We start from the raw sequence: 55,360 nt of genomic DNA, 5'->3' as shown, positions 1-55,360 counted from the left end.
CCGGCGTGCGTGTAGAGCACCGCGTCCGACTCGCGCGGGATCGTGGAGCCGTGGGTGTTGACGATCGAGATCACCTTGGCGCCCTGCTCGCGCGCGTGCCGCACGGCCATCAGGGTGTCCATGGTCTCGCCGGACTGCGTCACGGCGACCACCAGCGTGCGCTCGTCGACGATCGGGTCGCGGTAGCGAAACTCGTGCGCGAGCTCGACCTCGACGGGGATGCGGCACCAGTGCTCGATCGCGTACTTCGCCACGTGACCGGAGTAGGCGGCGGTGCCGCACGCGATCACGATGATCTTGTTCACGGCGCGCAGGATCGACTCGTCGATGCGCAGGTCGTCCAGCACGAGCGCGCCCGCGGCGTCGGTGCGGCCGAGCAGCGTGTCGGCCACGGCCTGCGGCTGGTCGTGGATCTCCTTGTCCATGAAGGAGTCGAAGCCGCCCTTCTCGGCGGCCGCGGCGTCCCAGTCCACGGTGTAGCGCTTGGCCTCGGCGGGCTTGCCGTCGAAGTCGGTCACGTCCACCGACGTCGGCGTGATGGTCACCACCTGGTCCTGGCCCAGCTCCAGGGCCTCCTTGGTGTGCGCGATGAACGCGGCGACGTCGGAGCCCAGGAAGTTCTCGCCCTCGCCCAGCCCCACCACGAGCGGGGAGTCGTGCCGGGCGCCGACCACGGTCTCGGGCGCGTCGGCGTGCACGGCCAGCAGCGTGAACGTGCCCTCCAGCCGGCGCGCGACGGCGGTCATGGCGGCCGTCAGGTCGCCGGTCTCGCGGTACGCCTTGGCCACGAGGTGGGCGGCCACCTCGGTGTCGGTCTCGGACCGAAACACCACGCCGTCGGCCAGCAGCTCGGCCTTGAGCTGGGCAAAGTTCTCGACGATGCCGTTGTGGATGACGGCGAGGCGGTCGCCGTCGGCCAGGTGCGGGTGGGCGTTCGCGTCGGTGGGGCCGCCGTGCGTGGCCCAGCGGGTGTGCCCGATCGCCGCGGTGGCCTCCGGGAGCGGGTCGTGGTCCAGCACCTCGATCAGGTTGGCGAGCTTGCCCGACTTCTTGGCCCACGCCACGCCGTCCAGCCCGGGCGCGACGAGCGCCACCCCGGCCGAGTCGTAGCCGCGGTACTCGAGGCGCCGCAGCCCCTCGATGGCCACGTCAAGGGGCGTGCCCGAGGGCAGGGCCGCGCCCGAGGCGCCGCCGTCCGCGATAGTCGCGGCAGTTCCGGTGTAACCGACGATCCCACACATGCGGGCGAGTCTAACGAGCGTTCGGAGCGGCACCCATGACCGGGCTCACAGGGCTCCTTTCTCACCCGCAGGATCACCTGCTGCCTCGGACGATGTCGATCCTTGCCCCGGGTGGGGCACAATGCTGCAGGTGGTTTCACAGTTCCCGACGACGGACCTCGGGGAGCACCTGCTCGCCCTTGCCCCGTCCTCGCCCTACGTGGATCTCGACCGGGCGGCCTGGAGCCGCCTCTCGGCATCCACCCCGCTGCCGCTGACCGACGACGACGTCGAGCGCCTGCGCGGACTCGGTGACCCGATCGACCTCGCCGAGGTCGACGCGATCTACCGCCCTCTGTCGCGACTGCTCAACCTCTACGTGCAGGCCACCGGCGGCCTGCACGACGCGACCTCGACCTTTCTGCACGAGGATCCGCCCCGCACCCCGTACGTCATCGGCGTGGCCGGCTCGGTCGCCGTCGGCAAGTCGACGACGGCGCGCGTGCTGCGCGAGATGCTCGCGCGCTGGCCCGAGACCCCGCGCGTCGAGCTCATCACGACCGACGGGTTCCTCTACCCGAACGCGGAGCTCGAACGGCGGGGCCTGATGGAGCGCAAGGGCTTCCCGGAGTCGTACGACCGGCGCGCCCTGATCAGGTTCCTGTCCCGGATCAAGGCCGGCCAGTCCGAGGTGCGTGCCCCCGTGTACTCGCACGTCATCTACGACATCGTGCCCGAGCTGGAGGTGGTGGTCCGCAAGCCCGACGTGCTCATCGTCGAGGGGCTGAACGTGCTGCAGCCGGCCCGGCCGTCCGCCGTGGACGAGTCGACCGTCGCGGTGAGCGACTTCTTCGACTTCTCGATCTACGTGGACGCCCGCACCCGGAACATCCGGCAGTGGTACGTGGAACGCTTCCTGGAGCTGCGCCGGACCGCGTTCACCAAGCCGGACTCCTACTTCAAGCGGTACGCGTCGCTCTCCGACCAGGAGGCCACGGACAAGGCCCTGTCGATCTGGGAGTCGATCAACGCGCCGAACCTCGAGAAGAACATCCTGCCCACGCGCGGGCGCGCCACGCTGGTGCTCACCAAGGGCTCGGACCACGCGGTGCAGCGGGTCCGGCTGCGCAAGCTCTAGTCAGCGGTCCTTCGCGGACCGGCCGCCGTCGTCGGCCCGGTGGACGTACTCCTTGATCATCTCGGTGGCGCCCGCCGGGACGGCGACCTTCTCGCCGTCCGCGCCCTTCCCGCCGTCCTCGTCCTCGTCGAGGTGCCGGCGCGAGAACCAGCCCACCACCTTGTCCACGAGGAAACCCATCGCGACGCCCAGCACGACGCCGATGGCGATCGCCAGCAGCGGCTCGTGCCCGAGCCACTGGGCCGCGACGAGGCCGATCCCCGCGGAGTACAGCGCCCACATGACCGCCGCGATGGCGGCGATGAGCATGAACCGGCGCCGCGGGTAGCCGACGGCGCCCGCCGTCATGTTCACGGCCACGCGTCCGATCGGCACGTAGCGCGCCGCGAGGATGAAGGAGGCGCCGCGGCGGGTCAGCGCCCGCTCGGCCCAGTCCACGGCCCGGCGCCCGCGGGCCGAGCGCAGGAACGGCACCCGGTCGGTGCCGATCATCTTCCCGATCTGGTACGCGATCTGGTCCCCGAGCCACGCGCCGGCCGCCGCCGTGATCAGCACCAGCCACATCCAGGGCGTACCGGTGCTGTGGGCCGACACGGTCAGGGTGATGACGACCGACTCGCTGGGCAGCGGCGGGAAGAAGCCGTCGATGGTCGCGAAGGCGAACATGGCCGGGTAGATCCACGGCGAGGCGGCCATCGCGAGGATCCATGCCTCGGTGGCGCTCAGGACGGTGGAGATGAGTTCGAGCACGGGACCTCGGGAGTCTCGGCCGGGCACTACCCGGGTGCGGAGAAGGGCACCTCATAGTGCCTACGTCCAGACTACGCAAGGGGGGCCCCTGAATCGCATCAGGGGACCCCCTGGTAGAACCCCGCTTCCCAAGGTTTCACGGGCCGTTCACGCCCGCGCCCCGCGGAGGGTGAATCACGCGGGGGGCGCCTGGCGGCCCCGTCAGAGCGCGAGCCGCGCCCGCTAGAGGGCCAGCCGCTCCCGCACCACGGCGGCGAGATCCTCCGCGACCTTGTCCGCCTCGTCCTGGGCGGGAGCCTCGACCATGACGCGCACCAGCGGCTCCGTGCCGGACTGGCGCAGCAGCACGCGGCCGGTGTCGCCGAGCCGCGAGGTCGCGTCGGCCACGGCACTCTGCACGCCCTCGTCCGTGCCGGCCCGCGACTTGTCCACGCCGCGGACGTTCACGAGGGTCTGCGGCAGGCGCTCGATCTCCCCGGCGAGGTCGGCCAGCCGCTTGCCCGAAGCCTTGACCCTCGCCGCGAGGTGCAGCGCGGAGAGCACGCCGTCGCCGGTGGTGGCGTGGTCGGCCAGGATGATGTGGCCCGACTGCTCGCCGCCCAGGCCGTAACCCTGCGCGCGCATCTCCTCCAGCACGTACCGGTCGCCCACCGCGGTCTGCACCGTGGTGATGCCGCGCTCCCGCATCGCCAGGATGAGGCCGAGGTTGCTCATGACGGTCACCACGAGGGTGTCGCCCGGCAGGCGGCCCTCCTCCTTGAGGGCGGTCGCGAGGATGCCGAGGATCTGGTCGCCGTCCACGATCGCGCCGGTGTGGTCGACGGCGAGGCAGCGGTCCGCGTCGCCGTCGAACGCGACGCCGAAGTCCGCCTCGGACGCCACCACGACGGCCTGGAGCTGCTCCGGGTGGGTGGAGCCGCACTTCTCGTTGATGTTCCGGCCGTCGGGGCTGGCGTTCATCACCACGACGTCGGCGCCCGCGGCGCGCAGCGCCTCCGGGCCGACCTCGCTCGCCGCGCCGTTCGCGCAGTCCAGCGCGATGCGCAGCCCTTCGAGGGGGCGGTGGTCGGGCGTGGTGCCGACGCTGTCGGTCAGGTGCCGCACGTAGCGCTCGGCGGCCGCCTGGCCGTCCGTGCGGATGCGCCCGACGGCGGCGCCCGTCGGGCGCTCCCAGTCGTCGCCCAGGGTCGCCTGGATGGCGTCCTCGACGGCGTCGTCGAGCTTGAGCCCGCCGCGCGCGAAGAACTTGATGCCGTTGTCCGGCATCGGGTTGTGCGAGGCGGAGACCATGACGCCGAGGTCGGCCTCCAGCTCGGTCACCAGGTAGGCCAGCGCGGGGGTGGGCAGCACGTTGAGCATCACCACGTCCACGCCGGCGGACGCGAGGCCCGCGGCCACGGCACCGGCGAGGAACTCGCCCGACGCCCGGGTGTCACGTCCGACGACGGCCCGCGGACGCGGGCCCAGCAGCTCACCCTGCGCGGTCAGGACCCTGGCCGCCGCGGCGCCCAGCTCCAGCGCCAGCTCCGCGGTGATGTCCTTGTTGGCGAGGCCCCGAACTCCGTCGGTGCCGAACAGCCTGCCCATGCACATTCTCCTCAGCTCGTTCCGATCCCACCGTAGTGGGGCCCGGCCTGCGCCGGAAATGCAGGTGGCCCCGCTGAACAGTGTCGACACTGTTCGGCGGGGCCACCCGGCCAAGCGCTCTGATCAGCGCTTCGAGTACTGCGGAGCCTTGCGGGCCTTCTTGAGACCGGCCTTCTTGCGCTCGACCTTGCGGTCGTCACGCGTGAGGAAGCCGGCCTTCTTGAGCTCGGCGCGGTTCGACTCCTCGTCGATGGCGTTCAGCGCACGGGCGATGCCCAGGCGCAGCGCGCCGGCCTGACCCGACGTGCCGCCACCCGTGATACGGGCGATGACGTCGAAACGGCCCTCGACCTCGACCAGGTTCAGCGGCGAGTTGACCAGCTGCTGGTGCACCTTGTTCGGGAAATAGTCCTCGAGGGTGCGGCCGTTGATCTTCCAGGTGCCGGTGCCGGGGACGAGGCGCACGCGCGCCACGGCCTCCTTGCGGCGCCCGAGGGCCTGGCCCGGGGCGGTGATGGACGAACCGCGCGTTGCCGGCGCGGCAGTCTCGGTGGTGTAGTTGCTGGGCGCCTCGGCGCCCTGCTCGAATTCGACGGTGGTCTCGGCCACGGTGATGTCCTCGCGTCCTTCGCGTTACGATCGGCAGCGGCCTCAGGCCTGCTGCGAAACCTGGGTGATCTCGAACGGCTTGGCCTGCTGCGCCGTGTGCGGGTGCTCAGAGCCTGCGTAGACCTTCAGGTGGGTCATCTGCGTCCGACCGAGCGAGGTCTTGGGGATCATGCCGCGCACGGCCTTCTCGATGGCGCGCTCCGGCTTGGTGTCCAGGAGCTCGCCGTACGGGGTGGCCGTGAGACCGCCCGGGTAACCCGAGTGGCGGTAAGCCAGCTTGGTCTCGCGCTTGTTGCCGCTCAGCGCGACCTTGTCGGCGTTGATGATGATGACGAAGTCACCACCGTCGACGTGCGGAGCGAAGGTCGGCTTGTGCTTCCCGCGCAGCAGTCTGGCGACCTGGCTTGCCAGGCGGCCCAGGACGACGTCGGTCGCGTCGATGACGTACCAGTCGCGCTGGACGTCGCCGGGCTTGGGGGTGTACGTACGCACGGTTCGTAACCTTTTCGTTTGCGGTGTCGTCGGGCGAGAAGCGGCGCCCGAAGAGTCAGGTCGTTGTGCGCGGGGGTCAGAATGACGTCCGGGCCGTTCGTCCGCACTCGAGTGGGCTCGGTGCTGACGCAGGACGTCGTGACAAAGCACAACGACTCATTAGAGTACCCGGCAGTTTCCCCGGGGGTCAAAGCGTGGGCGGCCTCCGAGGCGGTTCCACGGGCATGAGGTTCGCCACGTCCGCACTATGGCGTCCGCGCCGATCTGGTGTCACGGTAGGACCATGACCGAGGAAACACCCGCCACCATGCCAGGACCGGACGGCATCGCCGAGGGCGACACCGACCAGCTCCCGACCGAGGACACCCTGTACAGCCGGGGTCCGAAGGACTTCCTCGACGAGGGGTACTCCCCGCCGGACCGCCCGCGCTCGAACCACTGGGGCGAGACCTCGTGGGAGGAGCGCCAGGGCGAGTCGATGGACCAGCGGCTCAGCGAGGAGGAGCCGGACGTCTGGCAGGACGACCCGCTGGACCGGGCCGACACGTCGCGCGCGGGCCGGCTCGTCTCCGACCCCGACGCGGACCCCGGCAGCTACGCGGCCGAGGACGGCAACCGCCAGAACGACCTGTACGGCACCGACGCGGGCATCGACGGCGCGGGAGCGAGCGCCGAGGAGGCCGCTGTCCACTGGGTCGAGGAGCCGTGACCGGAGCGCAGCGCAGGGTGAGGGCCGCAGCGCAGCAAGGCACTCGCCCGTAGCGGAGCGCAGGTCACGGCGACCAACAAGCAGAGGCCGTGACCTGCGCTCTACGTCGCCGGCACCGGCTCGTCCCAGACGTCCTCGTCCATCCGCCGGGCCCGGACGGCCTCGGCGCGGGCCGCGAGCTCGGCGTCCGGCGGGAACGTGATCTCCTCCAGGCACAGCCCCTCCGGCGGCACGACGAAGACGCCCGCGTCCCGGCGCCGGCTCGCCAGGAGGACGCCCGGCCAGCTCGGGTCACGCCGGCCCTCGCCGACCGCGATCGACGCGCCGACGAGCGCCCGCACCATGTTGTGGCAGAACGCGTCGGCGACGACGTGCCCCACCACGAGCCCCGCGTCCGGCCCGTCGGCGGGCCGTTCCCAGGCGATGCTCTGCAGCTCCCGGATGGTCGTGGCCCCGGGCCGGGGCTTGCAGTACGCGGCGAAGTCGCGCACCCCGGTCAGCGGGCGCACGGCGGCGTCCATGGCCCCGACGTCGAGCGGCTTGCGGTTCCACAGGACGTGCCGCCGGCGCAGGGGGTCGCGCAGCGCGACGTCGTCGGCGATCCGGTAGGTGTAGCGGCGGCGCAGCGCGGAGAAGCGCGCGTCGAAGCCCACGGGCGCGGGCGCGGCCCGACGCACCACGAGGTCCCCGGGGAGCACACCGCCCAGCCGGGTCACCAGCGCGTCGCCCGGCGCACGGTCGGAGCGGCCCGGCAGCGCGGCCCAGCCGTCTGCGTCGACGTCCACGTGCGCCACCTGGCCCCGGGCGTGCACGCCCGAGTCCGTGCGCCCGGCGACGGTGAGCCGCGGCGCCGGCAGGCCGCGCTGCACGCTCCGCAGTACCTGCACGAGCCCGTCCTCCAGCGTGCCCTCGACGGTGCGCAGGGCCGGCTGACGGGCCCAGCCCGCGAAGTCGGTGCCCTCGTAGGCGAGGTCGAGCCGGACCCGGATGAAGTCGTTCACGACAGCCATCTTCCCCGATCTCCCCGCCAGGGTTCGTACAGTGACGTCATGGCAGACACCCTCACGCTGGCGGTCGACTGTGGCGGCGGCGGGATCAAGGCGGCCGTCCTCGACACGTCCGGGACCGCGCACGCGACACCCGTCCGGGTGCCGACGCCCTACCCGCTCCCGCCCGAGCTGCTCGTCGACACGATCGCAAAGATCGCCACGGACCTCCCCGCCGCCGCGCGGGTCACGGTCGGCATGCCGGGCATGATCCGCAGCGGCGTGGTGGTGCACACGCCGCACTACATCACCCGGTCGGGGCCGCGTTCCCGGGTGGTGCCCGCGCTCCTGGACGCGTGGAGCAGCTTCGACATGCAGGCGGCGGTCGCGGCGCGCCTGGGGCTGCCCGCGCTCGTCCTGAACGACGCCGAGGTGCACGGCGCGGGCGTGGTCGCGGCGTCGGGCCTGGAGCTGGTGATCACGCTCGGCACGGGCCTCGGGACGGCCATGTTCCACGGCGGGCGCATCGCGCCGCACCTGGAGTGGTCGCACGCTCCCGTGCGCCGCAGCCTCACGTACGACCAGTACATCGGGGAGCCCGAACGACGCCGGCTCGGGGACGGGCTGTGGTCCCGGCGCGTGGTCACCGTCGTGGACGGGCTGCGGCCCGTCTTCCACTGGGACCGGCTCTACATCGGCGGCGGCAACGCGCGCTGCATCACGCCGTCGGCGCTGGCCCGCCTGGGCGACGACGTCGTCATCGTGCCCAACTCGGCCGCGCTCGTCGGCGGCGCGCGGGCCTGGGACCTCCCGCCGTCCTGACCTGTCGGACGACGACGCCGGCCGCACCCTCCGTACGGAAGGTGCGGCCGGCGTCGTGCGGGAAAGAAAGGGGCTCAGGCCTCCTTCTTGTCCTCCGTGGTCTCCTCGGCGGGAGCGTCCTCGGCGGGGGCGTCCTTGACGTCCTCGGCGGGGGTCTCCTCGACCGGAGCGTCCTCGACGGGCGCGTCCTCGACCGGGGCAGCCTTCTCGGCGGCCTTGGTGGCCTCCTTGACGACGGCCTGCTTGGGGCTCACGGGCTCGGTGATGAGCTCGATGACCGCCATCGGCGCGTTGTCGCCCTTACGGGTGCCGATCTTGGTGATACGCGTGTAGCCACCGTTGCGCTCGGCCATGGCCGGGGCGATCTCGGTGAACAGCGTGTGGACCACGCCCTTGTCGCGAACGACCGTGAGCACGCGGCGACGGGCGGACAGGTCGCCCTTCTTCGCGAACGTGATCAGACGCTCGGCCAGCGGACGCAGGCGCTTGGCCTTGGTCTCGGTGGTCGTGATGCGGCCGTGCTCGAAGAGCGAGGTCGACAGGTTCGCGAGGATCAGGCGCTCGTGAGCCGGGCTACCGCCGAGCCGCGCGCCCTTGGTGGGGGTAGGCATTGTTGCTTGTCTCCTTGAATGTGGTTCCGCGCACCCGGCCTAGGCCGGGTGCGGGACGTCAGTACGACTGCTCGTCGCTGCTGTAGGCCGCGGAGTCGCCACCCTCGAAGTACGAGGCGCCGGCCGGATCGAAGTCCAGCGGCGAGTCCTTGAGGCTGAGGCCGAGCTCGGCCAGCTTCTCCTTGACCTCGGTGATCGACTTGGCACCGAAGTTGCGGATGTCGAGCAGGTCCGCCTCGCTGCGGGCCACGAGCTCGCCCACCTGGTGGATGCCCTCGCGCTTGAGGCAGTTGTACGAACGGATGGTGAGGTTGAGCTCCTCGATCGGCAGCGCCAGGTCCGCGGCCAGCGCGGTGTCCGTCGGCGACGGGCCGATCTCGATGCCCTCGGCCTCGACGTTCAGCTCACGTGCCAGGCCGAACAGCTCGACCAGGGTCTTGCCAGCCGAAGCGAGCGCGTCGCGAGGCGTGATCGCCTGCTTGGTCTCGACGTCGACGATGAGCTTGTCGAAGTCGGTGCGCTGCTCGACTCGGGTGGCCTCGACCTTGTACGTGACCTTGAGGACCGGCGAGTAGATCGAGTCGACCGGGATGCGCCCGATCTCCGCGTCGAACTGCTTGTTCTGCGCGGCGGACACGTACCCACGGCCCCGCTCGACGGTCAGCTCGATCTCGAGCTTGCCCTTGTCGTTGAGGGTGGCGATGTGCAGGTCGGGGTTGTGCACCTCGACCCCCGCCGGCGGAACGATGTCCGCGGCGGTCACGGTGCCGGCGCCCTGCTTGCGCAGGTACATCACGACGGGCTCGTCGTTCTCCGAGGAGACGACGAGGTTCTTGATGTTGAGGATGATCTCGGTGACGTCCTCCTTCACGCCCGACACGGTGCTGAACTCGTGCAGCACGTTGTCGATACGGATGGACGTGACGGCTGCGCCCGGGATGGACGACAGCAGCGTGCGACGCATCGAGTTGCCGAGCGTGTAGCCGAAGCCAGGCTCGAGCGGCTCGATGGAGAAGCGGGAACGGCTCTCCGAGATGACCTCTTCGGTCAGCGTGGGGCGCTGTGCGATGAGCACTGTGGGTGTCCTTTCAGTGTGCGTCCGCTATATGACGCATCACGGCCTTGCGATCTCTCGCAGCCCGGGCGGATCTCTGTCACCGACCAGGCGGGGTGCTCACCGCGAACGGTGAGCGGATGTCGCGGTCCGGTCGCGGCCGGGGCCTGAGGCCCGCAGCCGCGACCGGCTACGACAAGTCGTCAGACGCGACGACGCTTCGGGGGGCGGCAGCCGTTGTGCGCCTGGGGCGTCACGTCCTGGATCGAGCCGACCTCGAGGCCGGTCGCCTGGAGCGAGCGGATGGCGGTCTCGCGACCGGAACCCGGGCCCTTCACGAAGACGTCGACCTTCTTGACGCCGTGCTCCTGCGCGCGGCGAGCGGCCGACTCGGCGGCCATCTGCGCGGCGTACGGGGTGGACTTGCGGGAGCCCTTGAAGCCGACGTGGCCGGCAGAGGCCCACGACACCACGGCACCGGACGGGTCGGTGATCGAGATGATCGTGTTGTTGAAGGTGGACTTGATGTGCGCCTGGCCGAGCGGGACGTTCTTCTTGTCCTTGCGGCGCGGCTTGCGGCCGGCGGCGGCGCGAGTCTTGGGAGGCATCTGTTCTGTAATCTCCTGGTCTGATCGGACCGGGGCGGTCTCAGCTCGGTGAGCCGACCGCTCCACGGACTGCTATCAGCGGGCCTTCTTCTTGCCCGCGACGGTGCGCTTGGGACCCTTGCGGGTGCGCGCGTTGGTCTTGGTGCGCTGACCACGCACCGGCAGGCCGCGACGGTGGCGCAGGCCCTGGTAGGTGCCGATCTCGACCTTGCGGCGGATGTCGGCCGCGACCTCACGGCGGAGGTCACCCTCGAGCTTGAAGCTGCCCTCGAGGTAGTCGCGGAGCGCAACGAGCTCGGCGTCGCCGAGGTCCTTCACGCGGACGTCCGGGCTGATACCCGTGGCGGCCAGGGTCTCCTTCGCGCGGGTACGACCCACACCGAAGATGTACGTGAGCGCAACCTCAAGCCGCTTGTCGCGGGGGAGGTCGACGCCGATAAGACGTGCCATGTGCCTTCCGGCTCCTGTACTGCTCGTCGGAGGTCTGCCGCACCGCCATCCCGCGACTCTTCGCGGGCCCCGGCCTCCGGACCGAGGGTTCCCCTGCCCTGCGCGGTTGCCCGCGGGGCTGGTTCGAGGTGGTGCGCTGGTGGTGGCCTCAGCCACCGGCCCGGGCTGGTGCCCGGAGGGTGATCAGCCCTGGCGCTGCTTGTGGCGCAGGTTGTCGCAGATCACCATGACGCGACCGTGCCGGCGAATCACCTTGCACTTGTCACAGATCTTCTTGACGCTCGGCTTGACCTTCATCGGGTTTTCCTCCGCCACGAACGTCCGGTCTCCCGGTGCGCGCGCAGCAGTGTCGTGGGTGGTCGATCGTACGGCGACGTCGCCTTCGGCCAGGCCGCGGGTGACGTAGCCCCGGATCGGGGACTGACTACTTGTAGCGGTAGACGATCCGGCCGCGGGACAGGTCGTACGGGCTGAGCTCCACCACCACGCGGTCCTCGGGGAGGATCCGGATGTAGTGCTGACGCATCTTTCCCGAGATGTGCGCGAGAACCTTGTGACCGTTCGACAGCTCGACGCGGAACATCGCGTTCGGCAGAGCCTCGATCACACTGCCCTCGATCTCGATGACACCGTCCTTCTTTGCCATATCCTCCGCTAACTCTCGTCGTGACTGCTTCCACGCCCACGGCACCGCAGGGAACCCTGCGAGACCGACAGTCGGGTGTGGATGTCGCGTGTGTCCGCGTACCGCCTACCTCGTGTGCCTCGGCCTGCGCCCCGCTTCCGCGGGGACCGGCAGGCGCCGTCGGCACCCTTTCAAGATCTGGAGGCGTTGAACGGACTACACCCAGCGATCTATCTTACGTCAGTTCGTAAACCATTCAAAGCGAAGACCGCCGACGGCGCACGTCCGGCGCGTGAGCCTCGCCACGCGGGGCCCCTCAGAGGTCGTACTCGACCCCGGGCAGACCGATCATCGTGTGCGGCAGGCTGCCCACGAAGAAGAACAGCATCGGCAGCCACCCGAGCACGATGCCAAGACCCAGCGCGACCAGCACGGACTGCCCGCGCGCGGCCCAGAGCCACACGCCGGCCAGCCACACCACGATGCCGAGCAGCAGGACGGACTCCCACACCAGGAGCGAGGTGCCGAACCCGAGCACGATGCCGACCCACAGGAAGGGGCTCACCGCCAGGCGCCGGCCCCATGCGGCGAGCCAGCGTCCGAACCGCCCCAGGCCGCGGCCGACGGCCGGCAGGACCCGCGCGTACCACGGTCCGCGCGTCCGGTTCGGCCCGGCGTGCGCGGGCGCCGCGTAGGTGGCGTCGGACAGGGTGTGCGCTTCATCGGTCACGGGCCGATCGTAGCCAACTGACCCCGACTTAAATAGTCCCCGGGTGAAAGTCCTCGGGGCTCAGGCGAGCGAGACCGGACGCACCCCGAAGTCGACGAGGCGCTCCGCTCCCCCGTCGACCGCAGTCAGGACGACGATGCCGTCCTCCATGATGGCCGTCGAGTGCTCCCAGTGCGCCGCGCGCGAGCCGTCGGTCGTGACCACCGTCCAGTCGTCCGCGAGCACCCTGGTCTCGCCCCCGCCACGGCTGATCATCGGCTCGATGGCGAGGCACATCCCGGACCGGAGCCGCGGGCCGGAACCCGACGTCCGGTAGTTGTGCACGTCCGGGGGCTGGTGCATGGCGCTGCCGATGCCGTGCCCCACGTACTCCTCGACGATGCCGTACTCGGTGCCGGTGAGCTCACCGGCCAGCTCGACGGCGGTCTCGACCGCCTCGCCCACGGCGTTCAGCCGCCTGGCCGAGGCCAGGGACGCGATGCCCGCCCACATGGCGGTCTCGGTGGCCCGGACGAGCGCGACGTCGGCAAGGTCCGCCCCGGCGGCGACCAGGTCGGCGTCGGGCAGCCGGTGGTCCAGGGCGCCCTCGGCGCCCAGGACGAAGGAGACCGCCGAGTCGCCGTGCCAGCCGTCGACGATCGCGCCGCCGTCGACGGAGACGAGGTCACCCACGGCCAGCACCCGGCTGCCCGGGATGCCGTGGATGACCTCGTCGTTGACCGAGGTGCAGATGACCGCCGGGAAGCCCTGGTAGCCCAGGAACGACGGCGTGGCGCCCGCCGCCTCGATCGTGCGTGAGGCGACGGCGTCCAGGTCGGCGGTGGTCAGGCCCGGCCGGGCGGCAGCCCGGACCGCGGCGAGCGTCTCGGCGACCACCAGACCGGCGCGCCGCATCAGGCGCACCTGGTCCGGCGTCTTGTACTCGATCCGCTCCCGGCCGAAGACCACCGCTCAGCCCAGCTGGGTCGCGAGCGAGGCGACGATGCGGTCGGTGACCTCGGCGATCTCGCCGAGCCCGTCGACCTGCACCAGCAGGTTGCGCTCCCCGTAGGCCGCCGTGAGCGGGGCGGTCTGCTCCGCGTAGATGTCGAGGCGGCGCGCGATGGCCTCCTCGGTGTCGTCGTCCCGGCCCTCTTCCTGGGCCCGTCGCGCGATGCGGCTCAGGAGCTCCGCACGGTCCGCCGTCAGCTCGATGACGCCGTCCAGCTCCCAGCCGAGGTCGGCGAGGATCTGGTCGAGCTCCGTCACCTGGGCGGCGTTGCGGGGGTACCCGTCGAGGATGAAGCCGTCCTTGACGTCCGGCTGGCCGAGGCGGTCGCGGACCATCTCGTTGGTGACCTCGTCCGGGACCAGGTCGCCCTTGTTCGTGTACTCCTGTGCGAGCTTGCCCAGCTCGGTCTCCCCCGCGATGTTCGTGCGGAAGATGTCACCCGTGGAGATCGGGACGATCCCGAAGACCTCGGCGAGGCGGGCGGCCTGCGTACCCTTGCCCGCGCCCTGCGGGCCCATGATGACCAGGCGCGTGACCTGACCCTCCTGGTCCGGACGAGCGTGCAGCTCGCGGCGAGAGGTGGTGGTGGGGGTCTGGCTCAACGGAGGAATCCTTCGTAGTGGCGCTGCTGCAGCTGGGAGTCGATCTGCTTGACCGTCTCCAGCCCGACGCCGACCACGATGAGGATCGAGCTACCACCGAAGGGCAGGTTGGTGCTGACGCCAAGGAAGACGAGCACCAGCGTCGGGATCAGCGCGATCAGCGCGAGGTACAGGGAACCGGCGGAGGTGATCCGGGTGATCACGAAGTCGAGGTACTCCGCCGTGGGGCGGCCGGCACGGATGCCGGGGATGAAGCCGCCGTACTTCTTCATGTTGTCCGCGACCTCGTCCGGGTTGAACGTGATCGACGTGTAGAAGAAGCAGAAGAAGATGATCATCAGCGTGTACACCGCGATGTAGAGCGGCGACGACTGCTGGACCAGGTTGTTGGAGATCCAGATGACCCACTCGGCCGTCTGGTCCCCGAACTGGGCGAGAAGGCCCGGGATGGCGAGGATCGACGCCGCGAAGATCACGGGGATCACGCCGGACATGTTGATCTTGATCGGGATGTACGTGCTGGTGCCGCCGTACATGCGGCGGCCGACCATGCGCTTCGCGTACTGCACCGGGATCCGGCGCTGCGACTGCTCGACGAACACCACGAGACCGATCACCAGGACGATGACCAGGATCATGATCGTGAAGTTCACGACGCCGTTGGCGCCACCGGCGATCGACCACAGGGAGGTCGGGAAGCTGGCCGCGATCGACGTGAAGATCAGCAGCGACATGCCGTTGCCGACGCCGCGCTCGGTGATCAGCTCGCCGAGCCACATGACCAGGCCCGTACCCGCGGTCATGGTGATGACCATGAAGATCGAGGTGAGGATGCTGTCGTCCACGATCACGTTGAGACCGCAGTTCTGGAACAGCACGCCCTGGCGCGCCGTCGTGATGACGGTCGTCGACTGCAGGATCGCGAGGGCGATCGTGAGGTAGCGCGTGTACTGGGTCAGCTTGGTCTGGCCCGACTGGCCTTCCTTGTGCAGGGCCTCGAAGCGTGGGATGACCACGCGAAGCAGCTGCACGATGATGCTCGCCGTGATGTACGGCATGATCCCGAGGGCGAAGATCGACAGCTGCAGCAGCGCGCCGCCGCTGAAGACGTTGATGAGGCCGAGCAGCGAGTCGTTGCCCGCCTGGGCGATACATTGCTGCACGTTTGCGTAGTCCACGCCGGGGGTCGGGATGAACGACCCGAGCCGGAAGATCGCCATGATCGCGATCGTGAACAGCAGCTTGCGCCGCAGGTCTGGCGTCCGGAAAGCCCGGCCGAAAGCGCTGAGCACCCTATCCTCCTGGCCCGCCGTTGCGGGATCTAGTGTCGCCGGCGGGACGCCGGCGAGGTGAGTCGAACGTGGGCCAGACCACAACGGTGCAGCCAGACCGTGTCGGATTCTACGTTGCTTACGGGGTCCGGTGGACCACGTTCGCTCCGGGAAATACTCAAGAGAGCACACAGGGCCGGCCGCGCTCACGCGCCGCCGGCCCTGTCAGCTGTCTCAGGCCTCCGAGACCGAACCGCCGGCCGCCAGGATCTTCTCCTTGGCGGACGTCGAGACGCGGTCGACCGCGATCTCGAGCTTGACGGTGATCTCACCGTTGCCGAGCACCTTCACGGGCTCGCCCTTGCGGACGGCGCCCTTCGCGACCAGGTCCTCGACGGTGACGGAGCCACCCTCGGGGAACAGCGCGGAAAGCTTGTCCAGGTTCACGACCTGGTACTCGACCCGGAACGGGTTCTTGAACCCACGCAGCTTCGGAAGGCGCATGTGCAGAGGCATCTGCCCACCCTCGAAGCCCGCGGGCACCTGGTAACGAGCCTTCGTACCCTTGGTACCACGGCCTGCCGTCTTACCCTTCGAGCCCTCACCGCGACCCACACGGGTCTTCGCGGTCTTGGCGCCGGGGGCCGGACGGAGGTGGTGGACCTTCAGCGGCTTGTTCTCCGCCATGATCACTCGACCTCCTCGACGGCGACGAGGTGCGCCACCGTCTTGACCATGCCACGGATCTCCGCGCGGTCCTCCTTCACGGCGGTGTCGCCGATCCGCTTGAGGCCGAGCGTCCGCAGCGTGTCACGCTGGTTCTGCTTGCCGCCGATGGCGGACTTGGTCTGAGTCACCTTGAGACGAGCCATCACGCACCCGCCTTCGCAGTCGACTCGGCACGACCGGCGGCCTGCGCGCGGAGCAGCGCGGCCGGGGCCACGTCCTCCAGCGGGAGCCCACGACGAGCGGCAACAGCAGCCGGCTCCTCGAGACCCTTCAGGGCCGCGACCGTGGCGTGCACGATGTTGATCGCGTTGGACGAACCGAGCGACTTGCTCAGCACGTCGTGGATGCCCGCGCACTCCAGCACGGCGCGCACCGGACCACCGGCGATCACACCGGTACCCGGCGACGCCGGACGCAGGAACACGACACCGGCTGCGGCCTCACCCTGGATGGGGTGAGGGATGGTGCCCTGGATGCGAGGGACGCGGAAGAAGTTCTTCTTCGCCTCCTCGACACCCTTGGCGATCGCGGCCGGAACTTCCTTGGCCTTGCCGTAGCCGACGCCGACGGTGCCGTCACCATCGCCCACCACGACGAGCGCGGTGAAGCTGAAGCGACGGCCGCCCTTGACGACCTTGGCGACGCGGTTGATGGAGACGACCTTCTCGACGAAGGCGCTCTTCTCCTCGCGCCCGCCGCGACGGTCGTCCCGACGCCCGCCACCACGGCGGTCGTTGCGGTCCTTGTTCTCGGTGGCGGCACCCTGGGGGGCGCCGCTGCGCTGCCCTGCAGCCATCAGAGAGTCCTCTTCTTCCGTGCGTTGGTCATCACAGGGCCAGACCGCCCTCGCGGGCGCCGTCAGCCACAGCAGCGACGCGACCGTGGTACTTGTTGCCGCCGCGGTCGAACACGACGGTGTCGACGCCGACAGCCTTGGCACGCTCGGCGACGAGCTCGCCGACCTTGCGGGCCTTGGCCGTCTTGTCGCCGTCGAACGCACGCAGGTCGGCCTCGAGGGTCGACGCCGAGGCGACGGTCTTGCCCAGGCCGTCGTCCACGATCTGCGCGACCATGTGGCGCGCGGAGCGGGTGACGACCAGACGGGGACGAACGGCGGTGCCGGTGATCTTCTTGCGCAGGCGCAGGTGGCGACGCTGGCGAGCGACGGACTTGCCCTTGCCCAGGATCTTGATAGCCATCGTCACTTACCAGCCTTTCCGACCTTGCGGCGGACGTTCTCGCCGGCGTAGCGCACGCCCTTGCCCTTGTAGGGCTCGGGCTTGCGGATCTTGCGAATGTTCGCTGCGACCTCGCCGACCTGCTGCTTGTCGATGCCCGAGACCGAGAACTTGGTGGGGCTCTCGACAGCGAACGTGACACCCGCGGGGGGCTCGATGACAACGGGGTGGCTGAAGCCGAGCGCGAACTCGAGGCTCGAGCCCTTCGCCACGACGCGGTAACCAGTACCGACGATCTCCAGCTTCTTCTCGTAGCCCTGGGTGACGCCGACGATCATGTTGGCGATCAGGGTACGAGTGAGGCCGTGCAGCGCACGGGAGTTGCGCTCGTCGTCCGGACGGGACACCACGAGCTGGGCGTCCTCCTGAGCGACATTGATGGGTGCGGGCACGTTGTGCTCGAGAGAACCCTTGGGGCCCTTCACGGTCACGAGCGCGCCGCTGACAGTGATGTCCACGCCGGCTGGGACCGGAACGGGAAGCTTGCCGATTCGAGACATTGGCGTTTTCTCCTTTCCGGATTACCAGACGTAGGCGAGGACTTCGCCGCCGACGCCCTTGGCCTGTGCCTGACGGTCGGTCAGCAGGCCGGAGGACGTGGACAGGATCGCCACGCCCAGGCCGCCGAGGACCTTGGGCAGTTCGGTGGACTTGCGGTAGACGCGCAGGCCGGGCTTCGAGATCCGGCGCACGCCGGCAAGGGCGCGCTCCCGGTTCTGCCCGTACTTCAGCTCGAGCGTGAGGGACTTGCCCACCTGGGCGTCCTCCACGGACCAGCTGGAGATGTAACCCTCGGCCTGCAGGATCTCAGCGATGTGCGTCTTCAGCTTCGACGACGGCATGGTGACCGTGTCGTGGTGCGCCGAGTTCGCGTTACGCAGACGGGTCAGCATGTCTGCGATCGGGTCGGTCATAGTCATCGGGCTCTTGCCCTTCCTCGCCGGGGTATCCGAACTGCCTGGTGTGGCTGGACGGACCTACGGCGTAGTTGTGTTACCAGCTGCTCTTGGTGACGCCGGGAAGCTCGCCGCGGTGGGCCATCTCCCGCACGCAGATGCGGCACAGGCCGAACTTGCGGTAGACGGAGTGCGGGCGACCGCACTTCTGGCACCGGGTGTAGGCGCGAACCGCGAACTTCGGCTTGGCGGCCGCCTTGTTGATCAGGGCCTTCTTCGCCATGTCAGTTCTCCTTGAAGGGGAAGCCGAGACGGCGCAGCAGAGAGCGGCCCTCGTCGTCGGTCGTCGCCGTCGTCACGACCGTGATGTCCATACCGCGGACCCGGTCGATCTTGTCCTGGTCGATCTCGTGGAACATCGACTGCTCCGTGAGACCGAAGGTGTAGTTGCCGTGGCCGTCGAACTGCTTGGGCGACAGGCCGCGGAAGTCGCGGATACGCGGCAGAGCGGTGGACAGCAGGCGGTCGAGGAACTCCCACATGCGGTCGCCGCGGAGCGTGACGTGCGCGCCGATCGGCATGCCCTCGCGCAGCTTGAACTGAGCGATGGACTTACGGGCCTTGGTGACCTGCGGCTTCTGACCGGTGATCGCCGAGAGGTCGCGGATGGCGCCCTCGATGAGCTTCGAGTCCTTGGCCGCGTCGCCGACACCCATGTTCACGACGATCTTCGTGAGACCGCCGGCCTGGTGCGGGTTCTTGTGGCCGAACTCCTCGATCAGCGCCGAGAGGATCTCCTCGCGGTACTTCTGCTTGAGGCGCGGCTGGGCCGGGGCCTCGATGGTCGTCTCGGTCATCAGATGTCCTTCCCGGAGCGCTTCGCGACGCGGATCCGGACGGTCTTGGTACGACCGTCACGCTCCACCTGCTCGAGGCGGTACCCGACGCGGGTGCCCTTCTTGGTCTCCGGGTCGACGATCATCACGTTGCTCACGTGGATCGGCGCCTCGACCGTCTCGATGCCACCGGTACGGGTGCCGCGCTGCGACTGCCCCACCTTGGTGTGCTTCGTGACGCGCTGAACACCCTCGACCACGAGACGGTCGGAGTCCTTGAGGACCTCGAGCACGCGGCCGGTCTTGCCCTTGTCGCGACCCGAGATCACGATGACCTGGTCGCCCTTCTTGATCTTCGCCATGGTCAGAGCACCTCCGGAGCCAGCGAGATGATCTTCATGAACCGCTTGTCACGCAGCTCACGACCCACCGGGCCGAAGATGCGGGTGCCGCGAGGCTCACCGTCGTTCTTCAGGATGACGGCGGCGTTCTCGTCGAACTTGATGTAGGAACCGTCGGGACGACGGCGCTCCTTGGCGGTCCGGACGACGACGGCCTTGATGACGTCGCCCTTCTTCACGTTGCCGCCCGGGATCGCGTCCTTGACGGTGGCGACGATGGTGTCGCCGATTCCGGCGTAGCGACGGCCGGAGCCACCGAGAACGCGGATGCAGAGAATCTCCTTGGCACCCGTGTTGTCGGCGACCCGAAGTCGCGACTCCTGCTGGATCATTTGAGTGAACTCCTGTCGTCGAACTGGTTCTCGCGCGGACTGCTTCCGGCGAGCCTGGCCGAACGGATAGTTGCTGTGCTGGGGGCGCCACGCGTACGTGTGTCACGCACCGCCCCCAGCGGGAAGAGAAGTCTTACTTGGCCTTCTCGAGGATCTCCACGAGCCGGAACCGCTTGGTAGCGGACAGCGGGCGGGTCTCCATGATCAGAACGAGGTCGCCGATGCCGGCGCTGTTCTGCTCGTCGTGCGCCTTGACCTTCGTGGTGCGACGGATGACCTTGGCGTAGAGCGGGTGCTTCACCCGGTCCTCGACCTCGATCACGATGGTCTTGTCCATCTTGTCGCTCACCACGTAGCCGCGGCGCACCTTACGCGTCGCGCGCTGGGCCTCGGGGGCCTCAGCAGCAGTCGTGTTGTCGCTCATTGCCTCACTCACTCACGCTCGGAGCCGTACGGATGCCGAGCTCGCGCTCGCGCAGGATCGTGTAGATCCGGGCGATGTCGCGACGCACGGCCTTGAGACGACCGTGGCTCTCGAGCTGGCCGGTCGCCGACTGGAAGCGGAGGTTGAACAGCTCCTCCTTGGCTTCCTTCAGCTTGCCGACGAGAGACTCGTCGTCCATGCCGTCCAGATCGATCGGGGCGAGCCCCTGGGTACCGATAGCCATCAGACACCACCCTCGCGCACCACGAAACGGCACTTCATCGGGAGCTTGTGCATCGCGCGGCGCATGGCCTCACGTGCAAGGGACTCGTCCACGCCGGCCAGCTCGAAAACGATGCGGCCCGGCTTGACGTTGGCGACCCACCACTCCGGCGAACCCTTACCGGAACCCATGCGGGTCTCGGCAGGCTTCTTCGTCAGCGGACGGTCGGGGTAGATGTTGATCCACACCTTGCCGCCACGCTTGATGTGGCGGGTCATTGCGATACGCGCCGCCTCGATCTGGCGGTTGGTGACGTACGCCGGCTCCAGAGCCTGGATGCCGAAGTCGCCGAACGCGATCTGGGTGCCACCCTTGGCCGCGCCGGAGCGCGACGGGTGGTGCTGCTTGCGGTGCTTGACCCTGCGCGGGATCAGCATGGTCAGGCCTCCGTTCCGGTCTCTGCGGCCGGAGCTGCAGGCGCCTCGGCCGCGGGGGCGGACTCTGCGCTGCGCTCGGCCGGACGCTCGTTGCGACGGCCACCGCCACGACGGTCTCCGCCGCGCTCGCCACGCTCAGGGCGGTCGCCCCGGCCACGACCCTGACGGGGCGCGGCTGCAGCCTGCTGAGCAGCGAATTCCTTCTCGGTGGTCTCGCCCTTGTAGATCCACACCTTCACGCCGATGCGGCCGAAGGTGGTGCGGGCCTCGTAGAAGCCGTAGTCGATGTACGCGCGGAGCGTGTGCAGGGGCACGCGGCCCTCGCGGTAGAACTCCGAACGGCTCATCTCGGCGCCACCGAGGCGGCCGGCGACCTGCACGCGGATGCCCTTCGCACCGGCACGCTGGGCGGACTGCATGCCCTTGCGCATCGCGCGACGGAACGAGACACGGCTGGCGAGCTGCTCGGCAATGCCCTGAGCAACGAGCTGCGCGTCGATCTCCGCGTTCTTGACCTCGAGGATGTTGAGCTGGACCTGCTTGCCCGTGAGCTTCTCGAGCTCACCGCGGATGCGGTCTGCCTCAGCACCCCGACGGCCGATGACGATGCCCGGGCGCGCCGTGTGGATGTCCACGCGGACGCGGTCGCGGGTGCGCTCGATCTCGACCTTGGAGATGCCGGCACGCTCGAGGCCGGTGCCCATGAGCTTGCGGATCTGCACGTCCTCGCGGACGTAGTCGCGGTACCGCTGACCAGGCTTGGTGCTGTCGGCGAACCAACGCGACCGGTGGTCGGTGGTGATACCGAGGCGGTACCCGTGCGGGTGAACCTTCTGTCCCACTATCGGGCCCCTTCCTTGTCGGCGAGCACCACGGTGATGTGGCTGGTGCGCTTGAGAATGCGCGTTGCACGTCCCTGAGCCCGCGGGCGGAACCGCTTGAGCGTCGGCCCCTCGTCGACGAGCGCGACGGAAACGAACAGGTCGTTCTCGTCGAAGCGCTCGCTGGCGCGGTCGGCCTTCACCCGAGCGTTGGCGATCGCGCTCTCCACAACCTTGCGGATCGGCTCGCTGGCGGCCTGCGGTGCGAACTTCAGCACCGCGACGGCCTCAGAGGCCTGCTTGCCACGGATGAGGTCCACGACGCGCCGGGCCTTCTGGGGCGTGACACGGACGAACCGCGCCTGCGCCTTGGCTTCCATTGCTGTCCTGCTTCCTTTTCTCAGACAGTCCAGGTCATCACTGCTGTGGGTAGGGAGATCCCTACGCCTCAGCGGCGACGACCCTTCCTGTCGTCCTTCACGTGGCCGCGGAAGGTCCGCGTGGGAGCGAACTCGCCGAGCTTGTGGCCGACCATCGCCTCGGTCACGAAGACCGGGACGTGCTTACGACCGTCGTGCACGGCAAAGGTGTGACCGAGAAAGTCGGGCGTGACGACCGACCGACGGGACCAGGTCTTGATGACATTCTTGGTCCCCTTCTCGTTCTGGACGTCCACCTTCTTCTGGAGGTGTCCGTCTACGAAGGGGCCCTTCTTCAGGCTACGAGGCATGTTTCAGGCTCCTATCAGCGCTTCTTGCCGGTACGACGACGACGGACGATCATCCGGTCGCTCGACTTGTTCGGACGGCGGGTACGACCCTCGGCCTGGCCCCAGGGGCTGACCGGGTGACGACCACCGGACGTCTTACCCTCACCACCACCGTGGGGGTGGTCGACCGGGTTCATGGCGACACCACGGACGGTCGGCCGCTTGCCCTTCCAGCGCATGCGGCCGGCCTTGCCCCAGTTGATGTTCGACTGCTCGGCGTTACCGACCTCGCCGACCGTCGCGCGGCAGCGCAGGTCGACGTTGCGGATCTCGCCGGACGGCATACGCAGCTGGGCGTAGGGGCCGTCCTTGGCGACGAGCTGCACCGACGCACCAGCCGAACGGGCGATCTTCGCGCCGCCGCCGGGCCGGAGCTCGATGGCGTGGATGACCGTACCGGTCGGGATGTTGCGCAGCGGCAGGTTGTTGCCGGGCTTGATGTCGGCGCCTGCACCGGCCTCGATGCGGTCGCCCTGCGACAGCTTGTTCGGCGCGATGATGTAGCGCTTCTCGCCGTCCGCGTAGTGCAGGAGCGCGATGCGGGCCGTGCGGTTGGGGTCGTACTCGATGTGAGCGACCTTCGCAGGCACGCCGTCCTTGTCGTGACGACGGAAGTCGATGACGCGGTAGGCGCGCTTGTGGCCGCCACCCTTGTGCCGCGTCGTGATGCGACCGGTGTTGTTACGGCCGCCGGACTTGCTCAGCGGGCGGACCAGTGACTTCTCCGGCTGCGAGCGCGTGACCTCGACGAAGTCGGCGACGCTGGAGCCTCGACGGCCGGGCGTCGTCGGCTTGTACTTACGGATTCCCATGGAAACCTGTCCTCAATCGTCTCTCGTCAGCTCAGCCGACCGGACCGCCGAAGATGTCGATCGTTCCCTCGCGGAGGGTGACGATCGCACGCTTCGTGTCCTTACGCTTGCCGAGGCCGAAACGCGTGCGACGCGTCTTGCCCTTGCGGTTGATCGTGTTCACCGAGGCGACCTTGACGCTGAAGACCTTCTCGATCGCGATCTTGATCTCGGTCTTGTTGGCGCTCGGGTCCACGATGAAGGTGTACTTGCCCTCGTCGAGAAGGTTGTAGCTCTTCTCGGAGACGACCGGCGCGAGCAGGATGTCGCGCGGGTCCTTCACGGTGACGGTCACTTTGCGGTCTCCTCAGCGGTCTCGGCCTCGGACTCCGTGGCGACAGCCTTCCCGCCCTTGACCGGGCCCTCGAGGAACGCGGCGAGCGCGCCCTCGGTGAAGATGACGTCGTCGGAGACGAGCACGTCGTAGGTGTTCAGCTGGTCGGCGACCAGAAGGTGCACCTCGGGCACGTTGCGAAGGGACTTGACCGTGGCCTCGTCGTCACGCTGCGTCACGATGAGCACGTGCTCACGCGTGGTCAGCTTCGTGATCGTGGAGAGCGCCGTCTTGGTCGACGGGACGCCGTCGATGCCGAAGCCGGCGACGACGTGCACGCGACCCGCGCGAGCGCGGTCGGAGAGCGCACCGCGCAGGGCGGCGGCCTTCATCTTCTTCGGGGTGCGCTGGTCGTACTTGCGCGGCTGCGGGCCGTGGACGGTGCCACCACCGGCGAACTGCGGGGCGCGCGTCGAACCCTGGCGGGCGCGACCGGTGCCCTTCTGCTTGTACGGCTTGCGGCCACCACCGCGGACCTCGCCACGAGTCTTCGTGGAGGCGGTGCCCTGGCGGGCGGCTGCGCGCTGCGCAACGACCACCTGGTGGATCAGCGGAATGTTCACGGCGACGTCGAACACCTCAGCGGGGAGCTCGGCAGTGCCGGACTTCTTGCCCTGGGCGTCCAGGACGTCGACAGTCAGAGCGGTCATCGGGTTCACGCTCCCTTCGCGGCGTTACGCACGAGGACGACGCCACCCTTGGGGCCGGGAACCGCGCCCTTGACGAGCAGCAGACCCTTCTCGACGTCGACCGCGTGAACGGTCAGGTTCTGGGTGGTCTGCCGGTCGTTACCCATCCGGCCGGCCATCCGCACGCCCTTGAAGACTCGCGACGGCGTCGAGGCGCCACCGATCGAGCCCGGCTTGCGGTGGTTGCGGTGCGCACCGTGCGAGGCGCCCACGCCGGAGAAGCCGTGACGCTTCATCACACCGGCGGTGCCCTTGCCCTTGGTGGTACCGATGACGTCGACCAGCGCGCCGGCCTCGAAGGCCTCCGCGGTGATCTCCTGGCCGAGCGTGAACTCGGCGGCGTTCTCGGTGCGAACCTCGGCCACGTGACGACGCGGCGTCACGCCGGCCTTCTCGAAGTGGCCCTTGAGGGGCTTGGTGACCTTGCGGGGGTCGACCTGGCCGGCCGCGAGCTGAACAGCCGCGTAGCCGTCGGTGTCCACCGTGCGGATCTGGGTCACCACGTTGGTGCCCACGGAGACCACGGTCACCGGCACGAGGCGGCCTGCCTCGTCCCAGAGCTGGGTCATACCAAGCTTCGTGCCGAGCAACGCGGTCACGTTCTTCTGCTGGTTGGTCATGATGTCCTCCAGCCTCAGAGCTTGATCTCGATGTTCACGTCCGCCGGCAGGTCGAGTCGCATGAGCGAGTCGACGGCCTTGGGCGTGGGATCGATGATGTCGATGAGCCGCTTGTGCGTACGCATCTCGAAGTGCTCGCGGCTGTCCTTGTACTTGTGAGGCGACCGGATCACAACGAAGACGTTCTTCTCCGTCGGCAGCGGCACCGGACCCACGACCGTCGCACCAGCGCGAGTGACCGTGTCGACGATCTTGCGCGCCGAACTGTCGATCACCTCGTGGTCGTAGGACTTGAGCCGGATGCGGATCTTCTGTCCCGCCATGGCGTCGTCTGACTCTCTCTCTCGAACCGCTACTGTCCGACCCACGCACTCGGGCGTGTCGCTTAATGCGGCACAGCCGGGCGCAGAACACCATTGCTGGTGCCGGGGCCGTTGGGAAGTGATCTGACCCAGCTCTGAAGCTGGACCGACCACGACGTTTGCTGAGCCTGCTCGGAACAGTGCCTCCGGAAAACCGGAGAACGTGTGCTCCGCGGGGCGCCCCATACGCATCGAACAACAGGCGATAAACCCCGCGACTCCTCGTCCGGATTACCCCGGGAGGATGACCGCTCCAGCCTCTGTCGGCCCCGATCGATCCGGGACCTGGACTGCGGTTCTGCACACTGTTCGACACTTGAAAGAGCGCGCCTGTGACAGGCAACTATGCAATCTTGCCATACGACTTGGCATGAGCCAAACGCAAGGCGGTGTGATGCCCACTACTCAAGCAACAGGGCCCGGGCGCCGAAGCGCCCGGGCCCCATCGTTCAGCTGACTTCCGTCAGATGAGACCGTGCTCCAGGATCACTTGAGGATCTTGGTGACGCGGCCCGATCCGACCGTGCGGCCACCCTCGCGGATGGCGAAGCCCAGGCCCTCCTCCATGGCGATCGGCTGGATCAGCTCGACCGACATCTCGGTGTTGTCGCCGGGCATGACCATCTCGGTGCCCTCGGGCAGCGTGATGACGCCGGTGACGTCCGTGGTACGGAAGTAGAACTGCGGGCGGTAGTTCGAGTAGAACGGGTTGTGACGGCCACCCTCGTCCTTGCCCAGGATGTAGACCTGCGCCTCGAAGTTCGTGTGCGGGGTGATGGAACCCGGCTTCACGACGACCTGGCCACGCTCGACGTCCTCGCGCTTGATGCCACGCAGGAGGAGACCGGTGTTGTCGCCGGCCTGCGCCTGGTCCATCTGCTTGTGGAACGTCTCGATGCCCGTGACGGTGGTCTTCTGCGGAACGCGGATACCCACGATCTCGACATCAGAGTTGATGTCCAGGGTTCCACGCTCGACCTTGCCGGTGACGACGGTGCCACGACCGGTGATCGTGAAGACGTCCTCGATCGGCATGAGGAACGGCTTGTCGAGGTCGCGCTCCGGCTCCGGAACGTTCTCGTCGACGGCGTCCATCAGCTCGACGATCTTCTCGACCCACTCCGGGTCGCCCTCGAGAGCCTTGAGGCCCGAGACGCGAACGACCGGCGCGTTGTCGCCGTCGAACTCCTGCGACGACAGCAGCTCGCGGACCTCCATCTCGACGAGCTCGAGGATCTCCTCGTCGTCGACCATGTCGGACTTGTTGAGCGCCACGAGCAGGTACGGCACGCCGACCTGGCGGGCGAGCAGCACGTGCTCACGCGTCTGGGCCATCGGGCCGTCGGTCGCGGCGACCACCAGGATCGCGCCGTCCATCTGGGCGGCACCGGTGATCATGTTCTTGATGTAGTCGGCGTGACCCGGGGCGTCGACGTGCGCGTAGTGGCGCTTCGGCGTCTCGTACTCGATGTGCGCGATGTTGATCGTGATACCGCGCTGCTTCTCCTCCGGCGCGGCGTCGATCTCGTCGAAGTTGCGCTGCGTGTTCGCCGGGAGCTCCGGGTACTTGTCCGCAAGCGTCTTCGAGATCGCGGCGGTCAGCGTCGTCTTACCGTGGTCGACGTGACCGATCGTGCCGATGTTGACGTGCGGCTTGGTCCGCTCGAACTTGGCCTTAGCCACTGGGGTCCTCCTGGGACTTGGGTAGATGTTCCGAACGTTGCAGATGCTCGGCCAAGAAGCCTACAACTGCGGGGCGTGCGGTTTTTCCTACAGGTTGGTTGTGCGGGTCGACCTGTGGGGACTCACTCGCCCCGGGTCTTCTTGATGATCTCTTCGGCAACTGCCTTGGGAACCTCGGCGTAGCTGTCGAACTGCATCGAGTACACCGCGCGACCCTGGGTCTTCGACCGGAGGTCACCGATGTAGCCGAACATCTCGCTGAGCGGCACCTGGGCGCGAACGACCTTCACACCGGTCGCGTCCTCCATGGACTGGATCATGCCACGTCGAGAGTTGATGTCGCCGATCACGTCGCCCATGTACTCCTCGGGCGTACGCACCTCGACGGCCATGACCGGCTCGAGCAGGACAGGGTCGGCGCGCTTGACGCCTTCCTTGAAGACCATCGAACCGGCAATCTTGAACGCCATCTCCGAGGAGTCGACGTCGTGGTACGCACCGTCGATCAGCGTCGCCTTCACGCCGACGACCGGGAAGCCTGCCAGCACACCCTGCTGCATGGCCGACTGGATACCGGCGTCGACCGACGGGATGTACTCGCGCGGGATGCGGCCACCGGTGACGGCGTTCTCGAACTCGTAGAGCTCGCCCTCCGACGTCTCCAGCGGCGCGAAGGTCACCTGGACCTTGGCGAACTGGCCGGAACCACCCGTCTGCTTCTTGTGCGTGTAGTCGATCTTCTCCGCCGTGCGGCGGATCGTCTCGCGGTACGCGACCTGCGGCTTGCCGACGTTCGCCTCGACCTTGAACTCGCGACGCATACGGTCGACGAGGATGTCGAGGTGGAGCTCGCCCATACCGCCGATGACGGTCTGGCCGGTCTCGTCGTCCAGCTTCACGCGGAAGGTCGGGTCCTCCTGCGCGAGCTTCTGGATCGCGGTCGACAGCTTCTCCTGGTCGGCCTTCGTCTTCGGCTCGATGGCCACGTCGATGACGGGCTCCGGGAAGCTCATCGACTCGAGGATGACCTGGTTCTGCGGGTCCGACAGGGTGTCACCGGTGGTGACGTCCTTGAGCCCGATGAACGCGTAGATGTGCCCTGCGTGGGCTTCCTCGACCGGGTTCTCCTTGTTGGAGTGCATCTGGAAGAGCTTCCCGATGCGCTCCTTCTTGCCCTTGGTCGAGTTCTGCACCTGGGCGCCCTGCGCGACCTTGCCCGAGTAGACGCGGACGTAGGTGAGCTTGCCGAAGAACGGGTGCGTGGCGACCTTGAAGGCGAGAGCCGAGAACGGCTCCGACTCCTCGGGACGACGCTCGATGATCTTCTCGGCGTCCTTGACGTCGTGGCCCTGGACGGCCGGCACGTCGAGCGGCGACGGGAGGTAGTCGATGACGGCGTCGAGCATGGGCTGCACGCCCTTGTTCTTGAACGCCGAGCCGCACAGGACCGGGAAGGCCGCGGACGAGATGACGAGCTTGCGGATGCCGCTCTTGATCTCGGGGATCGTGAGCTCCTCGCCACCGAGGAACTTCTCGAGCAGCTCGTCGTCCGCCTCGGCGACGGCCTCGATGAGCTCGGCACGGTACTGCTGCGCCTTCTCGACGAGGTCGGCCGGGATCTCCTCGACCTCGTACTCCTCGCCCATCTTGGTGTCGCCGCGCCAGGTGAGCGCCTTCATCTCGATGAGGTCGACAACGCCCTCGAAGTCGTTCTCGGCGCCGATCGGGAGCTGGATGACCAGCGGCTTCGCCTTGAGGCGCTCCACGATGGTCTTCACGGTGAAGTAGAAGTCCGCACCGAGCTTGTCCATCTTGTTGACGAAGCAGATGCGCGGGACGTCGTACTTGTCCGCCTGCCGCCACACCGTCTCGGACTGGGGCTCGACACCCTCCTTGCCGTCGAAAACGGCAACCGCGCCGTCGAGCACGCGGAGCGACCGCTCCACCTCGACCGTGAAGTCGACGTGGCCCGGCGTGTCGATGATGTTGATCTGGTTGTTCTTCCAGTAGCAGGTCGTCGCGGCGGACGTGATCGTGATGCCGCGCTCCTGCTCCTGCTCCATCCAGTCCATCGTCGACGCACCGTCGTGCGTCTCACCGATCTTGTAGTTCACACCCGTGTAGAACAGGATGCGCTCGGTCGTCGTGGTCTTTCCGGCATCGATGTGGGCCATGATGCCGATGTTGCGGACCTTGTTCAGGTCGGTCAGCACGTCGAGTGCCACGGTGTCTTACCCCTTGGTCTAAAGGTGGGCTTGGGGGCCGGCGGTTATGCATCCACCGACGGCCCCGGGGGTCACCCGGGGCCGCTCGGAAGCTACTACCAGCGGTAGTGCGCGAAGGCCTTGTTGGAGTCGGCCATCTTGTGCATGTCCTCGCGGCGCTTGACCGCGGCACCGAGACCGTTCGACGCGTCGAGGATCTCGTTCATGAGACGCTCGGTCATCGTCTTCTCGCGGCGAGCGCGGGAGAAGTCGGTGAGCCAGCGGAGGGCGAGCGTGGTGGCGCGCGTCGGACGCACGTCGACCGGCACCTGGTAGGTGGCGCCACCGACACGGCGGGAGCGCACCTCGAGAGCCGGACGGACGTTGTCGAGCGCGCGCTTGAGCACCACGACAGGGTCGCCGTCGGTCTTGGCGCGGACGCCCTCGAGGGCGCCGTAGACGATCGCCTCGGCGGTCGACTTCTTGCCGTCGAGCAGGACCTTGTTGATCAGCTGCGTGACAACCGGGGACCCGTAGACCGGGTCGACGATGAGCGGCCGCTTCGGGGCCGGACCCTTGCGGGGCATCAGCTCTTCTCCTTCTTGGCGCCGTAACGGGACCGAGCCTGCTTGCGACCCTTCACGCCCTGCGTGTCGAGCGCGCCGCGGACGATCTTGTAGCGGACACCGGGAAGGTCCTTCACACGGCCGCCGCGCACGAGCACGATGGAGTGCTCCTGCAGGTTGTGGCCGACACCGGGGATGTACGCGGTGACCTCGACCTGCGAGGAGAGCTTCACACGGGCGACCTTGCGGAGGGCCGAGTTCGGCTTCTTGGGGGTGGTGGTGTACACACGGGTGCACACGCCGCGCCGCTGGGGGGAGCCCTTGAGGGCCGGGGTCTTCGACTTCCCGGCCTTCGAGGTCCGCCCCTTGCGGACGAGCTGCTGGATCGTAGGCACTACGTCTCCGTCGTCTTCTTGAGCTTCGGCGACGCCCTGCCGGCGTCCCCGTCAATGGTTCTGGCTTGTGCGTGCCGATCGCATGCGGCACCCACAGCCCCGCACGGGGACTGCTACGCCACTTACCACCGGCTCGATGGCCCGGCTCCACCACCGGGGCACGTACGTGCTCCGGGAGGTTCTTGCCGGGGTGCCCACGCACTCACATCGGCCGCTTTCCGAAGCCACCTTGCGGCGGCCTTCAAGAGGTGCGGCCCGACGGCGCAGGCACGGATTCCTAGGTTACCCGCGTGTCTACGGGGGGTCAAAACGAATCGGGTGTGAGATGCGCCCGAGAAACCGCCAAGCAGAGCGCCTGCCCGGCTCCGTACGGGACGAACCCGTGCGGAGCAGGACAGGCGCTCTACCTGACGGTCAGAGGATCAGGTCAGCGGAAGTCGCCGAGGTCCAGGTCCTCCAGCGGGATCGCCTCGCCCGAACCCATACCGAGGGTCGGGAAGTCGATCTCGTCGTAGCCGAAGCTCGGGTAGAGCTCGGCCTTGGCCTGCTCGGTGGGCTCGACCTCGACGTTGCGGTAACGGGGCAGACCCGTACCGGCCGGGATGAGCTTACCGATGATGACGTTCTCCTTGAGGCCCAGCAGCGGGTCACGGCGACCGCTCATCGACGCCTCGGTGAGCACCCGGGTGGTCTCCTGGAAGGAGGCCGCCGAGAGCCACGAGTCGGTGGCGAGCGAGGCCTTCGTGATACCCATCAGCTCCGGACGGCCGGCGGCCGGCTGGCCACCCTCCGACACGGCCTTGCGGTTCGCGTCCTCGAAGCGCATGCGCTCCGCGAGCTCACCCGGCAGCAGCTGCGAGTCACCCGAGTCGAGCACGGTCACGCGCCGCAGCATCTGCCGCACGATGACCTCGATGTGCTTGTCGTGGATGTCCACGCCCTGGCTGCGGTAGGTCTCCTGGACCTGGTCCACCAGGTGCGTCTGCGTGGCACGCGGGCCGAGGATGCGCAGCACCTTCTTCGGGTCGACGGCACCCTGCACGAGCTGGGTACCGACCGTCACGTGGTCGCCGTCCGCGATCTTCAGACGGGCACGCTTGGTGACCGGGTACTTGATCTCCTCGCCACCGTCGTCCGGCGTCAGCACGAGGTGACGCGTCCGCTCGGTGTCCTCGATCGTCACGCGACCCGTGTACTCCGCGATGGGCGCCTCACCCTTGGGGGTGCGGGCCTCGAAGAGCTCGGTGACACGCGGCAGACCCTGCGTGATGTCCTCGGCGGCAGCCACACCACCGGTGTGGAAGGTACGCATCGTCAGCTGCGTGCCCGGCTCACCGATCGACTGCGCCGCGATGATGCCGACGGCCTCGCCGATGTCCACGAGCAGACCCGTGGCCAGGGAGCGGCCGTAGCACTTGGCGCAGGTACCGACACGGGACTCGCACGTCAGGACCGAACGGACCTTGACGTTCTCGATGCCCGCGGCGATGACCTGGTCGATGATGACGTCGCCGGCGTCCGACCCGGCGGTCGCGATGACGTTGCCGTCGGCGTCCACCACGTCGGTCGCGAAGGTACGCGAGTAGATGCTGGTCTCGACGCGGTCGTCCGGGACGAGCGAGCCGTCCGCGAGCTTCTCCGCGACCGGCAGCGTGAGGCCACGCTCGGTACCGCAGTCCTCCTCGCGGATGATGACGTCCTGCGAGACGTCCACCAGACGACGGGTCAGGTAACCCGAGTCAGCCGTACGGAGGGCCGTGTCGGCCAGACCCTTACGGGCACCGTGCGTCGCGATGAAGTACTCGAGGACGGACAGGCCCTCACGGTAGTTGGACTTGATCGGACGAGGGATGATCTCGCCCTTCGGGTTCGCCACCAGACCGCGCATACCGGCGATCTGACGAACCTGCATCCAGTTACCACGAGCACCCGAGCCCACCATGCGCATCACGGTGTTCCGCGCGTTGCTCTCGAGGTTGACCCGCATGGCCGACGCGACCTTGTCGGTCGCCTGCGTCCAGATCTCGATGAGCTCCTGACGGCGCTCGTCGTCGGTGATCAGACCCTTGTCGAACTGCTGCTGGACCTTGAGGGCCCGAGCCTCGTGCTCGTCGAGGATCTCGCCCTTGACGGTCGGGGCGGCGACGTCCGAGATGGCGATCGTGACGCCCGAACGCGTGGCCCACCGGTAGCCGGCGTCCTTCAGCGCGTCCAGCGCCGCGGCCACCTCCACCTTCGGGTAGCGCTCGGCGAGGTCGTTGACGATCGTCGACAGACGCTTCTTGTCGGCGATCCCGTTCTCGTACGGGTAGTCGACGGGCAGCGTCTCGTTGAAGAGGTACCGGCCGAGGGTGGTGTCGAACAGGAGCTGCTGCCCCTGCTCCCAGCCCTCGGGAGCCTCGAAGTCCTTCAGCGGCGGCACCAGGTCGGACATCCGCAGCCGGATCTTGGCGTTGATGTCCAGCTCGCCACGGTCGAAGGCCATGATGGCCTCGGCCACGGAGCCGAACGCACGCCCCTCGCCCACGGCGCCCGGACGGTCGCTCGTGAGGTGGTGCAGACCGATGATCATGTCCTGCGAGGGCATGGTCACCGGACGGCCGTCCGACGGCTTCAGGATGTTGTTGCTCGAGAGCATGAGGATGCGGGCCTCGGCCTGCGCCTCGGCGCTCAGGGGCAGGTGCACGGCCATCTGGTCACCGTCGAAGTCGGCGTTGAACGCGCCGCAGACGAGCGGGTGCAGGTGGATGGCCTTGCCCTCGACGAGCTGCGGCTCGAACGCCTGGATACCCAGACGGTGCAGCGTCGGCGCACGGTTCAGGAGCACCGGGTGCTCCGTGATGACCTCTTCGAGCACGTCCCAGACCACGGGGCGGGTGCGCTCGACCATGCGCTTGGCGCTCTTGATGTTCTGCGCGTGGTTCAGCTCCACGAGCCGCTTCATGACGAACGGCTTGAACAGCTCGAGCGCCATCTGCTTGGGCAGACCGCACTGGTGCAGCTTGAGCTGCGGGCCGACCACGATGACCGAACGGCCCGAGTAGTCGACGCGCTTGCCGAGCAGGTTCTGACGGAACCGGCCCTGCTTGCCCTTGAGCATGTCGGAGATCGACTTCAGCGGACGGTTGCCGGGGCCCGTCACCGGGCGACCACGACGGCCGTTGTCGAACAGCGAGTCGACGGCCTCCTGGAGCATCCGCTTCTCGTTGTTGACGATGATCTCCGGCGCGCCCAGGTCCAGGAGCCGCTTGAGGCGGTTGTTCCGGTTGATGACGCGGCGGTACAGGTCGTTCAGGTCCGACGTCGCGAACCGGCCACCGTCGAGCTGCACCATCGGGCGCAGGTCCGGCGGGATGACCGGGACGGCGTCGAGCACCATCGCCGTGGGCGAGTTGGTGGTCGTCAGGAACGCGTTCACGACCTTGAGGCGCTTGAGCGCACGGGTCTTGCGCTGGCCCTTGCCGGAGCGGATGGTCTCGCGCAGCGACTCGGCCTCGGCGTCCAGGTCGAAGTTCTGCAGGCGCTGCTGGATCGCGTTCGCGCCCATCGCACCCTCGAAGTAGGTGCCGTAGCGGTCCTGGAGCTGGCGGTACAGCATCTCGTCGCCCTCGAGGTCGGCGACCTTGAGGTTCTTGAACCGGTCCCAGACCTGCTCGAGGCGGTCCAGCTCCTGGTCCGCGCGCTTGCGCAGCTGAGCCATCTCGCGCTCGGCGGAGTCGCGCACCTTGCGGCGCGCGTCAGCCTTGGCACCCTCGGCCTCGAGCTCGGCCAGGTCGGCCTCGAGCTTCTGGGCGCGGGTGTTGATGTCGTTGTCCCGGCGGTCGGAGATCTCCTTCTTCTCGAGATCGATCTCGTTCTGCAGGTTGGGCAGGTCCTCCTGGCGGGCCTCGTCGTCGACCGACGTGATCATGTAGGCCGCGAAGTAGATGACCTTCTCCAGGTCCTTCGGTGCCAGGTCCAGCAGGTAGCCCAGGCGGGACGGCACACCCTTGAAGAACCAGATGTGCGTGACGGGGGCGGCGAGCTCGATGTGGCCCATGCGCTCACGGCGCACCTTGGAACGCGTGACCTCCACACCACAGCGCTCGCAGATGATGCCCTTGAAGCGCACGCGCTTGTACTTGCCGCAGTAGCACTCCCAGTCGCGGGTCGGACCGAAGATCTTCTCGCAGAAGAGCCCGTCCTTCTCCGGCTTGAGGGTGCGGTAGTTGATGGTCTCTGGCTTCTTGACCTCACCGTGCGACCAGGCACGGATGTCCTCGGCCGTGGCGAGGCCGATACGCAGCTCGTCGAAGACGTTGACGTCGAGCAAGGTGTCCTACTTCCTGAAGTTCTCGAAAATCCTCGGGGTGTCCAGGCCCGCGCCCGGTGCACGGGCGCGGCCTGGTATCAGATCTCGTCGACGCTGGAGGCGGCGTTGGGCCGCCGCGAGAGGTCGATGCCGAGCTCCTCAGCGGCGCGGTACACCTCGTCGTCGGACTCCTTCATCTCGATGGAGACACCGTCGCTCGAGAGCACCTCGACGTTCAGGCACAGCGACTGCATCTCCTTGAGAAGCACCTTGAAGGACTCCGGGATACCCGAGTCGGGGATGTTCTCGCCCTTGACGATCGCCTCGTAGACCTTGACACGGCCCGGGACGTCGTCGGACTTGATGGTGAGCAGCTCCTGGAGCGTGTACGCGGCGCCGTACGCCTCGAGAGCCCAGACCTCCATCTCACCGAAACGCTGACCACCGAACTGCGCCTTACCACCCAGCGGCTGCTGCGTGATCATCGAGTACGGACCGGTCGAGCGCGCGTGGATCTTGTCGTCGACCAGGTGGTGCAGCTTCAGGATGTACATGTAACCGGTGGAGACGGGCTCCGGGAACGGCTCGCCGGAGCGGCCGTCGAAGAGCTGCGCCTTGCCGTCCTGGTTGACCATGCGCTGACCGTCACGGTTCGGCAGGGTCGCACCGAAGAGACCGCGCAGGGCGACCTCCTCCAGGCCGTCGAACACCGGGGTGGCGACGGGGCGGCTCGGCTCGCTCTTGTGGGCGACCTCGGGAAGGCTCTCCAGCCACTCCCCGCCCTTGTCCTCCGCGAGGGAGACGTCCCAGCCCTGCTTGGCGATCCACCCGAGGTGGGTCTCCAGCACCTGGCCCACGTTCATACGGCCCGGCACACCCAGCGGGTTCAGGATGACGTCGACCGGCGTGCCGTCCTCGAGGAACGGCATGTCCTCCTGCGGGAGGATCTTCGAGATGACGCCCTTGTTGCCGTGGCGGCCGGCCAGCTTGTCACCGACGGTGATCTTGCGGCGCTGCGCGATGTAGACGCGCACCAGCTGGTTCACGCCGGCGGGCAGCTCGTCGCCGTCCTCCCGGTTGAACTCGCGCACCGCGATGACCGTGCCCTGCTCGCCGTGGGGAACCTTGAGCGAGGTGTCGCGCACCTCGCGCGCCTTCTCGCCGAAGATCGCGCGCAGCAGGCGCTCCTCCGGGGTCAGCTCGGTCTCACCCTTGGGGGTGACCTTGCCGACCAGGATGTCGCCCGCGCCGACCTCGGCACCGATGCGGATCACGCCGCGCTCGTCGAGGTCCGCGAGGACCTCCTCGGAGACGTTCGGGATGTCCCGCGTGATCTCCTCCGGGCCGAGCTTGGTGTCGCGCGCGTCGACCTCGTGCTCCTCGATGTGGATCGAGGAGAGGACGTCGTCCTCCACGAGGCGCTGCGACAGGATGATCGCGTCCTCGTAGTTGTGACCCTCCCACGACATGAACGCGACCAGCAGGTTGCGGCCGAGCGCGAGCTCGCCCTCGTCCGTCGCCGGGCCGTCCGCGAGCACGGAGCCGACCTCGACCCGCGCACCCTCGTCGACCAGCACGCGCTGGTTGTAGCTCGTGCCCTGGTTGGAGCGCACGAACTTGTGCACGCGGTACGAGCCCGTCGTGCCGTCGTCGTTCGCCACGAGCACCAGGTCGGCCGAGACCTCGGTGACCACACCGGGCTTGGTCGCCACGATGACGTCGCCGGCGTCGACCGCCGCACGGCGCTCCATGCCGGTACCGACCACGGGGGCCTCGGACCGCACCAGCGGCACGGCCTGGCGCTGCATGTTGGCACCCATGAGGGCGCGGTTGGCGTCGTCGTGCTCGAGGAACGGGATCAGGGCCGTCGCGACCGACACCATCTGGCGCGGCGAGATGTCCATGTAGTCGACCTCGGCACCCGGGATGTCGTTGGTCTCGCCACCCTTCGTGCGGACCAGGACGCGGTCGAGGACGAATGTGCCGTCCTCGAGCAGCGGCGTGTTGGCCTGCGCGATGATGTAGCGGTCCTCGTCATCGGCCGTGAGGTAGTCGATGTTGTCGGTGACCTTGCCGTCCTCGACCCGGCGGTACGGCGTCTCGATGAAGCCGAACGGGTTGATGCGACCGAACGACGCGAGCGAACCGATCAGACCGATGTTCGGACCCTCAGGGGTCTCGATCGGGCACATGCGGCCGTAGTGCGACGGGTGGACGTCACGGACCTCCATGCCGGCGCGGTCGCGGGACAGACCACCCGGGCCGAGCGCGTTCAGACGCCGCTTGTGCGTCAGACCGGCCAGCGGGTTGTTCTGGTCCATGAACTGCGACAGCTGCGACGTGCCGAAGAACTCACGGATCGACGCGACGACCGGACGGATGTTGATCAGCGTCTGCGGCGTGATGGCCTCGACGTCCTGCGTGGTCATGCGCTCGCGAACGACGCGCTCCATGCGGGACAGACCCGTGCGCACCTGGTTCTGGATGAGCTCACCCACGGCGCGGATGCGGCGGTTGCCGAAGTGGTCGATGTCGTCGACCTCGACGCGCACCTCGACGGGCTGGCCGTTGCGGACGCCGTCCATGGTGGTCTTGTCCGCGTGCAGCGACGCCAGGTACTTGATCGTGTGGACCACGTCGGTCAGCGACAGCGTGGACTCGGCCAGCTCCGCGTCGACACCGAGCTTCTTGTTCGCCTTGTAGCGGCCGACCTTGGCGAGGTCGTAGCGCTTCGGGTTGAAGTAGAAGTTCTCGAGCAGGGCACGACCGGCCTCGACCGTCGGCGGCTCACCCGGGCGGATCTTGCGGTACAGGTCGACCAGGGCCTCGTCCTCGGTGTGGACGTGGTCCTTCTCGAGCGTGTCGAGCACGGACGGGAAGTCGGCGAACTGCTCGCGGATCTCCGACTCGGTCATGCCGAGGGCCTTGAGCAGCACCGTGACGGACTGCTTGCGCTTGCGGTCGACGCGCACGCCGACGGCGTCGCGCTTGTCGATCTCGAACTCGAGCCACGCACCACGCGAGGGGATGATCTTCGCGGAGAAGACGTCCTTGTCGCTGGTCTTGTCCGGGGTGCGCTCGAAGTACACGCCCGGGGAACGCACCAGCTGCGAGACGACGACGCGCTCGGTGCCGTTGATGATGAAGGTGCCGCGCGCCGTCATGAGCGGGAAGTCGCCCATGAAGACCGTCTGGCTCTTGATCTCACCGGTGGTGTAGTTGACGAACTCCGCGGTGACGAACAGCGGGGCCGCGTAGGTGAAGTCCTTCTCCTTGCACTCGTCCGCCGTGTACTTCGGCGGCTCGAAGCGGTGGTTCGAGAAGGAGAGAGACATCGAGGAGCCGAAGTCCTCGATCGGGGAGATCTCCTCGAAGATCTCTTCCAGTCCGGAGGTTTCCGGGACATCATTACGACCAGCCGCCTTGGCAGTTTCTACCCTGCCCTGCCAGGCTGGGTTACCAAGAAGCCAGTCGAAGCTCTCGGTCTGCAGGCCAAGCAGGTCGGGGACCTCGAGTGGCTCATAGATCTTTGCGAAGGAAACGCGACGGGAAGCGGTACGGTTCGCAATGGCTTCGGCGGACGGAGCTGAAGGGGTGCGCGAGGCAGCCAAGAGGGGTCCTTCCCTGCAGTTCGGGTGAACGCTGTACGCTCTGCGGTGCTGCAGGATGCTCTGCCGGATTCACCGGTCACCGGTGGGCATCCCCTGAGCGGGGATGCGACCAGGACTTTCGGGAAGCAGGGGGAGGCGTCGAGGGCACACGCGGGCGCAAAGCGCTAGCATACCTATCTGGTTCTAGTATGTCCAGTCGCCCTACGTCCTGCACGTCGAGACTGTGGGAATCCTCGAATCGTTGCGTATCCGCACTGCCGCGGCGTGGCGGCTGGACGGGGCGGCGCAAGGCGGTTCAACGGGTGCGTCGCGGGTGATATTCCCGGACGACCTGGCCGGACGGTCCGCGCACGCGAGAGGCCCGCACCCCGAGGGGGTGCGGGCCTCTGCAGTCGGCGGACGGTCGCCCGGGACGAGCCCGGGCGGCCGTCACACCAGCCCGAAGGCGGTGATGCCTGAGGTCACTTGAGGGTGACGGTGGCGCCGGCGCCCTCCAGGGCAGCCTTCGCCTTCTCGGCGGCGTCCTTGTCGGCGCCCTCGAGAACCGGCTTCGGCGCGCCGTCGACCAGGTCCTTGGCCTCCTTGAGACCGAGGGACGTGAGCGCGCGCACCTCCTTGATGACCTGGATCTTCTTGTCGCCGGCAGCCTCGAGGATGACGTCGAACTCGGTCTTCTCCTCCACGGCCTCAGCGGCAGCGGCGGCCGGGCCGGCAACGGCAGCGGCGACCGGAGCGGCGGCGGTGACGTCGAACTTCTCCTCGAAGGCCTTCACGAAGTCGGAGAGCTCGATGAGCGTGAGCTCCTCGAAGGCGGACAGGAGCTCGTCGGTGGAGAGCTTCGCCATGATGGCGTTCCTTTCAGTTGGCGCTTCGCGGGCCGGTGCCGGCCCGCGAGAAGCAGGGGGGGGTGTGAACTGGCGCTGCCACCTGATCAGGCGGCAGCACCCTCCGATTCCTGCTTCTGACGCAGGGCATCGATGGCACGGGCGACCTGGGCGGGCTTGGCGGTGAAGGCGTAAGCAGCACGCGTCAGCGTGGCCTTCAGACCGCCGGCCACCTTGGCCAGCAGAACCTCGCGGGACTCGAGGTCCGCGAGCTTCGTGATCTCCGCGCTGGACATCGGGCGGCCGTCGAGCACGCCGCCCTTGATGACCAGTGCGGGGTTCGCCTTGGCGAAGTCACGCAGACCCTTCGCAGCCTCGACCGGGTCCCCGGTCACGAATGCGATGGCGGACGGGCCCTTCAGGTCGGCGTCGAGACCCTCGACACCGGCCTCCTTGGCCGCGATCCCCGTCAGCGTGTTCTTCACCACGGCGTAGGTTGCGTTGCCGCTGAGCGACCGACGCAGCTCCTTGAGCTGCGCGACGGTGAGCCCGCGGTACTCGGTCAGCACGGCTGCGCTCGAGTCGCGGAACTTGTCCGCGAGCTCTGCGACAGCGGCTGCCTTGTCCGGCCTCGCCATGGCAATCCTTCCGGTGGTGGTACCACCGTCCCCTGGGGCGTGAGCCCCGGGCGTTGCCCCGGAACGAGAAAAAGAGCCCCGGCGCAGGTGCACGGGGCTCGGTTCGCGCGGCAGGACCGCACTCGAGTTCGTCACCTGCGCAGGCCCCCGCTCTCAGCGGGACTTCGGTCTTCTTCCGCCCGGTGCTCTTACGAGCGGGCAGCGTCGGACGACCGGCGGTCTTGGGTTACCCGAGAACTATACATGGCTTCACGCGTGGGGCCGCACGCACGAAGCGGTGGGCTGCGCCACACGGCGGACGACGCCGTCCGCGCGCCGCCGAGCGCCGCCCGCCGGCGGTCACCGGCCCAGGCCCTCCAGGGACGCGAAGCACACCAGCGGCACCGGCTCGGGCTCGTCCGCGAGCGCCGCGGCGAGCGCGGCCTCCGGGTCGTCCGTGGCGCGCAGGTGGGCGTGGAACCGGGGCATCACGCGCGCGGCGACGGCGTCCGACAGCGGGGCGACGGCGGCGACGACCGCGCGGGCGCCGAGCCGCAGGAGCACGGACGACAGGCCGAGCACCTCGCCGCCGACCACCTGGGACGAGCCGCCGACCTCGCAGGCCGAGAGGACGAGCACGGATCCGGGGAGCCGGGTGCCGTCGAGCTCGTGGGCGAACAGCGGCCCGTCGGCGAGGTCGACGAAGGCGAAGAGCGGGTTGTCGGCGTCGTGCCTGCCGTGGGTGGCGAGGTGCACGATGTCGTGGGTGGCGAGCACGGCCCGCACCGCCGCCGTCGTCGCGGCGGCGCCGGTGAGGACCGTGGCCCCCGGCCATACCGCGCCGACGGCCCGCACCTCGCTCGCGCCGAGGGTGACGCCGGGACCGTACGCGGCGAGGAGCCGGTGCCTGCTCCCCGGGCGCGGGTGCGCACGGCCGCGCGCCATGTAGGACCGGACGGTCGTGCGGCGGCCGCGCCGCGACGGGAGCGCCGTCCAGGGCACGCTGAGCAGGGGCTCCCTGCCCACGACGTACAGCGGGCCGTCCGCCTGCATCGGCAGCGCGAGGAGCCGGTCGAGCGCGTCGAGGTTGCGCCTCAGGGAGCGGTGGGCGGCGTCGCGCAGGGCCGGGGGCACGTGCTCGTTGGCGCAGGCCCCGAAGTCCGCGCGGACGCGCAGCGCCCGTTCGGTGACCTCGGCGAGCGCTCCGAGGCCGACGGTGCGCGCGCCGTGCGCGTCGACCCGGACGCAGCGCAGCATCCCGTCGAGCACCAGGTAGTTGGCGACGACGGCGCCGTCGTCGCGGGCGGCGAGCAGCTCGCGGACCTCGGCGGTGGTGGCCGGGCGGTCCTCGGCCACGTCGTGCTCGGCGCCGGTGCGGTGCCAGGCGCGTTCGCGTGCCGTCGCCAGCAGCCGGCGCGACCGCTCGAAGAGGTGGGCGCGTTCCGTGGCGCTGCCCCGGTCGGTGAGGGTGCGGGCGCGGACGACGAGCCCGCGTGCCTCGGTGACGAGCGCGCCGACCGCGGGCTCGTCCGGCGCGACTGTGCCGCCCATCCCGGCGAATGTGGTCCGGCCGCGTTCGAGCGCCTCGAAGAGCCAGTCCGGCCGGCCGGTCCGCACCGCGGCCTCGACGTCGGTCCGCTGCAGGTCCACGCCGTGCGCCGCGGCGGCGGTGACGGACTCGACCGAGCCGAGCCCCACGCGATGGTCCGCGAGCAGCTCCAGCCCCGTGCGCACCGCCTCGATGCCGGCCGCCCGGTCGCCCGACGCGAACGCGAGCTGCGCGAGCACGGTCTGCCGCTGGATCCGCGTGGACAGCGGGGCGTCGGCCATGCCGGCGGGGAGGTTGTCGAGGACGGTGCGCGCGGCGGCGACGTCGTCGGCCAGGAGGTACCAGTGCGCGGCGACGAACCGCGCGGTCAGGCCGGGCCGCTGGCCGAGCAGGGGGTCCACCTCGTCGCCTGCCTCGGCGGCCTGGATGGCCTGCTCGGCACGACGCCGGGCGTCGTCGGGAACGGGGGCCTCGCCGCGCCGGACCGGCAGGAGGATCGCCTCCAGCTCGGCGACGCGCGCGACGGCGGCGCGCTGCGGGTGGCCGACGCCGGCGTAGTAACGCCGGGCGAAGGCCGCCGCGGCCTGCGCCTCGTCCCACCGGTGCAGCGCCATGAGGCAGCGCGCGCGGAAGTACTCCGCCTCGGCGCGGTGGTGCGCGCGGCCCGGCACCACCATCCGGGAGATGGCCTGGGTGAGGACCTGCTCGGCGTCCTCGAGCAGCCCGGCCTCGTAGAGGACGGCGCCGCGGCCGATGTCGAGCACGCCGTCGGAGCGTTCCGGGTCCACGGCGCGCGCCGCGGCCATGGCCTGCAGCGCGCCCGGCAGGTCGCCGAGCGCGTACCGCACGAAGCCCGTGTTGTGCAGGGCGAGGGATGCGATCCCGGGCAGGTCTGCCAGCCCTGCGGCCTCGTGGCAGGCGTCGAAGTCGGCGAGCGCCGCGTCCAGCCGGCCGAGCTCGATGGCGGCCGCGCCCCGGTTGAGCAGTGCCGTGGCGTAGTCGCGCGGGGTGAGCTGGTCCGCGACCGCGAGCACCCGGTCGAAGGCCGCGACGGCGTCGGTGAGCCGGCCGGAGCGCTGCAGCAGCAGGCCGCGGTTCCCGTCGACGACGGCGGCGAGCCGCCTGCGGACTCGCGGCGGAGCGGCATCGGCGCGGGCGTCGGCGTCGCCCAGGAGGGCGAGCGGCTTGTCCAGCGTGTCCTCGACGGCGTGGACCGCGACGGCCTCCCCCGCCAGGGAACGGACCATGCCCTCGGCCCAGCGCTCACGGTCCGTTGCGCTGAGTTCGCCGAGGTCCACGACCCGGAGCCGGTCGAGCACGTCCCGGAACCGCAGCAGGGCGTCGCCCGGTCGCGACCGGGAGCTGAGCTCCCGCGCGGCCATCAGCTCCGCCTCCAGTTCCGGCCACATACCTGCCCCCTCGCCTCTCCGGGCCCCACGGGGGCGCCGGGCGGGCCACGATAGCGGGGCACGGGGCGGCCTGTCATCGCCCGGGGCAACCGCGCAGGTCAGGGGTTCGGGCGGGACGAGACCAAGGCGATCAGCCCGCGGCAAGTCCTTCGACCGAGCTGAAGCAGACGAGCGGCACCGGCTCGGCCACGTCGCGGAGCGCGGCCGCGAGCGCCGCCTCCGGGTCGTCGGTCTCGCGCAGGTGGGCGTGCAGGCGGGGCATGACGCGGGCGGCGAGCTCGTCGGAGAGCTTGGCGACGGACGCGATGACGGCGCGCGCGCCCAGGCGCAGGAGCACCGACGTGAGCCCCAGGAGCTCGCCGCCGAGCACCTGGGTCGAACCGCCCACCTCGCACGACGACAGGATCACCACGGAGCCGGGCAGCGGTGTGCCGTCGAGCTCGTGGGCGAACAGGGGGCCGTCGGCGAGGTCGATGCTCGCGAAGAGGGGGTTGTCGGCGTCGTGCTGGCCGTGGGTGGCCAGGTGCACGACGTCGTGGGTGGCGAGGGCGGTGCGGACCCGCTCGGTCACGGCGTCCTTGCCGGTCAGCACGGTAGCGCCGGGCCACTGCTCGCCGACGGCGCGGGCCTCGGTCGCACCGTGCCGGACGCCGGGGCCGGCCGCGGCGAGCAGCCTGCGCTCGCCGGTGGGCCGGGCGTGGGTGCGGCCGCGCGCGACGTACGAGTTCACCGAGGTACGCAGCCCGCCCCGGGACGGGAGTGCTGCCCACGGCACGCTGAGCAGCGGTTCCCGGGCGACCACGTAGAGGTCGCCGTCGGCGTGCAGCGGGGCGAGCAGGACGGTGTCGAGGGCCTTGAGGTTGCGCGCCAGCGACGCCGTCGCCGCGGCGCGCAGGGGTGTCGGGATCAGGTCGTTGGCGGCCATGGCGAAGTCGGCGGAGAGGCGGCGGACCCGCTCGATCACGTCGTCGGCCGGGCCGATGTCGACGGTGGTGACGCCGGCGGCGTCGACGCGGACGCAGCGCAGGACGTCGGCGATGACGAGGAAGCTCGCCACGACGGATCCCTTGCTACCCGCTGCCAAAGTGCCGCGCACCTCGCGAGCGGTGACCGGACGCTGCACGGCGCCCGCGTTGCCGGCGTGCCGCCAGGAGCGTTCCCGCACCTCGCCCTGAATGCGGCTCGCTCTGCGGGTGAGCCGTTCACGCTCCCTCGACTCCCCCGCGCCGAGCTCCCGCGCCCTGGCCAGCAATCCACGCGCCTCGGTCAGCAGGGCCGCCGCCTCGGGATCGTCAGGTGGGGTGACCCGGCCCGTGCCGGCGAACGTGGAGCGGCCGCGTTCCAGGGCGTCGAACAGGGCAGCGGATCTCCCGGTGCGCACTGCCGCTTCGACGTCCAGGTGGGTCAGGTCGACGCCGTGTGCTGCGGCGGCCGTGACCGACTCGACCGAACCGAGCCTGCTGCGATGGTCGGCGAGCAGCCCCAGCCCCGTCCGTACGGCTCGCATACCTCTGGCTCGGTCATCGGTCGCGAACGCGAGCTCTGCCTGAACCGTGTAGTGCTGGATCCGCATGGTGAGCGGGGCGCTGACCATGCCGCGGGGAAGGTCTGTGAGCACGTTCCGGGCCGCGTCGAGGTCGCCCGCCAGGACGAACCAGCGGGCGGCGACCAGCCGGGCTGCATGTCCCGGGTGGTAGCCGAGCGTGGGGCCGGCCTCGTCGCCGGCTGCGGCCACGTTCATCGCTCCTCGGGCCCCACGGCGGGCCACTCCGCGTGACGGTCCGCCGGGGGACCGCACTGCCTCGCTGAGCGACGCCTCGAGCTCAAGTACCCTCGCGAGGGCGGCCATCGACCGTTGCCCACCACGCTCGAACCGGCGACGGGCCTGTGCTGCCTGAGCACGCGCGTCGTCGAAACGCAGGAGGCCCATCAAGGCCCTCGCCCTGAACCATTCCGCCTCGGCGTGTTCAAGCCGCAACGTGGCACGGGCGAGTCGTTCGGCGGCATCCGCGAGGAGCTGTTCCGCGTCGGCGAGCAGACCGCTCTCGAAGAGCACCTCCGCACGGCCGAGTTCGGGAACTCCGTCGTCCCAGTCCGGAGCAGCCGCAACCGCCTGTTCCATCGACGCAAGAGCACTCGGGAGGTTGCCGAGCGTGTATCGCGCATAACCGATGCCTTGGAGGGCCCAGGAGACGATTCGTGGATTGCCGAGGGCCACAGCATGCTCGTGCGCAGTCTCGTAGTCCCGCAGCGCTTCATCGAAGCTCCCGAGTTCACTGTGCACGCTCCCCCGGTTCAGATACACGGTCGCGAGATCCCTGCGATCAGTGAGACCAGGCGTCTGAAGCGCCAAAGTGAGGTTCACGAGTGCTCTGCCCGACTGTCCCGAACGGGAACAGAGGACGCCACGTTGACCGTCCACCAGTCTCACCATCGCCATGTCACCGGAGTCACGGGCAATGCGCTCGGCGTCATCACAGTGCACCAACGCCCTACCGAGCGACCCGGTCAGCGCATGCACAGGATTTGAAAGCCCAACATGCGCACGCACCATGAGCTCGGCCCACAGCGCCTTGCCGTTTGGACCGTACGTGCCAGGATCCGTCTCATGCAGTTCGGCAATCAGCCCGCGCAATTCTGACTGTGATGACGACCATTGGGCTCGCGCATTGAGGTCACGTGCGGCGTTCAATCGCTCGAACAGCCGCGTCGAGCCCTCCTGCGAGCCGATCGCCACCACAGTCACCCCATCGCGTCATCAGACCGGAATCGGCAGCCCCGTTGCATTCGCCACTGCCCGCCAGGCCGCCGCGACTCTCTCGCCCGACGGTCCAGCGATCCTTTCACTCACAAGTGCTTTCGCGAGTTCGCCCGCAAGAACAGGCGCTGCGAATGACGTTCCGCTCCAGGTCGCGAATCCACCCGTGAAGTCATCGGGGTCCACGGACTCACGACCGCCATCACCGAGATTCGTCGGCAGCAGCGCTCCGTCGGCAGTCGTCGGCATTGTGCTGTGCACATTGGTACCGGGCCGCACAGCCGTGACCCACGGGCCGTCGTTCGCGAAGCTCGCAAGCGTACCGTTCGGGTTGGCCGCTGTGACAACCAAGAGCGGTGTGTAGTCCGCACGAAGGTCGTTGTCGTCCAGGGGCTCTGCCCGATTCTCCACACGACGCACGTGTGGCGCCCAGGCGGCTGGGAAGACTGGCTGTTCGCGACCGTCATTGCCTGCGGAGACGACAACGATCACGCCTTCACGGCGCAGGTCACGCAAGACGCCACGGAGCACGCCCTCGTAGTCATCGTCTTCAAGCAGCTCCGGATGAAAGCCCAGCGCCAGTACGACGACGTCCACCGGGGCATAACCGTCGATGCCGGCAACACCGCGCAGGTGATACTCGAGGAGCCGCTCCAGTGAGCGCGCCAGGTCCCACTCACGAACGCTGCCGTCAGTGGACATCACCCGTACCGGGAGGATCGCGGCGTCGGCACACACCTGGTGCACGACACCCGCGATGAACGTCCCGTGCCCCAGATACGGTGGGAGTTCGGTCTCCGGCTCGTGTCCCGTAACCGGTTCATCTTCGGTGAACGTCCCGATCGGGCGACCGTCGACCTCGGCGTCTCGGATGATCACGTGCGATCCGTTGAACCAAGGGTGCGTCCCGATGCCCGTGTCCACGACGGCCACGACCGGTCGTGAGACACCGTCATCTGACAGCCAGGGTGCGGAACCGGCCCCAAGCGCACGAACCGGTGCGGGCCCTACCTGATGGGACGGCTCTCTGTCGCCAAGGACTGCCAGGCCAGGCTTCGGACGATGACCTGTCAGGACGTGGTCCAGGCCGATCCGCCTGCTCGTCTCGATGTCCGCGCGGTCCGCGAGATCATCGAGCAGGTCCCAGACATCCGCGGCGTCCCCATCGGGCTGGGTCAGGTGTACGGCGATGCCACGTCGTGGCACCTCACGCCGCATGGGCGCCAGATCGAGCTCCTCCTCCACCAGGACCAGACCCCGTGCTTCGGACTGCTCTCGAAGCAGCGCCAGCACTTCATCACCCTCACCGACCGTGCCTCGCACGATCAGCCGGTCCGCTACATAGCGGGTCGGCGCCAGCCGCACGTCACGTCGGCACGGCGCCTCGGCCGGATCAAGCTCCCGGACCGGCCGCCACCCCCCGGCGTGGTCTCGGACGCGCAGCTCGGGCTCGGGAATGGGCTCGCTCACAGCAATACCTCTCCATTGACAACGATTGCTCGACAGACCCCGCCGCGCCCCTCGGCCGGATCACACACGGTGGTAGTTCAGTGGTTCAGCAGTTCACAGCTCGATGATCGGCGTGCTCACGGCACCGCCGCCGCCGTCGGTCCGGCGGACCACCAGGCTCGCGCGGCCACGCTCGACCGCGTCGAAGGAGAACCGGCCGTCCTCGTCGGACGCCGTGGAGACCACGTCGACACCCGGCCGGTGCAGCTCCACGTTCAGGCCGGCCGCCGGGGCGGCCCAGCCGTCGATCCGCACCCGTCCGCCGGCGGACGGGGACAGCGTGATCATCACGGTCAGCGAGTCGTGCGTGAACGTGATGGTCTTCGCCTCGGCAGGTGCGGCGTCGTCGGCCCGGGCGGCCGGAGCGGCCCCGCGGACACCGGCGAGCGGCGTGTCGAGGTAGACGGCCTCCATGAGCTCGGCCTCGAGGCCGGCCAGCGTGATCGCGAACAGCGACCGCTCGACGAGCCCCTCCGGCACCGGGTCCACCGCGCCGACCGCGCGGGCGAGGCGGGTCAGCACGGCCCCGTCCTCGGCGTCCAGCGCGCCCTTCGGGTCGAACGAGAGGCGCCCCACGGCCTCGTCGTCCATGTTGGGTTCCGGCGTCAGGTCCACGAGAAGTCCCCTTGCTCATCGAGGATGGTCCGCAGCTTCGCCAAGCAGCGGCCACGAGTCGAACCGATGGAACCCATCGGCATTCCGATCGCCGCCGAGATGTACCGGTAGTCCGGCCGGTCGGCGAGCGAGACCAGACGCAGCAGCTCCTGGCAGCGTCCGGGCAGTTTCTGGAGCGACGTCCACAAGATGCGGTCGCGCTCGTCGCGCAGCACCTCGGCGTCGGGTGGTGGATCGTTCGCGGGGAGAGCCATCGGATGCTCGGGGCTGTCGTCCGGCAGCTCGGTACGGCGCTTCTCGTCGTCACGGTGCTTGCGCACCGCCTCCCAGGCAGCCCGCTTCGCGGTCACCAGGAGCCACTTCAGCACGGCCTTCGGCTCGGCGATGGTCTCGGCATGCCGCACGAGCGCCACCCAGGTACTCTGCACGACGTCGTCCGCGGCGTCGCGGTCGACTCCCTGCGCCCGGACCGTGTGCCACAGCAACGGCGTCGCCTCGCGCACCAGGTCGCCGAGCGCCTGATGGTTGCCTGCGCGGTACTCGGTCAGCGCGATCGCTGCGCGATCGCCGAGCGTGAGACCGGACCCGTCGACGTCGGGCAGGGCCTCCCTTGATCCTGTCATTGCACCACGGGATTCTCTGCTGGCGGATGTTTCCACGTCACCTACTGGACGTGGAGCACTTGGACCAACCGAGTCTACGGCGGGGCTCGCGGATCCGGGGAGGTGGAAAATGGTGCCCACCAGGCACTCCCCTCTCCTCAGCTCACGTCGGCTTCCTGCCGCCCATCAGACAAGAGGCCCGGGCACCCCGTTCGATACATGGTTCTGATGAAAATTCAAAAAGGCCCGCACCCCTTGTGGGGTGCGGGCCTTCCTGCGCTCAGGAGTGCTCGGCTCAGGCCGGGAGCTCCTCCAGGAGCTTGGTGGTCTTGCTCTGGTCCAGCGGGATGCCGGGGCCCATCGTCGTGGTCATGGTCGCCTTGCTGATGTAGCGACCCTTCGAGGACGACGGCTTGAGGCGCAGGACCTCGTCGAGCGCGGCGACGTAGTTCTCCAGCAGCTGAGCCTCCGAGAAGGAGGACTTGCCGATGATGAAGTGCAGGTTCGCGTGCTTGTCGACGCGGAACTCGATCTTGCCGCCCTTGATGTCGGACACGGCCTTGGTGACGTCCATGGTCACGGTGCCGGTCTTCGGGTTCGGCATGAGGCCGCGGGGACCGAGCACCTTACCGAGGCGACCGACCTTGCCCATCAGGTCCGGCGTGGCGACGGCCGCGTCGAAGTCGGTGTAGCCGGCGGCCACCTTCTCGATCAGCTCGTCGCCACCGACCTCGTCGGCACCGGCCGCACGGGCCTCCTCCGCCTTGGCGGCGTTGGCGAACACGATGACCTTGGCGGTCTTGCCCGTGCCGTTCGGCAGGTTGACCGTGCCGCGGACCATCTGGTCCGCCTTGCGCGGGTCCACGCTCAGCCGGAACGCGACCTCGACGGTGGCGTCGTACTTGACCGTGGCGGTCTCCTTGGCCAGACGGATCGCGTCCAGCGGCGCGTACAGCGTCTCGCTGTCGATCTTCTCCGCGGCGGCGAGGTACGCCTTGCTGCGCTTTGCCATGTTTCTCTCCTTGTGGTCGTAGCGGACCGTATGGCCCTGCCACTGGTGGTGGTTCGTCCGGGGCCGAGGCCCCGGGGGGATCACTCCGAGACGGTGATGCCCATGGAGCGGGCGGTGCCCGCGATGATCAGCGAAGCGGCGTCGAGGTCGTTCGCGTTCAGGTCGGGCAGCTTGGTCGTGGCGATCTCGCGGACCTGGTCCTTGGTGATCGAGGCGACCTTGACCGTGTGCGGCGTCGCGGAGCCCTTGGCCACACCGGCGGCCTTCTTGATGAGCTCGGCGGCCGGCGGGGTCTTGGTGATGAAGGTGAACGAGCGGTCCTCGTACACGGTGATCTCGACCGGGATGACGTTGCCACGCTGCGACTCGGTCGCCGCGTTGTACGCCTTGCAGAACTCCATGATGTTCACGCCGTGCTGACCCAGCGCGGGGCCGATCGGCGGAGCCGGCGTCGCGGCGCCGGCCTGGATCTGCAGCTTGATGAGGCCGGAGACCTTCTTCTTCGGGGGCATGCGTTCACTACCTTCTGTTGGATGGGCCTACGCCGTGGGCGATGACCCGGTTGCAATGCTGGGGTACGGACGAATCAGATCTTGGCGACCTGGTTGAACCCCAGCTCGACCGGGGTCTCCCGGCCGAAGATGGAGACGAGGACCTTGAGCTTCTGGGCCTCGACGTTGATCTCGGAGATCGAGGCGGGCAGCGTGTCGAACGGCCCGTCGGTCACGGTCACCGACTCGCCGACCTCGAAGTCCACGTGGACCGGCGCCTTGCCGCTGCTGGTCATCGTGCCCCCGCCGGCGGCCTGCTGGCCGACCTGGGCGGGCTGCGGCAGCATCGACGGCGCGAGCATCGAGTAGATCTCGTCGAAGCTCAGCGGCACCGGCTGGTGCGTGTGCCCGACGAAGCCCGTGACACCCGGCGTGTGCCGGACGGCGCCCCACGACTCGTCGGTCAGGTCCATGCGCACGAGGACGTAGCCCGGGATGCGGACCCGGCTCACGATCTTCTTCTGCGCGTTCTTGATCTCGGCGACCTCTTCCATCGGAACCTCGACCTGGAAGATGTAGTCCTCCATGTTCAGGCTCTGGATGCGGTTCTCGAGGTTGGTCTTCACGCGCTTCTCGTACCCGGCGTACGAGTGGATGACGTACCAGTCGCCCAGCTGGCTGCGGAGAGTTCGCTTGAACTCCTCGACCTCGTCCACGATGACGTCGCCGTCGGCGTCAGCGGGGCGCTCGTCGTCGGCGTCGCCCTCGTCCTCGGGCTCGACGTCGGTCTCGGCCGGGGTCTCGGCGTCCGCAGGCACGTCAGCGTTCTCGGCGTCCAGGGGCGCGTCGACGGCCGTCTCGTCGCCGTCGGCCGGCGAGACGTTCTCCGTCTGGTCCAGAGAGTCCTGGGACACGAACGAACCTGCTTTCTCTTCGTGCGCCGGGGCTGCGCCCGGCACGGGTGTGCGTACTTCTACGAGCTGTGTCCGGCCATTGTCGCGCGAAAGTACCCCGAAGGGACAATCAGCGACGGGCGAGAACCGTCACAGCGAAGTACTGCGCAGCGTGCCCCATGAGCTCGTCCGGCGCACCCGGACCGACACGGGCCCGTCTCCGGGACCGGTCGACGGCGGCGTCAGCCGCCGGATCCGCGAGGGAGGATCAGCCGAAGACCCAGCCCGCGAGCATGCCGAAGGCGTAGTCCAGGGCCACCACGAAGATCATGACGACGACCAGGAAGACGAGCACGACGGTCGTGTAGGTGAAGAGCTCGGAGCGCGTCGGCGAGACGACCTTCTTGAGCTCGGCCACCACCTGGCGCACGAAGAGCGCGATTCGGGCGAAGATGTTGCCGCCGCCCTTGCTCGGACGCTCCGCAGCGCTCTGGATCACCTCGGTGTCGCTCACTGCTACCCCACTCCTGTGGCCCGGCGCGCCGGGCGGCGCGGACTGCCGTTCCAGGTCCACTCACGTGGGCCCGCTGCGCGCGGCCCCGCTGGGGTTCACGCTGGCAGGGTAGACAGGACTCGAACCTGCAACCTGCGGTTTTGGAGACCGCTGCGCTACCAATTGCGCCACTACCCTTTGTGTTCGATGCCTGATCTTGCCATACCACGAGCCCTGGAGAGGCGCACGGCATCAGGTGAGCATCGATCACCGAGGCACAACTGTACGGTACCCGGGGCCGTAGGTCGAACTCGTTCCGGACAGGCCCTTGCAGGTCGCGGAAGGTCCCTTGTCCACCGGACGACGGACATGAGGTGCAGCCGAACGGGCGTCCCGCCACGAGGCTCCCACGGAGCATGCTCGAACCATGCAGACATCCGGCTCTTCGGCCGTTCGGGTACGCGGCCTCCGCAAGCGGTACGGCAACGCCCGTACCGGGTTCAAGGACGCCGTCGCCGGCCTGGACCTCGACGTCGCCCACGGCGAGATCGTGGCGGTGCTCGGCCCCAACGGCGCGGGCAAGACCACCACCGTCGAGATCCTTGAAGGCTTCCGCGACCGGGACGACGGCGACGTCACCGTGCTCGGCGAGGACCCCAAGGAGGCCGGGCGCGCGTGGCGCGCACGGATCGGCGTGGTCATGCAGGACTCCCGGGACCTGAGCGAGCTCACGGTCCTGGAGAAGGTGCGCTCCACGGCAGCCGCCTACCCGGACTCGCGCGACCCGGCGGAGGTGATCGCCGCGGTCGGGCTCGCGGAGAAGGCGAAGGCCCGGACGCGCGGGCTCTCGGGTGGGCAGCGGCGGCGGCTCGACGTGGCCCTCGGGATCGTCGGCCGGCCCGAGCTGCTCTTCCTGGACGAGCCCACCACCGGGTTCGACCCCGAGGCGCGCCGCTCCTTCTGGGACCTGGTGACCGGGCTGCGCGACGACGGCACCACGATCCTCCTGACCACCCACTACCTGGACGAGGCAGCGCAGCTTGCCGACCGGGTCCTCGTCGTGCGCGACGGCGTCGTGGTGGCCGAGGGCACGCCCGACTCCCTGGGCGGGCCCGGGGCCCGGACGCCGGTCGTCGCCTGGGACGACGGCGGGGTGCGCCGCACCGAGCGCACGGACCGGCCGACCGCCGCCGTCGCCCGGCTGATCGCGGCGGCCGGACCCGGCGGCGAGGTACCCGGTCTGTCCGTGACGCGCCCGACGCTCGAGGACGTCTACCTGTCCCTGATCGGCGAGATCCCGACCGACACCGAGGAGGCGGCGTGATGAGCACGACTGCTGCGACGAGCACGACGAGCCGGACCGCGGCGGGCGCGGCGCGGAGGCTGCCCGGCACGCTCCGGCTCGGCCTGGTGCGCGGCGGCGTGGAGCTGCTGCAGTTCGTCCGCGAGCGCGACTCGATGGTGTTCGGCTTCGCCTACCCGATCATCATGCTCGCGATCTTCTCCACGGTCTTCGGTGACGACGACCCGGCTGTGTCGAACGGCGTCAGCGTGAGCTTCGCGCAGTACTTCCTGCCCGGGATGATCGCGACCGGCGTCATGCTCTCGACGTACCAGACGCTCGCCATGTCGATCGCCGTCGAGCGCGACGACGGGACGCTGAAGCGGCTGCGCGCCACGCCCCTGCCCGCGACGTCGTACTTCCTGGGCAAGGTGTTCCTGTCGCTGGTCACCGTGCTCGCGCAGACCGCGCTGCTGCTCGCGGTCGCGGCACTCGCCTTCGACGTGCCCCTGCCCGACGACGTGGAGCACTGGGTCACGTTCGCGTGGGTGTTCGTGCTCGGGACGGCGGCGGGGGCGGTGTGCGGCGTCGCGTACTCGTCGGTGCCCCGGTCCGGCCGGTCCGCGAGCGCCGTGGTGGTCACGCCGCTGCTGGTGCTGCAGTTCACCTCCGGGGTGTTCTTCCCGGTGACCCAGCTCCCGGGGTGGATGCTCGACCTGTCGTCGATCTTCCCGCTGAAGTGGATCGCGCAGGGCATGCGGTCGGTGTTCCTCCCGGAGGCGTTCGCGGCGGCGGAGCCGGCCGGCTCCTGGCAGCACGGCGCGACGGCTGCTGTACTGGCGGCATGGCTGGTGGTAGCGCTCGTGGTCGGCACCCGGACGTTCCGGTGGCGACGGCACGATGACGGCTGACGGAACTGCGGCTGCCGGCATCCCCGCGGGCGAGGCGGCCGGTGGCAGCTCGGCGGGCGAGGCTGCGGCGGACGGGCCCTCCGTGAACCTGCTGTACGCCGGGTGGGAGCAGCAGGTGCGGTGGTGGGACGCGGCGTTCGGCGTGATCGTCGCGCTGACCGCCGCCGCCCTCGTGCTGGAGGGCACGCGCGATGTGTCGCTCGTGGTCGCGCTCGCCGCGCTGGCCGCGATCGTGGTCGCGTACCTGCTGTGGGGTGCGCGGGCGGCGCGGACCAGGGAGTGGAGGCTCGCGATCGCCTACCTGGTGGTGCTGGTGCTGGGTACCGGGGTGGCGGTGTCGCAGGCGGGCATCGCGACGTTCCTGATGTTCATCGCGTTCGCGCAGGTGTGGATGCTGCTCGAGACGATCCGGCAGGGCGTGATCGGCTGCGTCGTGCTCGCCGTCTCGGTGACGGTCGGCATCGTCGCCGCATACGGCTTCGACGCCGCCGTGGTGCTCAGCGTGGTGCCGCAGATGTTCGTGACGCTCCTGTTCGCGGTCGCCCTCGGGCTCTGGTTCCATCTCGCGATGCGGCGCGCCGAGGAGCATGCCCGCCTGCTCGACGAGCTGCGCGCGGCGCAGGCGGAGCTCGCGCGGACCAACCATGAGGCGGGCGTCGTGGCCGAGCGCGAGCGGCTCGCCCGGGAGATCCACGACACCCTCGCGCAGGGCTTCACGAGCGTGGTCATGCAGGCGCAGGCCGCGACGGCAGCTCTCGACGTCGGGGACGACGCCGCCGTGCGCGAGCGGCTGCACCTCGTCGAGGACACGGCCCGCGACAACCTGGCCGAGGCGCGTGCCCTGGTGGCCGCCTTCGCGCCCGTGGCGCTGCAGGACGCCTCGCTCCCGCAGGCGCTGAGGAGGCTCACGGAGCGGTACGCCCTGGAGACGGAGCAGGTGGTGAGCTTCGAGGCCGACGGCGTCGGGCCGCTCCCGCCGGCCACCGAGGTGGTGCTGCTGCGGGCCGCGCAGGAGGCGCTGACGAACGTGCGGCGGCACGCGCGGGCCATGACCGTCGCCGTGCGCCTGGCGCGGGCAGAGGGCGCGGTGATCCTCACCGTCGCCGACGACGGGCGGGGCTTCGGGCCGGACGTCTCCGACGGGTTCGGGCTGGCCGGGATGCGCGACCGGGTGCGGTCGGCGGGCGGCACGCTGTCGGTGAGGTCCGACGCCGGCGCCGGCACGACGCTGCGCGTCCGGGTGCCGGTCGAGGACGCGGCCGACCCCGCCCAGGGAAGCGAGGCGGGATCGCCCGGGAGGACAGGATCGGACGGCAAGGCGGGATCGGGCGACGGGACCAGGGCCATGGAGCCCGCCCGCGACGGGACACAGGGGGTGGCGGGATGATCCGGGTGCTGGTGGTGGACGACCATCCGGTGGTGCGGTCGGGCCTGGCGGGCATGCTGACGGTGGAGGACGACCTCGAGGTCGTGGGCGAGGCCGCCGACGGGCAGGAGGCGGTGGCGCTGGCCGCCGAGCTCCGGCCCGACGTGGTGCTCATGGACCTGCGGATGCCCGTGCTCGACGGCGTCGCGGCGACCGCCGGGATCGTCGGCACGGGCCCGCGCGTGGTAGTGCTGACGACGTACGACACCGACGCCGACATCCTGCGGGCCGTCGAGGCCGGGGCGACCGGCTACCTGCTCAAGGACACGCCCCGCGCGGTGCTCGTCGCGGGCGTGCGCGCAGCGGCCCGCGGCGAGACGGTGCTGGCGCCGAGCGTGGCGACGCGCCTGGTCAGCTCGGTCCGCACGGCCGCCGAACGGCCCTCGGCGCGGGAGACCGAGGTGCTGGGGCTGGTGGCCCGTGGGCGGTCGAACTCGGAGGTCGGGCGCGAGCTGTCCATCACCGAGGCCACGGTCAAGACGCACCTGCTCCGCGCGTTCGCCAAGCTGGGCGTCGCGGATCGGACGGCGGCCGTGACGGTGGCTCGGGAGCGCGGCTGGATCGCCTGAGCTTTCGGCGACGGCGCACGGCTCCTGCCGCTAGGTTGCCCGCATGAACAACTCGGGCGAAATCGACATCACTGCACGCGTCGAGGCGGCGGTCGCTTCGGCGATCTACGACATGGTGCTGCCGATCGACACCATGGGCGTGACCTTCCACGACGGCGCGCTGGACGACGTCACCGAGGCCTACCGGGCCGCGCCGGACGCCACCCTCGCGGCGGCGGACGCGCGGTTCGCGGCGCACATGGCGACGGTCGCGGAGGCAGGTTCGGACGACGAGGCCGAGGGGCCGATGCTCCGGGCGCGCGCCGCGATGGCCCTCAAGGAGCGCCTCAAGGAGCTGTGACAGAACGGCCCGGGGGGGGGGAGGGGTGTGGCCCGGGGCGTCCCTGGTTTGTCTTTTTTTCCCCCCCCCCCGCCCCCCACACCACCCCCTCCC

General features: G+C 69.1%; 62 protein-coding genes, 1 tRNA gene and 1 pseudogene (1 of these 64 running past the window's edge). 8 read left to right on the top strand and 56 right to left on the bottom strand.

Features of this window, described 5'->3' with window-relative positions; all coding sequences use genetic code 11:
* Window positions 1–1,241 carry the 5' portion of a glutamine--fructose-6-phosphate transaminase (isomerizing) gene (gene glmS, locus ACFV9Q_RS17560; RefSeq protein ID WP_377231671.1) on the bottom strand. 661 nt of this gene lie to the left of the window's left edge, so 1,241 of the gene's 1,902 nt are visible here — the first part of the coding sequence; it begins with the start codon at window positions 1,239–1,241; the stop codon falls past the left edge of the window.
* Between the two features lie 121 nt (window positions 1,242–1,362).
* On the opposite strand from glmS, the gene coaA reads away from it, so the two are divergent.
* Window positions 1,363–2,358 carry a type I pantothenate kinase gene (coaA, locus tag ACFV9Q_RS17555; RefSeq protein WP_377231670.1) on the top strand — a complete coding sequence of 332 codons (996 nt, stop codon included), beginning with the start codon at window positions 1,363–1,365 and terminating at the stop codon, window positions 2,356–2,358.
* Here the strand turns inward: coaA and ACFV9Q_RS17550 are convergent, their stop codons facing one another.
* From ACFV9Q_RS17550 to rplM, 4 genes are all read right to left on the bottom strand, one after another.
* On the bottom strand, window positions 2,359–3,108 hold the full coding sequence (locus tag ACFV9Q_RS17550; RefSeq protein ID WP_377235431.1) for a DedA family protein: 750 nt from the start codon (window positions 3,106–3,108) through the stop codon (window positions 2,359–2,361).
* 222 nt (window positions 3,109–3,330) lie between these two features.
* A complete protein-coding gene (gene glmM, locus ACFV9Q_RS17545) occupies window positions 3,331–4,695 on the bottom strand; it encodes a phosphoglucosamine mutase (protein WP_377235430.1) in 1,365 nt (454 codons plus the stop codon).
* Window positions 4,696–4,818: 123 nt separating this feature from the next.
* Window positions 4,819–5,304, bottom strand: coding sequence for a 30S ribosomal protein S9 (gene rpsI, locus ACFV9Q_RS17540; RefSeq protein ID WP_182620582.1), 486 nt, complete (start codon window positions 5,302–5,304; stop codon window positions 4,819–4,821).
* Between the two features lie 42 nt (window positions 5,305–5,346).
* Entirely contained in the window at window positions 5,347–5,796 is a 450-nt protein-coding gene (gene rplM / locus ACFV9Q_RS17535) for a 50S ribosomal protein L13 (RefSeq protein ID WP_377231667.1), read from the bottom strand.
* Between the two features lie 283 nt (window positions 5,797–6,079).
* Here rplM and ACFV9Q_RS17530 point away from each other — a divergent pair, with 283 nt between their 5' ends.
* Window positions 6,080–6,505 (top strand): DUF5709 domain-containing protein, encoded by a 426-nt coding sequence (locus tag ACFV9Q_RS17530; protein ID WP_377231666.1) that lies wholly within the window; start codon window positions 6,080–6,082, stop codon window positions 6,503–6,505.
* 101 nt (window positions 6,506–6,606) lie between these two features.
* On the opposite strand, the gene ACFV9Q_RS17525 is transcribed toward ACFV9Q_RS17530, so the two are convergent.
* Window positions 6,607–7,515, bottom strand: coding sequence for a tRNA pseudouridine synthase A (locus tag ACFV9Q_RS17525; protein ID WP_377235429.1), 909 nt, complete (start codon window positions 7,513–7,515; stop codon window positions 6,607–6,609).
* A gap of 39 nt (window positions 7,516–7,554) precedes the next feature.
* Here ACFV9Q_RS17525 and ACFV9Q_RS17520 point away from each other — a divergent pair, with 39 nt between their 5' ends.
* A complete protein-coding gene (locus ACFV9Q_RS17520; protein ID WP_285101004.1) occupies window positions 7,555–8,313 on the top strand; it encodes an ROK family protein in 759 nt (252 codons plus the stop codon).
* Window positions 8,314–8,387: 74 nt separating this feature from the next.
* Here ACFV9Q_RS17520 and rplQ read toward each other — a convergent pair whose 3' ends face one another.
* The 50 genes and pseudogenes from rplQ to ACFV9Q_RS17270 form a co-directional block, all read right to left on the bottom strand.
* Entirely contained in the window at window positions 8,388–8,924 is a 537-nt protein-coding gene (gene rplQ, locus ACFV9Q_RS17515; protein WP_377235428.1) for a 50S ribosomal protein L17, read from the bottom strand.
* Between the two features lie 58 nt (window positions 8,925–8,982).
* Entirely contained in the window at window positions 8,983–9,999 is a 1,017-nt protein-coding gene (locus ACFV9Q_RS17510) for a DNA-directed RNA polymerase subunit alpha (protein ID WP_285101000.1), read from the bottom strand.
* Window positions 10,000–10,181: 182 nt separating this feature from the next.
* Window positions 10,182–10,586: a 30S ribosomal protein S11 gene (gene rpsK, locus ACFV9Q_RS17505; RefSeq protein WP_020016139.1), complete on the bottom strand. Its 405-nt coding sequence runs from the start codon at window positions 10,584–10,586 to the stop codon at window positions 10,182–10,184.
* Between the two features lie 75 nt (window positions 10,587–10,661).
* On the bottom strand, window positions 10,662–11,036 hold the full coding sequence (rpsM, locus tag ACFV9Q_RS17500) for a 30S ribosomal protein S13 (RefSeq protein WP_182620576.1): 375 nt from the start codon (window positions 11,034–11,036) through the stop codon (window positions 10,662–10,664).
* A gap of 183 nt (window positions 11,037–11,219) precedes the next feature.
* Entirely contained in the window at window positions 11,220–11,333 is a 114-nt protein-coding gene (gene rpmJ / locus ACFV9Q_RS17495) for a 50S ribosomal protein L36 (RefSeq protein WP_003956441.1), read from the bottom strand.
* Window positions 11,334–11,460: 127 nt separating this feature from the next.
* On the bottom strand, window positions 11,461–11,682 hold the full coding sequence (gene infA / locus ACFV9Q_RS17490; protein ID WP_020016137.1) for a translation initiation factor IF-1: 222 nt from the start codon (window positions 11,680–11,682) through the stop codon (window positions 11,461–11,463).
* Between the two features lie 295 nt (window positions 11,683–11,977).
* The gene (locus ACFV9Q_RS17485; RefSeq protein WP_377235427.1) at window positions 11,978–12,391 is read right to left on the bottom strand and encodes a hypothetical protein; all 414 of its coding nucleotides are present in this window, start codon (window positions 12,389–12,391) and stop codon (window positions 11,978–11,980) included.
* Window positions 12,392–12,451: 60 nt separating this feature from the next.
* Window positions 12,452–13,339 (bottom strand): type I methionyl aminopeptidase, encoded by an 888-nt coding sequence (gene map / locus ACFV9Q_RS17480; protein WP_377235426.1) that lies wholly within the window; start codon window positions 13,337–13,339, stop codon window positions 12,452–12,454.
* Window positions 13,340–13,342: 3 nt separating this feature from the next.
* Window positions 13,343–13,900, bottom strand: a complete 558-nt coding sequence (locus tag ACFV9Q_RS17475; protein WP_377230656.1) for an adenylate kinase — start codon at window positions 13,898–13,900, stop codon at window positions 13,343–13,345.
* Window positions 13,901–13,980: 80 nt separating this feature from the next.
* On the bottom strand, window positions 13,981–15,276 hold the full coding sequence (gene secY, locus ACFV9Q_RS17470; protein WP_377235425.1) for a preprotein translocase subunit SecY: 1,296 nt from the start codon (window positions 15,274–15,276) through the stop codon (window positions 13,981–13,983).
* Between the two features lie 213 nt (window positions 15,277–15,489).
* The gene (rplO, locus tag ACFV9Q_RS17465; protein WP_285100994.1) at window positions 15,490–15,942 is read right to left on the bottom strand and encodes a 50S ribosomal protein L15; all 453 of its coding nucleotides are present in this window, start codon (window positions 15,940–15,942) and stop codon (window positions 15,490–15,492) included.
* Between the two features lie 2 nt (window positions 15,943–15,944).
* A complete protein-coding gene (gene rpmD / locus ACFV9Q_RS17460; RefSeq protein WP_020016131.1) occupies window positions 15,945–16,127 on the bottom strand; it encodes a 50S ribosomal protein L30 in 183 nt (60 codons plus the stop codon).
* Entirely contained in the window at window positions 16,127–16,780 is a 654-nt protein-coding gene (gene rpsE, locus ACFV9Q_RS17455) for a 30S ribosomal protein S5 (protein ID WP_377230652.1), read from the bottom strand. Before rpsE ends, rpmD begins: the two co-directional genes overlap by 1 nt.
* A gap of 31 nt (window positions 16,781–16,811) precedes the next feature.
* The gene (gene rplR, locus ACFV9Q_RS17450; RefSeq protein WP_182620570.1) at window positions 16,812–17,183 is read right to left on the bottom strand and encodes a 50S ribosomal protein L18; all 372 of its coding nucleotides are present in this window, start codon (window positions 17,181–17,183) and stop codon (window positions 16,812–16,814) included.
* 2 nt (window positions 17,184–17,185) lie between these two features.
* Window positions 17,186–17,722: a 50S ribosomal protein L6 gene (gene rplF, locus ACFV9Q_RS17445; RefSeq protein WP_377230651.1), complete on the bottom strand. Its 537-nt coding sequence runs from the start codon at window positions 17,720–17,722 to the stop codon at window positions 17,186–17,188.
* Between the two features lie 21 nt (window positions 17,723–17,743).
* Window positions 17,744–18,142 (bottom strand): 30S ribosomal protein S8, encoded by a 399-nt coding sequence (rpsH, locus tag ACFV9Q_RS17440; protein ID WP_377235424.1) that lies wholly within the window; start codon window positions 18,140–18,142, stop codon window positions 17,744–17,746.
* Between the two features lie 73 nt (window positions 18,143–18,215).
* A complete protein-coding gene (locus ACFV9Q_RS17435; protein WP_021480434.1) occupies window positions 18,216–18,401 on the bottom strand; it encodes a type Z 30S ribosomal protein S14 in 186 nt (61 codons plus the stop codon).
* Window position 18,402: 1 nt separating this feature from the next.
* The gene (rplE, locus tag ACFV9Q_RS17430) at window positions 18,403–18,975 is read right to left on the bottom strand and encodes a 50S ribosomal protein L5 (RefSeq protein WP_377230649.1); all 573 of its coding nucleotides are present in this window, start codon (window positions 18,973–18,975) and stop codon (window positions 18,403–18,405) included.
* A complete protein-coding gene (rplX, locus tag ACFV9Q_RS17425; RefSeq protein ID WP_020016124.1) occupies window positions 18,975–19,316 on the bottom strand; it encodes a 50S ribosomal protein L24 in 342 nt (113 codons plus the stop codon). The genes rplE and rplX overlap by 1 nt, the downstream gene beginning before the upstream one ends.
* A 2-nt stretch (window positions 19,317–19,318) precedes the next feature.
* Window positions 19,319–19,687, bottom strand: a complete 369-nt coding sequence (gene rplN, locus ACFV9Q_RS17420; RefSeq protein WP_020016123.1) for a 50S ribosomal protein L14 — start codon at window positions 19,685–19,687, stop codon at window positions 19,319–19,321.
* A 133-nt stretch (window positions 19,688–19,820) separates the two neighbouring features.
* On the bottom strand, window positions 19,821–20,111 hold the full coding sequence (gene rpsQ / locus ACFV9Q_RS17415; RefSeq protein ID WP_020016122.1) for a 30S ribosomal protein S17: 291 nt from the start codon (window positions 20,109–20,111) through the stop codon (window positions 19,821–19,823).
* A gap of 4 nt (window positions 20,112–20,115) precedes the next feature.
* Entirely contained in the window at window positions 20,116–20,355 is a 240-nt protein-coding gene (rpmC, locus tag ACFV9Q_RS17410) for a 50S ribosomal protein L29 (protein ID WP_377230648.1), read from the bottom strand.
* Window positions 20,355–20,771, bottom strand: a complete 417-nt coding sequence (gene rplP / locus ACFV9Q_RS17405; protein WP_020016120.1) for a 50S ribosomal protein L16 — start codon at window positions 20,769–20,771, stop codon at window positions 20,355–20,357. The genes rpmC and rplP overlap by 1 nt, the downstream gene beginning before the upstream one ends.
* Before the next feature lie 2 nt (window positions 20,772–20,773).
* On the bottom strand, window positions 20,774–21,613 hold the full coding sequence (gene rpsC / locus ACFV9Q_RS17400) for a 30S ribosomal protein S3 (RefSeq protein ID WP_182620565.1): 840 nt from the start codon (window positions 21,611–21,613) through the stop codon (window positions 20,774–20,776).
* The gene (rplV, locus tag ACFV9Q_RS17395) at window positions 21,613–21,972 is read right to left on the bottom strand and encodes a 50S ribosomal protein L22 (protein WP_377220028.1); all 360 of its coding nucleotides are present in this window, start codon (window positions 21,970–21,972) and stop codon (window positions 21,613–21,615) included. The genes rpsC and rplV overlap by 1 nt, the downstream gene beginning before the upstream one ends.
* Before the next feature lie 68 nt (window positions 21,973–22,040).
* Window positions 22,041–22,322, bottom strand: coding sequence for a 30S ribosomal protein S19 (gene rpsS, locus ACFV9Q_RS17390; RefSeq protein ID WP_020016117.1), 282 nt, complete (start codon window positions 22,320–22,322; stop codon window positions 22,041–22,043).
* Between the two features lie 14 nt (window positions 22,323–22,336).
* On the bottom strand, window positions 22,337–23,173 hold the full coding sequence (gene rplB, locus ACFV9Q_RS17385) for a 50S ribosomal protein L2 (protein ID WP_182620564.1): 837 nt from the start codon (window positions 23,171–23,173) through the stop codon (window positions 22,337–22,339).
* Window positions 23,174–23,204: 31 nt separating this feature from the next.
* Entirely contained in the window at window positions 23,205–23,507 is a 303-nt protein-coding gene (gene rplW / locus ACFV9Q_RS17380) for a 50S ribosomal protein L23 (RefSeq protein WP_182620563.1), read from the bottom strand.
* A complete protein-coding gene (gene rplD, locus ACFV9Q_RS17375) occupies window positions 23,504–24,196 on the bottom strand; it encodes a 50S ribosomal protein L4 (protein ID WP_377235423.1) in 693 nt (230 codons plus the stop codon). The genes rplW and rplD overlap by 4 nt, the downstream gene beginning before the upstream one ends.
* A 5-nt stretch (window positions 24,197–24,201) precedes the next feature.
* Window positions 24,202–24,855, bottom strand: a complete 654-nt coding sequence (rplC, locus tag ACFV9Q_RS17370) for a 50S ribosomal protein L3 (RefSeq protein ID WP_377230646.1) — start codon at window positions 24,853–24,855, stop codon at window positions 24,202–24,204.
* Between the two features lie 14 nt (window positions 24,856–24,869).
* Entirely contained in the window at window positions 24,870–25,178 is a 309-nt protein-coding gene (rpsJ, locus tag ACFV9Q_RS17365) for a 30S ribosomal protein S10 (RefSeq protein ID WP_019146773.1), read from the bottom strand.
* Between the two features lie 525 nt (window positions 25,179–25,703).
* Window positions 25,704–26,900, bottom strand: a complete 1,197-nt coding sequence (tuf, locus tag ACFV9Q_RS17360; RefSeq protein WP_285100985.1) for an elongation factor Tu — start codon at window positions 26,898–26,900, stop codon at window positions 25,704–25,706.
* A 122-nt stretch (window positions 26,901–27,022) separates the two neighbouring features.
* Window positions 27,023–29,125 carry an elongation factor G gene (fusA, locus tag ACFV9Q_RS17355; protein WP_377235422.1) on the bottom strand — a complete coding sequence of 701 codons (2,103 nt, stop codon included), beginning with the start codon at window positions 29,123–29,125 and terminating at the stop codon, window positions 27,023–27,025.
* A gap of 95 nt (window positions 29,126–29,220) precedes the next feature.
* The gene (gene rpsG / locus ACFV9Q_RS17350; RefSeq protein ID WP_020016110.1) at window positions 29,221–29,691 is read right to left on the bottom strand and encodes a 30S ribosomal protein S7; all 471 of its coding nucleotides are present in this window, start codon (window positions 29,689–29,691) and stop codon (window positions 29,221–29,223) included.
* On the bottom strand, window positions 29,691–30,065 hold the full coding sequence (gene rpsL / locus ACFV9Q_RS17345; RefSeq protein ID WP_020016109.1) for a 30S ribosomal protein S12: 375 nt from the start codon (window positions 30,063–30,065) through the stop codon (window positions 29,691–29,693). The genes rpsG and rpsL overlap by 1 nt, the downstream gene beginning before the upstream one ends.
* A gap of 427 nt (window positions 30,066–30,492) precedes the next feature.
* Window positions 30,493–34,377: a DNA-directed RNA polymerase subunit beta' gene (locus ACFV9Q_RS17340; RefSeq protein WP_377231808.1), complete on the bottom strand. Its 3,885-nt coding sequence runs from the start codon at window positions 34,375–34,377 to the stop codon at window positions 30,493–30,495.
* Between the two features lie 77 nt (window positions 34,378–34,454).
* Window positions 34,455–37,967: a DNA-directed RNA polymerase subunit beta gene (gene rpoB / locus ACFV9Q_RS17335; protein ID WP_377231807.1), complete on the bottom strand. Its 3,513-nt coding sequence runs from the start codon at window positions 37,965–37,967 to the stop codon at window positions 34,455–34,457.
* 461 nt (window positions 37,968–38,428) lie between these two features.
* Window positions 38,429–38,812 (bottom strand): 50S ribosomal protein L7/L12, encoded by a 384-nt coding sequence (gene rplL, locus ACFV9Q_RS17330; RefSeq protein ID WP_285100977.1) that lies wholly within the window; start codon window positions 38,810–38,812, stop codon window positions 38,429–38,431.
* An 86-nt stretch (window positions 38,813–38,898) separates the two neighbouring features.
* Window positions 38,899–39,429, bottom strand: a complete 531-nt coding sequence (gene rplJ, locus ACFV9Q_RS17325) for a 50S ribosomal protein L10 (RefSeq protein WP_285100975.1) — start codon at window positions 39,427–39,429, stop codon at window positions 38,899–38,901.
* 339 nt (window positions 39,430–39,768) lie between these two features.
* Complete coding sequence (locus ACFV9Q_RS17320; RefSeq protein ID WP_377235421.1) at window positions 39,769–42,366, bottom strand: CHAT domain-containing protein; 2,598 nt, start codon at window positions 42,364–42,366, stop codon at window positions 39,769–39,771.
* A 130-nt stretch (window positions 42,367–42,496) separates the two neighbouring features.
* Window positions 42,497–44,107 carry a CHAT domain-containing protein gene (locus ACFV9Q_RS17315; RefSeq protein ID WP_377235522.1) on the bottom strand — a complete coding sequence of 537 codons (1,611 nt, stop codon included), beginning with the start codon at window positions 44,105–44,107 and terminating at the stop codon, window positions 42,497–42,499.
* 414 nt (window positions 44,108–44,521) lie between these two features.
* Window positions 44,522–44,800: pseudogene (locus tag ACFV9Q_RS17310) on the bottom strand (hypothetical protein); the annotation flags it as partial.
* A gap of 324 nt (window positions 44,801–45,124) precedes the next feature.
* Window positions 45,125–46,594: a S8 family serine peptidase gene (locus tag ACFV9Q_RS17305; protein WP_377235420.1), complete on the bottom strand. Its 1,470-nt coding sequence runs from the start codon at window positions 46,592–46,594 to the stop codon at window positions 45,125–45,127.
* A gap of 93 nt (window positions 46,595–46,687) precedes the next feature.
* The gene (locus tag ACFV9Q_RS17300; RefSeq protein WP_377235419.1) at window positions 46,688–47,248 is read right to left on the bottom strand and encodes a hypothetical protein; all 561 of its coding nucleotides are present in this window, start codon (window positions 47,246–47,248) and stop codon (window positions 46,688–46,690) included.
* The gene (locus ACFV9Q_RS17295) at window positions 47,239–47,871 is read right to left on the bottom strand and encodes an RNA polymerase sigma factor (RefSeq protein ID WP_036964581.1); all 633 of its coding nucleotides are present in this window, start codon (window positions 47,869–47,871) and stop codon (window positions 47,239–47,241) included. The genes ACFV9Q_RS17300 and ACFV9Q_RS17295 overlap by 10 nt, the downstream gene beginning before the upstream one ends.
* A gap of 274 nt (window positions 47,872–48,145) precedes the next feature.
* Window positions 48,146–48,862 carry a 50S ribosomal protein L1 gene (gene rplA / locus ACFV9Q_RS17290; protein ID WP_377230945.1) on the bottom strand — a complete coding sequence of 239 codons (717 nt, stop codon included), beginning with the start codon at window positions 48,860–48,862 and terminating at the stop codon, window positions 48,146–48,148.
* 80 nt (window positions 48,863–48,942) lie between these two features.
* Complete coding sequence (gene rplK, locus ACFV9Q_RS17285; RefSeq protein WP_020016098.1) at window positions 48,943–49,374, bottom strand: 50S ribosomal protein L11; 432 nt, start codon at window positions 49,372–49,374, stop codon at window positions 48,943–48,945.
* A gap of 74 nt (window positions 49,375–49,448) precedes the next feature.
* The gene (gene nusG, locus ACFV9Q_RS17280; RefSeq protein WP_377230944.1) at window positions 49,449–50,267 is read right to left on the bottom strand and encodes a transcription termination/antitermination protein NusG; all 819 of its coding nucleotides are present in this window, start codon (window positions 50,265–50,267) and stop codon (window positions 49,449–49,451) included.
* 247 nt (window positions 50,268–50,514) lie between these two features.
* Window positions 50,515–50,760: a preprotein translocase subunit SecE gene (gene secE / locus ACFV9Q_RS17275; RefSeq protein ID WP_377220036.1), complete on the bottom strand. Its 246-nt coding sequence runs from the start codon at window positions 50,758–50,760 to the stop codon at window positions 50,515–50,517.
* Window positions 50,761–50,861: 101 nt separating this feature from the next.
* Window positions 50,862–50,937 (bottom strand) — tRNA-Trp (locus tag ACFV9Q_RS17270).
* 229 nt (window positions 50,938–51,166) lie between these two features.
* Between ACFV9Q_RS17270 and ACFV9Q_RS17265 the strand changes: the two genes are divergently transcribed.
* The 5 genes from ACFV9Q_RS17265 to ACFV9Q_RS17245 are packed head-to-tail and all read left to right on the top strand — an operon-like array spanning window position 51,167 to window position 55,267.
* Window positions 51,167–52,063 (top strand): ABC transporter ATP-binding protein, encoded by an 897-nt coding sequence (locus ACFV9Q_RS17265; protein WP_377235418.1) that lies wholly within the window; start codon window positions 51,167–51,169, stop codon window positions 52,061–52,063.
* Complete coding sequence (locus tag ACFV9Q_RS17260; RefSeq protein ID WP_377235417.1) at window positions 52,063–52,932, top strand: ABC transporter permease; 870 nt, start codon at window positions 52,063–52,065, stop codon at window positions 52,930–52,932. The genes ACFV9Q_RS17265 and ACFV9Q_RS17260 overlap by 1 nt, the downstream gene beginning before the upstream one ends.
* Window positions 52,922–54,319: a sensor histidine kinase gene (locus tag ACFV9Q_RS17255; RefSeq protein WP_377235416.1), complete on the top strand. Its 1,398-nt coding sequence runs from the start codon at window positions 52,922–52,924 to the stop codon at window positions 54,317–54,319. The genes ACFV9Q_RS17260 and ACFV9Q_RS17255 overlap by 11 nt, the downstream gene beginning before the upstream one ends.
* Window positions 54,316–54,927 carry a response regulator gene (locus tag ACFV9Q_RS17250; protein ID WP_377235415.1) on the top strand — a complete coding sequence of 204 codons (612 nt, stop codon included), beginning with the start codon at window positions 54,316–54,318 and terminating at the stop codon, window positions 54,925–54,927. The genes ACFV9Q_RS17255 and ACFV9Q_RS17250 overlap by 4 nt, the downstream gene beginning before the upstream one ends.
* A gap of 43 nt (window positions 54,928–54,970) precedes the next feature.
* Window positions 54,971–55,267, top strand: coding sequence for a hypothetical protein (locus ACFV9Q_RS17245; protein ID WP_377235414.1), 297 nt, complete (start codon window positions 54,971–54,973; stop codon window positions 55,265–55,267).
* Window positions 55,268–55,360 lie beyond the last annotated feature (93 nt).

Source organism: Promicromonospora sp. NPDC059942 (assembly GCF_042731755.1).
Classification (GTDB): Bacteria; Actinomycetota; Actinomycetes; order Actinomycetales; family Cellulomonadaceae; genus Promicromonospora.
The sequence above is the reverse complement of the archived record's forward strand: the minus strand, read 5'-3'. Positions and strand labels throughout refer to the sequence as shown.

Coding starts and splice junctions, on each gene's coding strand:
- coaA (WP_377231670.1), top strand. CDS start 1,363: ATGCTGCAGGTGGTTTCACAGTTCCCGACGACGGACCTCGGGGAGCAC.
- glmM (WP_377235430.1), bottom strand. CDS start 4,695: ATGGGCAGGCTGTTCGGCACCGACGGAGTTCGGGGCCTCGCCAACAAG.
- ACFV9Q_RS17530 (WP_377231666.1), top strand. CDS start 6,080: ATGACCGAGGAAACACCCGCCACCATGCCAGGACCGGACGGCATCGCC.
- ACFV9Q_RS17525 (WP_377235429.1), bottom strand. CDS start 7,515: ATGGCTGTCGTGAACGACTTCATCCGGGTCCGGCTCGACCTCGCCTAC.
- ACFV9Q_RS17520 (WP_285101004.1), top strand. CDS start 7,555: ATGGCAGACACCCTCACGCTGGCGGTCGACTGTGGCGGCGGCGGGATC.
- rplQ (WP_377235428.1), bottom strand. CDS start 8,924: ATGCCTACCCCCACCAAGGGCGCGCGGCTCGGCGGTAGCCCGGCTCAC.
- rpsK (WP_020016139.1), bottom strand. CDS start 10,586: ATGCCTCCCAAGACTCGCGCCGCCGCCGGCCGCAAGCCGCGCCGCAAG.
- rpsM (WP_182620576.1), bottom strand. CDS start 11,036: ATGGCACGTCTTATCGGCGTCGACCTCCCCCGCGACAAGCGGCTTGAG.
- rpmJ (WP_003956441.1), bottom strand. CDS start 11,333: ATGAAGGTCAAGCCGAGCGTCAAGAAGATCTGTGACAAGTGCAAGGTG.
- infA (WP_020016137.1), bottom strand. CDS start 11,682: ATGGCAAAGAAGGACGGTGTCATCGAGATCGAGGGCAGTGTGATCGAG.
- ACFV9Q_RS17475 (WP_377230656.1), bottom strand. CDS start 13,900: ATGGGCCCGCAGGGCGCGGGCAAGGGTACGCAGGCCGCCCGCCTCGCC.
- rplO (WP_285100994.1), bottom strand. CDS start 15,942: ATGGCGGAGAACAAGCCGCTGAAGGTCCACCACCTCCGTCCGGCCCCC.
- rpmD (WP_020016131.1), bottom strand. CDS start 16,127: ATGGCTCGTCTCAAGGTGACTCAGACCAAGTCCGCCATCGGCGGCAAG.
- rpsE (WP_377230652.1), bottom strand. CDS start 16,780: ATGGCTGCAGGGCAGCGCAGCGGCGCCCCCCAGGGTGCCGCCACCGAG.
- rplR (WP_182620570.1), bottom strand. CDS start 17,183: ATGGCTATCAAGATCCTGGGCAAGGGCAAGTCCGTCGCTCGCCAGCGT.
- rplF (WP_377230651.1), bottom strand. CDS start 17,722: ATGTCTCGAATCGGCAAGCTTCCCGTTCCGGTCCCAGCCGGCGTGGAC.
- rpsH (WP_377235424.1), bottom strand. CDS start 18,142: ATGACTATGACCGACCCGATCGCAGACATGCTGACCCGTCTGCGTAAC.
- ACFV9Q_RS17435 (WP_021480434.1), bottom strand. CDS start 18,401: ATGGCGAAGAAGGCCCTGATCAACAAGGCGGCCGCCAAGCCGAAGTTC.
- rplE (WP_377230649.1), bottom strand. CDS start 18,975: ATGACCGAGACGACCATCGAGGCCCCGGCCCAGCCGCGCCTCAAGCAG.
- rplX (WP_020016124.1), bottom strand. CDS start 19,316: ATGGCGAAGATCAAGAAGGGCGACCAGGTCATCGTGATCTCGGGTCGC.
- rplN (WP_020016123.1), bottom strand. CDS start 19,687: ATGATCCAGCAGGAGTCGCGACTTCGGGTCGCCGACAACACGGGTGCC.
- rpsQ (WP_020016122.1), bottom strand. CDS start 20,111: ATGAGCGACAACACGACTGCTGCTGAGGCCCCCGAGGCCCAGCGCGCG.
- rpmC (WP_377230648.1), bottom strand. CDS start 20,355: ATGGCTATCGGTACCCAGGGGCTCGCCCCGATCGATCTGGACGGCATG.
- rplP (WP_020016120.1), bottom strand. CDS start 20,771: ATGCTGATCCCGCGCAGGGTCAAGCACCGCAAGCAGCACCACCCGTCG.
- rplV (WP_377220028.1), bottom strand. CDS start 21,972: ATGGAAGCCAAGGCGCAGGCGCGGTTCGTCCGTGTCACGCCCCAGAAG.
- rpsS (WP_020016117.1), bottom strand. CDS start 22,322: ATGCCTCGTAGCCTGAAGAAGGGCCCCTTCGTAGACGGACACCTCCAG.
- rplB (WP_182620564.1), bottom strand. CDS start 23,173: ATGGGAATCCGTAAGTACAAGCCGACGACGCCCGGCCGTCGAGGCTCC.
- rplD (WP_377235423.1), bottom strand. CDS start 24,196: ATGACCGCTCTGACTGTCGACGTCCTGGACGCCCAGGGCAAGAAGTCC.
- rplC (WP_377230646.1), bottom strand. CDS start 24,855: ATGACCAACCAGCAGAAGAACGTGACCGCGTTGCTCGGCACGAAGCTT.
- rpsJ (WP_019146773.1), bottom strand. CDS start 25,178: ATGGCGGGACAGAAGATCCGCATCCGGCTCAAGTCCTACGACCACGAG.
- rpsG (WP_020016110.1), bottom strand. CDS start 29,691: ATGCCCCGCAAGGGTCCGGCCCCGAAGCGGCCGCTCATCGTCGACCCG.
- rplL (WP_285100977.1), bottom strand. CDS start 38,812: ATGGCGAAGCTCTCCACCGACGAGCTCCTGTCCGCCTTCGAGGAGCTC.
- rplJ (WP_285100975.1), bottom strand. CDS start 39,429: ATGGCGAGGCCGGACAAGGCAGCCGCTGTCGCAGAGCTCGCGGACAAG.
- ACFV9Q_RS17320 (WP_377235421.1), bottom strand. CDS start 42,366: ATGTGGCCGGAACTGGAGGCGGAGCTGATGGCCGCGCGGGAGCTCAGC.
- ACFV9Q_RS17315 (WP_377235522.1), bottom strand. CDS start 44,107: ATGAACGTGGCCGCAGCCGGCGACGAGGCCGGCCCCACGCTCGGCTAC.
- ACFV9Q_RS17295 (WP_036964581.1), bottom strand. CDS start 47,871: ATGACAGGATCAAGGGAGGCCCTGCCCGACGTCGACGGGTCCGGTCTC.
- rplA (WP_377230945.1), bottom strand. CDS start 48,862: ATGGCAAAGCGCAGCAAGGCGTACCTCGCCGCCGCGGAGAAGATCGAC.
- rplK (WP_020016098.1), bottom strand. CDS start 49,374: ATGCCCCCGAAGAAGAAGGTCTCCGGCCTCATCAAGCTGCAGATCCAG.
- ACFV9Q_RS17265 (WP_377235418.1), top strand. CDS start 51,167: ATGCAGACATCCGGCTCTTCGGCCGTTCGGGTACGCGGCCTCCGCAAG.
- ACFV9Q_RS17260 (WP_377235417.1), top strand. CDS start 52,063: ATGAGCACGACTGCTGCGACGAGCACGACGAGCCGGACCGCGGCGGGC.
- ACFV9Q_RS17255 (WP_377235416.1), top strand. CDS start 52,922: ATGACGGCTGACGGAACTGCGGCTGCCGGCATCCCCGCGGGCGAGGCG.
- ACFV9Q_RS17250 (WP_377235415.1), top strand. CDS start 54,316: ATGATCCGGGTGCTGGTGGTGGACGACCATCCGGTGGTGCGGTCGGGC.
- ACFV9Q_RS17245 (WP_377235414.1), top strand. CDS start 54,971: ATGAACAACTCGGGCGAAATCGACATCACTGCACGCGTCGAGGCGGCG.